The sequence below is a fragment of the Amycolatopsis sp. NPDC104863 genome, assembly GCF_055582965.1.
The window spans coordinates 971065-1028140 of the sequence record NZ_JBVJOW010000004.1 but is presented as its reverse complement, the minus strand read 5'-3'; the positions used below and the strand labels follow the sequence as shown (position 1 = coordinate 1028140).

At 71.4% G+C, this 57076-nt stretch carries 50 protein-coding genes and 1 riboswitch (1 of these 51 cut by a window edge); of the genes, 30 read left to right on the top strand and 20 right to left on the bottom strand.

All coding sequences use genetic code 11. The features are described from left to right. Both ACZ63J_RS26535 and ACZ63J_RS26530 read right to left on the bottom strand, forming a co-directional pair. On the bottom strand, window positions 1-412 hold the 5' end (the start) of the coding sequence (locus tag ACZ63J_RS26535; protein WP_465302385.1) for a 4-(cytidine 5'-diphospho)-2-C-methyl-D-erythritol kinase. 551 nt of this gene lie to the left of the window's left edge; 412 of the gene's 963 nt are visible here — the first part of the coding sequence; it begins with the start codon at window positions 410-412; its stop codon lies off the left edge, out of view. A gap of 9 nt (window positions 413-421) precedes the next feature. Next, window positions 422-964, bottom strand: a complete 543-nt coding sequence (locus tag ACZ63J_RS26530; RefSeq protein ID WP_465406681.1) for a TetR/AcrR family transcriptional regulator — start codon at window positions 962-964, stop codon at window positions 422-424. 104 nt (window positions 965-1068) lie between these two features. On the opposite strand from ACZ63J_RS26530, the gene ACZ63J_RS26525 reads away from it, so the two are divergent. Continuing rightward, complete coding sequence (locus ACZ63J_RS26525) at window positions 1069-2466, top strand: MFS transporter (RefSeq protein WP_465406683.1); 1398 nt, start codon at window positions 1069-1071, stop codon at window positions 2464-2466. Between the two features lie 40 nt (window positions 2467-2506). On the opposite strand, the gene ACZ63J_RS26520 is transcribed toward ACZ63J_RS26525, so the two are convergent. The 5 genes from ACZ63J_RS26520 to metG all read right to left on the bottom strand — a co-directional run bounded on the left by ACZ63J_RS26520 (window position 2507) and on the right by metG (window position 9367). Beyond that, window positions 2507-3520 carry a methionine ABC transporter ATP-binding protein gene (locus ACZ63J_RS26520; RefSeq protein WP_465302379.1) on the bottom strand — a complete coding sequence of 338 codons (1014 nt, stop codon included), beginning with the start codon at window positions 3518-3520 and terminating at the stop codon, window positions 2507-2509. 193 nt (window positions 3521-3713) lie between these two features. Continuing rightward, a riboswitch (SAM riboswitch) is annotated at window positions 3714-3820 on the bottom strand. A gap of 146 nt (window positions 3821-3966) precedes the next feature. Next, a complete protein-coding gene (gene rsmA, locus ACZ63J_RS26515) occupies window positions 3967-4803 on the bottom strand; it encodes a 16S rRNA (adenine(1518)-N(6)/adenine(1519)-N(6))-dimethyltransferase RsmA (protein ID WP_465341451.1) in 837 nt (278 codons plus the stop codon). A 286-nt stretch (window positions 4804-5089) separates the two neighbouring features. Continuing rightward, entirely contained in the window at window positions 5090-6514 is a 1425-nt protein-coding gene (locus ACZ63J_RS26510; RefSeq protein ID WP_465341450.1) for a transglycosylase family protein, read from the bottom strand. A 209-nt stretch (window positions 6515-6723) separates the two neighbouring features. Continuing rightward, a complete protein-coding gene (locus ACZ63J_RS26505; RefSeq protein ID WP_465406685.1) occupies window positions 6724-7560 on the bottom strand; it encodes a TatD family hydrolase in 837 nt (278 codons plus the stop codon). 10 nt (window positions 7561-7570) lie between these two features. Then, complete coding sequence (gene metG, locus ACZ63J_RS26500; RefSeq protein WP_465406687.1) at window positions 7571-9367, bottom strand: methionine--tRNA ligase; 1797 nt, start codon at window positions 9365-9367, stop codon at window positions 7571-7573. A gap of 52 nt (window positions 9368-9419) precedes the next feature. Here metG and ACZ63J_RS26495 point away from each other — a divergent pair, with 52 nt between their 5' ends. The 5 genes from ACZ63J_RS26495 (at window position 9420) to ACZ63J_RS26475 (ending at window position 13740) form a co-directional block, all read left to right on the top strand. Next, window positions 9420-9986, top strand: a complete 567-nt coding sequence (locus tag ACZ63J_RS26495) for a PadR family transcriptional regulator (protein WP_465341448.1) — start codon at window positions 9420-9422, stop codon at window positions 9984-9986. 68 nt (window positions 9987-10054) lie between these two features. Next, window positions 10055-11029 (top strand): ATP-binding cassette domain-containing protein, encoded by a 975-nt coding sequence (locus tag ACZ63J_RS26490; protein ID WP_465406775.1) that lies wholly within the window; start codon window positions 10055-10057, stop codon window positions 11027-11029. Further along, entirely contained in the window at window positions 11019-11774 is a 756-nt protein-coding gene (locus ACZ63J_RS26485; protein ID WP_465406689.1) for an ABC transporter permease, read from the top strand. Before ACZ63J_RS26490 ends, ACZ63J_RS26485 begins: the two co-directional genes overlap by 11 nt. Window positions 11775-11852: 78 nt before the next feature. Further along, window positions 11853-12467, top strand: a complete 615-nt coding sequence (locus tag ACZ63J_RS26480) for a glycoside hydrolase family 25 protein (RefSeq protein ID WP_465302364.1) — start codon at window positions 11853-11855, stop codon at window positions 12465-12467. Window positions 12468-12486: 19 nt separating this feature from the next. Next, window positions 12487-13740, top strand: coding sequence for an aminodeoxychorismate synthase component I (locus tag ACZ63J_RS26475; protein WP_465406690.1), 1254 nt, complete (start codon window positions 12487-12489; stop codon window positions 13738-13740). Here ACZ63J_RS26475 and ACZ63J_RS26470 read toward each other — a convergent pair. Beyond that, on the bottom strand, window positions 13717-14676 hold the full coding sequence (locus tag ACZ63J_RS26470) for a quinone oxidoreductase family protein (RefSeq protein ID WP_465406692.1): 960 nt from the start codon (window positions 14674-14676) through the stop codon (window positions 13717-13719). The genes ACZ63J_RS26475 and ACZ63J_RS26470 overlap by 24 nt on opposite strands. A gap of 40 nt (window positions 14677-14716) precedes the next feature. Between ACZ63J_RS26470 and ACZ63J_RS26465 the strand changes: the two genes are divergently transcribed. Continuing rightward, window positions 14717-15250: a QsdR family transcriptional regulator gene (locus tag ACZ63J_RS26465; RefSeq protein WP_465406693.1), complete on the top strand. Its 534-nt coding sequence runs from the start codon at window positions 14717-14719 to the stop codon at window positions 15248-15250. Window positions 15251-15786: 536 nt separating this feature from the next. On the opposite strand, the gene rsmI is transcribed toward ACZ63J_RS26465, so the two are convergent. Then, entirely contained in the window at window positions 15787-16638 is an 852-nt protein-coding gene (rsmI, locus tag ACZ63J_RS26460; protein WP_465406694.1) for a 16S rRNA (cytidine(1402)-2'-O)-methyltransferase, read from the bottom strand. A gap of 68 nt (window positions 16639-16706) precedes the next feature. Here rsmI and ACZ63J_RS26455 point away from each other — a divergent pair, with 68 nt between their 5' ends. After that, on the top strand, window positions 16707-18275 hold the full coding sequence (locus ACZ63J_RS26455; RefSeq protein WP_465341441.1) for a dolichyl-phosphate-mannose--protein mannosyltransferase: 1569 nt from the start codon (window positions 16707-16709) through the stop codon (window positions 18273-18275). A 1-nt stretch (window position 18276) separates the two neighbouring features. Here the strand turns inward: ACZ63J_RS26455 and ACZ63J_RS26450 are convergent, their stop codons facing one another. Then, complete coding sequence (locus ACZ63J_RS26450; protein ID WP_465406777.1) at window positions 18277-18990, bottom strand: AraC family transcriptional regulator; 714 nt, start codon at window positions 18988-18990, stop codon at window positions 18277-18279. Between the two features lie 82 nt (window positions 18991-19072). On the opposite strand from ACZ63J_RS26450, the gene ACZ63J_RS26445 reads away from it, so the two are divergent. Further along, entirely contained in the window at window positions 19073-19642 is a 570-nt protein-coding gene (locus ACZ63J_RS26445; RefSeq protein ID WP_465406695.1) for a class I SAM-dependent methyltransferase, read from the top strand. On the opposite strand, the gene ACZ63J_RS26440 is transcribed toward ACZ63J_RS26445, so the two are convergent. Then, window positions 19639-21402 carry a serine/threonine-protein kinase gene (locus tag ACZ63J_RS26440; RefSeq protein WP_465406696.1) on the bottom strand — a complete coding sequence of 588 codons (1764 nt, stop codon included), beginning with the start codon at window positions 21400-21402 and terminating at the stop codon, window positions 19639-19641. The genes ACZ63J_RS26445 and ACZ63J_RS26440 overlap by 4 nt on opposite strands. A gap of 244 nt (window positions 21403-21646) precedes the next feature. On the opposite strand from ACZ63J_RS26440, the gene ACZ63J_RS26435 reads away from it, so the two are divergent. Continuing rightward, window positions 21647-23524, top strand: a complete 1878-nt coding sequence (locus ACZ63J_RS26435; protein WP_465302342.1) for a propionyl-CoA synthetase — start codon at window positions 21647-21649, stop codon at window positions 23522-23524. A gap of 66 nt (window positions 23525-23590) precedes the next feature. Beyond that, window positions 23591-25156 carry a beta-N-acetylhexosaminidase gene (locus ACZ63J_RS26430; protein ID WP_465406697.1) on the top strand — a complete coding sequence of 522 codons (1566 nt, stop codon included), beginning with the start codon at window positions 23591-23593 and terminating at the stop codon, window positions 25154-25156. Between the two features lies 1 nt (window position 25157). Here ACZ63J_RS26430 and ACZ63J_RS26425 read toward each other — a convergent pair whose 3' ends face one another. Both ACZ63J_RS26425 and ACZ63J_RS26420 read right to left on the bottom strand, forming a co-directional pair. Continuing rightward, entirely contained in the window at window positions 25158-25754 is a 597-nt protein-coding gene (locus ACZ63J_RS26425; RefSeq protein ID WP_465406699.1) for a TetR/AcrR family transcriptional regulator, read from the bottom strand. Beyond that, window positions 25744-26427, bottom strand: a complete 684-nt coding sequence (locus ACZ63J_RS26420; RefSeq protein WP_465406700.1) for an MOSC domain-containing protein — start codon at window positions 26425-26427, stop codon at window positions 25744-25746. The genes ACZ63J_RS26425 and ACZ63J_RS26420 overlap by 11 nt, the downstream gene beginning before the upstream one ends. Before the next feature lie 55 nt (window positions 26428-26482). Between ACZ63J_RS26420 and ACZ63J_RS26415 the strand changes: the two genes are divergently transcribed. Beyond that, window positions 26483-27838 carry a M20 family metallopeptidase gene (locus ACZ63J_RS26415; RefSeq protein ID WP_465406701.1) on the top strand — a complete coding sequence of 452 codons (1356 nt, stop codon included), beginning with the start codon at window positions 26483-26485 and terminating at the stop codon, window positions 27836-27838. On the opposite strand, the gene ACZ63J_RS26410 is transcribed toward ACZ63J_RS26415, so the two are convergent. After that, window positions 27807-28175, bottom strand: a complete 369-nt coding sequence (locus ACZ63J_RS26410) for a DUF779 domain-containing protein (RefSeq protein ID WP_465302333.1) — start codon at window positions 28173-28175, stop codon at window positions 27807-27809. The two genes, ACZ63J_RS26415 and ACZ63J_RS26410, sit on opposite strands and share 32 nt — an antisense overlap. Then, window positions 28175-29698 (bottom strand): acetaldehyde dehydrogenase ExaC, encoded by a 1524-nt coding sequence (gene exaC / locus ACZ63J_RS26405; protein ID WP_465406703.1) that lies wholly within the window; start codon window positions 29696-29698, stop codon window positions 28175-28177. Before exaC ends, ACZ63J_RS26410 begins: the two co-directional genes overlap by 1 nt. Before the next feature lie 102 nt (window positions 29699-29800). Here exaC and ACZ63J_RS26400 point away from each other — a divergent pair, with 102 nt between their 5' ends. From ACZ63J_RS26400 to ACZ63J_RS26360, 9 genes are all read left to right on the top strand, one after another. After that, window positions 29801-31273, top strand: a complete 1473-nt coding sequence (locus ACZ63J_RS26400) for a helix-turn-helix domain-containing protein (protein ID WP_465439632.1) — start codon at window positions 29801-29803, stop codon at window positions 31271-31273. Between the two features lie 247 nt (window positions 31274-31520). Continuing rightward, the gene (locus tag ACZ63J_RS26395) at window positions 31521-32318 is read left to right on the top strand and encodes an SGNH/GDSL hydrolase family protein (RefSeq protein ID WP_465302329.1); all 798 of its coding nucleotides are present in this window, start codon (window positions 31521-31523) and stop codon (window positions 32316-32318) included. Further along, complete coding sequence (locus ACZ63J_RS26390; RefSeq protein ID WP_465341428.1) at window positions 32297-32854, top strand: TetR/AcrR family transcriptional regulator; 558 nt, start codon at window positions 32297-32299, stop codon at window positions 32852-32854. Before ACZ63J_RS26395 ends, ACZ63J_RS26390 begins: the two co-directional genes overlap by 22 nt. A 67-nt stretch (window positions 32855-32921) precedes the next feature. Continuing rightward, window positions 32922-33644, top strand: coding sequence for a DUF2786 domain-containing protein (locus ACZ63J_RS26385; protein ID WP_465302325.1), 723 nt, complete (start codon window positions 32922-32924; stop codon window positions 33642-33644). Window positions 33645-33697: 53 nt separating this feature from the next. After that, window positions 33698-34435, top strand: coding sequence for a Long-chain-fatty-acid--CoA ligase (locus ACZ63J_RS26380; protein ID WP_465406705.1), 738 nt, complete (start codon window positions 33698-33700; stop codon window positions 34433-34435). Between the two features lie 69 nt (window positions 34436-34504). Then, a complete protein-coding gene (locus ACZ63J_RS26375; RefSeq protein ID WP_465406707.1) occupies window positions 34505-34840 on the top strand; it encodes an ArsR/SmtB family transcription factor in 336 nt (111 codons plus the stop codon). Beyond that, complete coding sequence (locus tag ACZ63J_RS26370) at window positions 34837-35085, top strand: hypothetical protein (protein ID WP_364369735.1); 249 nt, start codon at window positions 34837-34839, stop codon at window positions 35083-35085. Before ACZ63J_RS26375 ends, ACZ63J_RS26370 begins: the two co-directional genes overlap by 4 nt. A 112-nt stretch (window positions 35086-35197) precedes the next feature. Further along, window positions 35198-37324 carry an MMPL family transporter gene (locus tag ACZ63J_RS26365; RefSeq protein WP_465406709.1) on the top strand — a complete coding sequence of 709 codons (2127 nt, stop codon included), beginning with the start codon at window positions 35198-35200 and terminating at the stop codon, window positions 37322-37324. 27 nt (window positions 37325-37351) lie between these two features. Next, window positions 37352-38257, top strand: a complete 906-nt coding sequence (locus ACZ63J_RS26360) for a DMT family transporter (RefSeq protein ID WP_465406711.1) — start codon at window positions 37352-37354, stop codon at window positions 38255-38257. On the opposite strand, the gene ACZ63J_RS26355 is transcribed toward ACZ63J_RS26360, so the two are convergent. Next, the gene (locus ACZ63J_RS26355) at window positions 38206-40305 is read right to left on the bottom strand and encodes a putative bifunctional diguanylate cyclase/phosphodiesterase (protein WP_465406713.1); all 2100 of its coding nucleotides are present in this window, start codon (window positions 40303-40305) and stop codon (window positions 38206-38208) included. The two genes, ACZ63J_RS26360 and ACZ63J_RS26355, sit on opposite strands and share 52 nt — an antisense overlap. 13 nt (window positions 40306-40318) lie before the next feature. Continuing rightward, window positions 40319-41137, bottom strand: a complete 819-nt coding sequence (locus ACZ63J_RS26350) for an SAM-dependent methyltransferase (RefSeq protein WP_465406715.1) — start codon at window positions 41135-41137, stop codon at window positions 40319-40321. Window positions 41138-41318: 181 nt separating this feature from the next. On the opposite strand from ACZ63J_RS26350, the gene ACZ63J_RS26345 reads away from it, so the two are divergent. The 4 genes from ACZ63J_RS26345 to ACZ63J_RS26330 are packed head-to-tail and all read left to right on the top strand — an operon-like array spanning window position 41319 to window position 47470. Further along, window positions 41319-42617, top strand: a complete 1299-nt coding sequence (locus ACZ63J_RS26345) for a cytochrome P450 (RefSeq protein ID WP_465406717.1) — start codon at window positions 41319-41321, stop codon at window positions 42615-42617. 37 nt (window positions 42618-42654) lie between these two features. After that, the gene (locus ACZ63J_RS26340; protein WP_465406719.1) at window positions 42655-43614 is read left to right on the top strand and encodes an alpha/beta hydrolase; all 960 of its coding nucleotides are present in this window, start codon (window positions 42655-42657) and stop codon (window positions 43612-43614) included. Window positions 43615-43674: 60 nt separating this feature from the next. Next, a complete protein-coding gene (locus ACZ63J_RS26335) occupies window positions 43675-44322 on the top strand; it encodes a DUF6308 family protein (protein WP_465406721.1) in 648 nt (215 codons plus the stop codon). 28 nt (window positions 44323-44350) lie between these two features. After that, window positions 44351-47470, top strand: coding sequence for an AfsR/SARP family transcriptional regulator (locus tag ACZ63J_RS26330; protein ID WP_465406723.1), 3120 nt, complete (start codon window positions 44351-44353; stop codon window positions 47468-47470). Here ACZ63J_RS26330 and ACZ63J_RS26325 read toward each other — a convergent pair. Together ACZ63J_RS26325 and ACZ63J_RS26320 are read right to left on the bottom strand one after the other, a co-directional pair. Beyond that, window positions 47454-48203 carry an ABC transporter permease gene (locus ACZ63J_RS26325; RefSeq protein WP_465406724.1) on the bottom strand — a complete coding sequence of 250 codons (750 nt, stop codon included), beginning with the start codon at window positions 48201-48203 and terminating at the stop codon, window positions 47454-47456. The two genes, ACZ63J_RS26330 and ACZ63J_RS26325, sit on opposite strands and share 17 nt — an antisense overlap. Then, entirely contained in the window at window positions 48200-49129 is a 930-nt protein-coding gene (locus ACZ63J_RS26320; RefSeq protein ID WP_465406726.1) for an ATP-binding cassette domain-containing protein, read from the bottom strand. The genes ACZ63J_RS26325 and ACZ63J_RS26320 overlap by 4 nt, the downstream gene beginning before the upstream one ends. 122 nt (window positions 49130-49251) lie before the next feature. On the opposite strand from ACZ63J_RS26320, the gene ACZ63J_RS26315 reads away from it, so the two are divergent. After that, on the top strand, window positions 49252-50466 hold the full coding sequence (locus ACZ63J_RS26315; RefSeq protein WP_465406727.1) for a cytochrome P450: 1215 nt from the start codon (window positions 49252-49254) through the stop codon (window positions 50464-50466). A 6-nt stretch (window positions 50467-50472) separates the two neighbouring features. Here ACZ63J_RS26315 and ACZ63J_RS26310 read toward each other — a convergent pair whose 3' ends face one another. Continuing rightward, window positions 50473-51237 carry a thioesterase II family protein gene (locus ACZ63J_RS26310; RefSeq protein WP_465406729.1) on the bottom strand — a complete coding sequence of 255 codons (765 nt, stop codon included), beginning with the start codon at window positions 51235-51237 and terminating at the stop codon, window positions 50473-50475. A gap of 177 nt (window positions 51238-51414) precedes the next feature. On the opposite strand from ACZ63J_RS26310, the gene ACZ63J_RS26305 reads away from it, so the two are divergent. The 4 genes from ACZ63J_RS26305 (at window position 51415) to ACZ63J_RS26290 (ending at window position 56964) form a co-directional block, all read left to right on the top strand. Beyond that, window positions 51415-52554 (top strand): serine hydrolase domain-containing protein, encoded by a 1140-nt coding sequence (locus tag ACZ63J_RS26305; protein WP_465406730.1) that lies wholly within the window; start codon window positions 51415-51417, stop codon window positions 52552-52554. 126 nt (window positions 52555-52680) lie between these two features. Then, a complete protein-coding gene (locus ACZ63J_RS26300; RefSeq protein WP_465406732.1) occupies window positions 52681-53898 on the top strand; it encodes an acyltransferase family protein in 1218 nt (405 codons plus the stop codon). A gap of 109 nt (window positions 53899-54007) precedes the next feature. Beyond that, entirely contained in the window at window positions 54008-55369 is a 1362-nt protein-coding gene (locus ACZ63J_RS26295; protein WP_465406734.1) for an aminotransferase family protein, read from the top strand. 35 nt (window positions 55370-55404) lie between these two features. Next, window positions 55405-56964 (top strand): GMC family oxidoreductase, encoded by a 1560-nt coding sequence (locus tag ACZ63J_RS26290; RefSeq protein ID WP_465406735.1) that lies wholly within the window; start codon window positions 55405-55407, stop codon window positions 56962-56964. The last annotated feature ends 112 nt before the right edge of the window (window positions 56965-57076 follow it).

The following is a 57076-nucleotide window of genomic DNA, read 5'->3' as shown; positions in this document are numbered from 1 at the left end:
TCTCGGCCAGCTCGTCACGCGTCACTTCGAGGTTCCAGAGCGAGGCCAGCCCGACCAGCGTCGCCGCCGCGTCGGCGCTGCCGCCCGCCATGCCGCCCGCGACCGGGATGCCCTTGCGCAGCACCACGCGGACCTTCGGCTCCTCGGTGCGGCCGGCGTGCGCCGCCAGCGCCTCGACCGCCCGCCAGGCCAGGTTGGTGCCGTCGGTGGGCACCGTGCCCTCACCCTCGCCGTAGATCTCCAGGCCGGGGTCGTCGGCGACCGCGACGGTCACCTCGTCGGTCAGCGAAAGCGCCTGGAACACGGTGACCAGCTCGTGGTAACCGTCGTCGCGCAGGTCGTCGACCGAAAGGTGCAGGTTGACCTTGGCCGGGACCCGGACGGTGACTGGGGGCGGAACTACGGCGAGCACGCGACCAGCCTACGTCCCCGCACCGGTCGCGCTCCGGCCAGGAGAAAGGACGTCCAGCGCGACGGCGAGCGCGACGTCCGGCGGGGTGCTCGGCTCGGCCTCGACGCTGTTGAGCTGGACGGCGACCAGGGCGAGCCGGGCCCGCAGGCCGGCCTCGGGGTCACCGGACCCGCCGCTCAGCCGCCTGTGCAGCTCGAGCATGCGCTCGGCCAGCCCGGCGCCCGCCGCGATGGCCTTCAACGCCGTCGTGTTGCGCTGCACCAGGCCCATCACCGGGCCGAAGCGGTCTTCGACCAGGGCGGCGTACGCGGTGAGCAGCTCGGCCGGCCGGGTTTCGCGCGCCAGGAGCTCGTCGAGCGCGGTGCCCCAGTCCTCGAGGAGGCTCGAGACGATGTCCTCCTTCGTGCGGAAGTGGTAGTACAGCGCGGCTTTCGTGACTTCGAGCCGCTCGGCGATCTCCCGCAGCGAGCTGCCTTCGTACCCCTGCTCGGCGAACAGCTCGAGCGCGACGCGCTGGATGCGCTCGCGGGTGTCGGTGCGCCGCCCGGCCATGCCTCACCCCTCAACTTACTTGACGGCCGACTAGCAATGACTTAGCTTGGCATTGCTTGTCGGCCGACAAGCAATGCATCCACAGCTTACCTCGGGGGTCCGTCATGACCACAGCCGCACCACCACGCACGGCGAGCCGCTGGCTCGCCCTCGGCGCGCTGGGCCTGGCCCAGCTCATGGTCGTGCTCGACACGACCGTCGTGAACATCGCCCTGCCGTCGGCCCAGCACGCGCTGGGCATGTCCGACACCGGCCGCCAGTGGACGATTTCCGCGTACACGCTGGCCTTCGGCGGCCTGCTGCTGCTCGGCGGCCGGCTCGCCGACCGGATCGGCCGCCGCACCACGCTGATGGTCGGGGTCGCCGGGTTCGCCGTCGCGTCCGCGATCGGCGGCGCCGCGCCGTCGCCGGCGTGGCTTATCGGCGCGCGGGCCGCGCAGGGCGTGTTCGCGGCGCTGCTCGCGCCGTCGACGATGTCCCTGCTGACGCTGACCTTCACCGAACCGCGTGAACGCGCGAAGGCGTTCGGGATCTTCAGCGCCATCATGATGTCCGGCTCCGCGCTCGGGCTCACCGTCGGCGGCGCGCTGACGGAGTTCCTCGACTGGCGCTGGAGCCTCTACGTCAACGTGCCGATCGCCGTGCTGGCCGGGCTGGGCGCCTGGTTCGCCGTGCCCGCGGCCGCCGCGCACCGGGAGACCAAGCTGGACTGGACCAGTGCGCTGCTCAGCTGCGGCGGGATCGTGCTGCTCGTGCACGCACTGTCCGAAGTGGCCACTGAGGGCTGGAACTCCTTGGTGGTACTGGGTTCCCTGGCGGCGTCCATTGTGCTGCTCGGACTGTTCGTGCGCCGGCAGGCCCGGCACCCGCACCCGCTGCTGCCGCTCACGGTGGTGCGCGACCGCGCCCGCGCCGTCGTGTACCTGACGATCGGGGCGGCGTCGTTCGGCGCGTTCGGGATGTTCCTGTTCCTGACCTACCAGCTGCAGGTCGTGATGGGGTACGGCGCGCTGGCCGCGGCGCTGGCGTTCCTGCCGACGCTCGGCGCGAACATGCTGACGTCCACGCAGGTGTCGAGCCGGCTGCTGGCCCGCGTCGGCCCGCGGCCGCTGCTGGCGGGCGGGCTGTTCGTGCTCGGCTGCGGGCTCCTGCTCGCCACACGGCTGACGCCGGACGCGTCGTACGTCGCGGTGATCCTGCCGATGCAGCTGCTGCTGGGGGTCGGCGCCGGGCTGAGCATGCCGGTGGTGCTGAACGTCGCGACCCGCGGGGTCGGCGCGCGTGACGCGGGCGCGGCGTCGGCGTTCGTGACGACGTCACAGCAGGTGGGGGCCTCGCTCGGGACGGCGGCGCTGAACACGATCGCCACCGCGGCGGCGGCCGGGCTGACCACGCCGGCGGCGATCGTCCACGGTTACACGACGGCCGCGGCCTGGGCGGCGGGCCTCATCGGCGCCGCGGCACTCACCGCGTTGCTGGTCCTGCCTCGCGGCACCCGCTGACCAGAGCCGCCCCCCTGCGGCGCAGGGGGGCCGCTGCAGGTCAGGCGGCCGCGACACCCTGGGGGCCGCGAGCCGTGTGCGTGACGTGGCCACCGCGCTCGGTGACCCACGCGAGGGCCGCGTCGGCGCGCTCGCCGCGGACGCCGAGGCGGAAGCGGCCGACCGGGGTGTCGCCGATCCGGGTCAGGCCGCCGCCGATGGTGGCGAACTCGACGTCGAACCGGCCCGCCGCCTCGGGCAGCAACGCGCCGACCGACGCGAAGCCGACCAGCACGACGTCGACCGAGCGGTCGTAACGCGCGCCCTGCGAGCGGGGGGTCTCGATGGCCGGCAGCAGCGCCTGCGCGGTGCGGCTGGCGGGGTTGGAGATCAGGTCGAGCACCGTGCCGCGCTCGACGACCGTGCCGTCCTCCAGCACCGCGACGTCGTCGCAGACCCGGCGGACCACCCCGGCGTCCGGCGTGGTGACCACCACGGTGACCCCCAGCTCGGACCGGGCCCGGTCGAGCACGGTGAGCACCGCGCCGGCCTCCTCCGGGTCGACACCGGCGGTCGGGTCGTCCGCGAGCAGCACGGCGGGGGCCGCCGCGAGCGCCTTCGCGACCGCGACCCGGCGTAGCTGACCGACGGACAGTTCCGAGGGGCGCTGCGCGGCGCGCGGCGTCAGGCCGACGAGGTCGAGCAGGGAGCCGACCCGGCTGCGGCGCTGCGGGCCGTCGACCCCGAGCTGCTCCAGCGGGGAGGCGATGTTGCCGGCGATGGTGCGCTCGGCGATCAGCTCCGGCTTCGAGCCGACGATCCCCAGCTGGCGGCGGATCTCCCGCAGCCGGCGGCCGTCGAGGGTGCCGGTGTTGAGGCCGTCGAGCCGGACGACACCACGGTCGGGACGCTCCTGCAGCGCGATGCAGCGGGCGAGGACGGACTTGCCCGAACCGGCGGGACCGACCACGCCGAACAGCGAGCCGGCCTGGACGTCGACGCTCACGTCGCGCAGGGCGACGACCGAGTTTCCGTTGGTGGCGAAGGATTTGGACAGGTTTTCGACGGTGATCACGAAGGCTCCAGAAAACGGGGCGCGCTCACTCGGAGGCGCCCGGCCGCATGCGAAATCCGTCCTCTATGGACGGTGCGAGAAGAAGAGGTGGACCGGCTCGGGAAAGCTCAGTTGGAGCGTCGACATGCGGTCACGGAGCGGCGGCCTTCGTCGACTACGCGACGCCTGGTCAGCAGCAGGGGGCGAGCTACCCTCTTCATCGGAAACGGCCTCCATCGGTCCTGGCGGTAGCACCTGCCCTGTGGAGGGTGGTTGCTGCGACTTCGGCGAGCCAGGTCTCTCAGTCGCTCGGGATGGACATACTGAGTAAACCGATCCCGCAGAGCGAACGCAAGCCCGTTGGCCCAGATCACACGACTGGCGGCGTCCGGATGGCGAGACGCGCACGCCGGGAGACGTCGGCGAGCACCCTGCCGGTTGACATCCACAGTGGACGTCGCCCGGGGCTAGCGGGCGGCGGCGAGCCGGGCGAAGTCGTGGACGTCGAGCTGCTCGCCGCGCGTCTTCGGGTCGATCCCGGCGGCCGCCAGCAGCTCGCCGGCGCGCTCGGCCGAGCCCGCCCAGCCCGCCAGCGCGGCCCGGAGCGTCTTCCTGCGCTGTGAGAAAGCGGCGTCGACGAGCCCGAAGAGCCGCTCCCGGTCGTCGGACGCCGGCGCGTCGCCGCGCTCGAAGGCGACGAGCGCGGAGTCGACGTTCGGTACCGGCCAGAACACCGAGCGTGGCACCGCGGCGACCTTGCGCGCCGGGCCGTACCAGGCGAGCTTGACGCTCGGCACGCCGTAGATCCGGCTGCCCGGGCCGGCCGCCATCCGGTCGGCGACCTCGGTCTGGACCATCACGAGGCCGGAGGTGAGCGACGGCACTTCGGCGAGCAGGTGCAACACGACCGGCACAGCGACGTTGTAGGGGAGGTTGGCGACGAGGGCGGTCGGCGCCGGCAGCTCGGCGTCGGTGACGCGCATGGCGTCGGCCTCGAGGACGGTGAGCCGCTCGGCGGCGTCCGGCCCCCGCTCGGCGACGGTCTTCGGCAGCCGTTCGGCGAGCTTGGGATCGATCTCGACGGCGACGACCCGCGCGCCGGTGGCGAGCAGCCCCAGCGTCAGCGACCCGAGGCCGGGCCCGACCTCGAGCACGACGTCGTCCGGACCGACCGAGGCGAGCTCGACGATCCGGCGGACGGTGTTGGGATCGTGCACGAAGTTCTGCCCGAGCTTCTTCGTCGGCCGCACGTCGAGTTCGGCCGCCAGCCCGCGGATCTCGGCAGGTCCCAGCAGTTCAACCACCGGCCGAGCTTACCGATGGGCCATCTCGCGCCCCCGGACGGTCGGTTCGCGGTGATCGAGGACGGAACTCACGTGATCAGGAGCGGAACTCGCGTGATTGAGCGCGGAACTCGCGTGATTGGAGGGGCATCTCGCGTGATTGAGCAGGCATCACGCGTGACTGGGCGGGCATCGGGTGTGATGCCCCGCCAATCACAGGTGATGCCCCTCCGGACACGCGTGATGCCCCTCGGCGCACGCGAAAAGGCCCCCGTCCGGGGAGGACGGGGGCCGGTTCGGGAGTTCGTCAGGCCTTCTTGCCGCAGACCGGCCAGGCGCCGTAACCGCCGCGGGCGTCGCGGACCTTCTCGGCCACCGAGATCTGCTGCTCGCGCGTCGCCTGGCTCGGCAGCGCCGCGTACTGGGAGCCGCCGTAGGCGTTCCAGGTCTGCTTGTCGAACTGGAGGCCGCCGTAGTAGCCGTTGCCGGTGTTGGTGGCCCAGTTGCCGCCCGACTCGCACTGCGCGATGCGGTCCCACGAGGACGCGTCGCCGATGACCGGGTTCGCCGGCTTCTTCGTGCCGACGTGGATGATCTTCGGCTTGGCCTCCGTGATGACCTGCTCGGAGACGCTCTCGCGCGAGACCTCTTTGCCGTTCTTCTGCGTGACCTTGTAGGTCACCATCTTCTCGCCGGGCGTGCCGGGGTCCTCGACCTCGGTCTTGCCCTTCTCGAGGTTCGGGTCGTCGACCTTCTGCTCGGGCGGGTCGATGGTCTCCTTCTGGACGACCGTCGAGACGCCGGTGCGGCTGATGTGCACCTCGGCGCCGTCGGTCAGCTTGACGTCCAGACCACCTTCGGCGGCGTCCTCCGGGCCCAGGGTGAGCTTGTACTCGCCCAGGAACTCCTTCGTGGTGACCGCGGTCGTCTTGACCGGCTTCGGCGCGTTCGCGCCGTCGTACAGCGTGATGTTCTTGAGGGTCTTGATCTCGACGGTGGCGCCCTGGAGGGGCAGCTCGCCGTCCTTCGCCATCGACATCCACGTGCCGGGCTTGTCCATGCCGGTCATGCCGAGCTGGCTGAGCGCCTCACCGAGGTGGGTCGCGCGGACCCAGGAGGTGTGCTCCGCGCCGTCGACGATCATCTTCAGCTGGCGGCCGCGCTCGAGCTTGATGACCCCGCCGTCGCCGACCTCGGCCTGCGGGGACGGGGAGAGCGAGTCGTGCGCGCCGACGGACAGGCCCGCGTCCTCGAGCACCTCGCCGACGGTGTCGCCGAACGAGTGCACGGTCTGCTGCTGGCCGTCGACGTCGACGGTGACGCTCTTGTTCATCGCCAGCGCGGCGGCGCCACCACCGGCGATGCTGATCATGACGCTGAGGACGGCGCCCTTGAGGAACCGGCGCTTCCAGACCTTGGTGGTCTCGCGCAGCCCCTCGTCCAGCATGGCCCGCTTGGCCTGCGGGGACGCGGTGCGGTCCGCCTCGATCTCGTCCGGGATGACGATCGGCGGCAGGTAGGTCGTCTCGGCGTTGATGAGCCGGATCAGCTCGTCGACGTCGACGTCGATCTCGGCCATCATCGCGTCGGCGTCGGGGCCGAGCGCGGCGAGGATGTCCTGCTGCGTGATGTTCGGGTCGTCGGAGAAGTCGAGCTGGCCGTACGCGGTGTCCTCGAAATAGCTCCGTTCGAGGACGGCGGAGCGTGCTCCAGCCTGTCTGCTACCTGTCACCGGGGATCGTTCCCTTTCACGAGACGGCGGTCGGGGGCGCCGTCTCTACGACTGGGCGTGACGATCGGAAGCTGCTGAGCGCAGGCCCGACCGGCACGATCACGGGACAGTAACGGGTCTCGGCGGGTTGCGCAAACACCCCCCGGAGTGTCGTGATCTGGGTCACTAGATCGAGTGGGCGATCAAGGAACACCGATGTCGCAGTGCGTTTATCCCGTTGTGACACTGGGGAGTCGGTAGACCCGCTCGGCAGTGGTCCGGACCGATTCGGCGACTTCGTGGACAGCTTCGCCCCTGAGCGCCGCGAGGTGACGGACGGTGTAAGCCGCGCCGAACGGCTCGTTCGGCCGCCCTCGGAACGGGTGGGGGGTCAGAAACGGCGCGTCGGTTTCGACCAGGTACTGGTCCGCCGGGCAGAGCCGGGCCGCCTCGTGGAGCCCCTTCGCGTTCTTGAACGTCACCGTGCCCGCGAAGGAAAGGACGTACCCCGCGTCGACGCACTTGCGGGCCATTTCCGCGTCCCCGGAAAAACAATGGAAGATTACGGCATTCGGCGCATTCTCTTCGGCCAGGATGCGCAGCACGTCGTCGTGGGCCTCGCGGTCGTGGATCATCAGCGGCTTGTCCAGCCGCTTCGCGAGGTCGATGTGCCAGCGGAACGCCTCCTGCTGGGCGTCGTGCGGCGAGTAGTCCCAGTAGTAGTCGAGGCCGGTCTCGCCGACGGCGACCACGCGGTCCTGGCCGGCCAGGCGCTCCACTTCGGACTTCTCGGCCTCGCCGAAGGCCTTGGTCCGCGTCGGGTGGATCGCGACCGCGGCCCACACGCGCGGGTCCCAGGTCGCGGCCTCGGTGGCCCAGCGGGCGGAGGCGAGGTCGTCGGCGACCGTGACGACGCGGGCGACACCGGCGCGCTCGGCGCGGTCGACCATGGCCGTGACTTCGGCCGCGGTGACCGCGCCGCACGCGTCGAGATGGGTGTGCGCGTCCACCACCGACACCGGGAGCCTGTCCGGGACAGGCGGCAGCTCGCGCTTCTCGTCACCCATGCACTACCTCTTACTCCTTGACGATCGGTGCCCACTCCGGGCCGGTCTCACCCAGCGCCGGGTCGAGCTTCGTGAACAGCGGCGACGGCTTGGCCAGCGGCTTGCCGACCTCGATCGGCTTCGACTCCCACTTCGCCTGCTCGGCCGCGTAGTCGCCGGTGAGGATCGGGTTGACCCGGCCGTCGATGTCGAGGTCGTCGACCTCCTTGAGCTCCGGCTGGGCGGCCCAGACGCCGGTGCCGCCGAGGGCCTCGTGGACCTTCTGGGCCGAGTGCGGCAGGAACGGCGTCAGCAGCGTGTTCGCGTCGGAGACCACCTGCAGCGCGGTGTGCAGCACCGTGTCGCGCCGCGCCGGGTCGTCCTTGAGCTTCCACGGCTCCTGGTCGGAGATGTACTTGTTCGCCGCGGTGACGACCTTCATCGCCTCGCCCGCCGCCAGCTTGAACCGGGACCGGGCCAGGTGCGCGCCCGCGGTGTCGAAGGCCTTGCGGGACAGGGCCTTCAGCTCCTCGTCGGCCGCCGTCGGGGCCTCCGGGCGCGGGATGGCGCCGACGTTCTTGTGCGCCATCGAGATGGACCGGTTGACCAGGTTGCCCCACTCGTTGGCCAGCTCGAAGTTGGTCCGGCGGACGAACTCGTCCCAGGTGAAGTCGGTGTCCTGGGTCTCCGGGCCGGCGACCGAGATGAAGTACCGCAGCGTGTCCGGGCCGAAGTCGCGCAGGAAGTCCTCGACGTAGATGACGCGCCCGCGCGAGGTCGAGAACTTCGAGCCGCTCATGGTGAGGAACTCGCTGGAGACGATCTCGTCCGGCAGGTGCAGCTTGCCGTACTTGCCGGGCTCGCCGCCCTTGTCACCCTCGCCGTTGTGGCCGAACAGCAGCGCCGGCCAGATCTGGGCGTGGAAGGTGATGTTGTCCTTGCCCATGAAGTAGTACGACCGGGCGTCGGCGTTGTTCCACCACTCCTGCCACGCGTCCGGGTTACCGGAGCGCCGCGCCCACTCGACGCTGGCCGAGAAGTACCCGATCACCGCGTCGAACCAGACGTAGAACCGCTTCAGCGGCTGGTCGCGCCAGCCGTCGAGCGGGATCTTCACGCCCCAGTCGAGGTCGCGGGTGATCGGCCGGGGCCGCATGTCGTCGATCAGGTTCTTGGTGAAGTTGAGGACGTTGGGGCGCCAGTCGGTCTTGGTGCCCAGCCAGTCGCCGAGGGTCTTGATGAACGCCGGCAGGTCGAGGAAGTAGTGCTCGGTCTCGACGAACTTCGGCGTCTCGCCGTTGATCCGCGACTTCGGGTTGATCAGCTCCGCGGCGTCGAGCTGGTTGCCGCAGTTGTCGCACTGGTCGCCGCGCGCGCCGTCGTACCCGCAGATCGGGCAGGTGCCCTCGACGTAGCGGTCGGGCAGCGTGCGGCCGGTGGACGGGCTGATCGCGCCGCGCGTGGTCTTCGGCACGACGTAGCCGTTGCGGTGCAGCGCCAGGAAGATCTGCTGCGTCACCTCGGCGTGGTTGCCGGTCGTGGTCCGGGTGAACAGGTCGTAGGAAAGGCCGAGGCCCTGCAGGTCGGTGCCGATCTGGCGGGTGTACTTGTCCGCCGTCAGCTGCGGGGTCGAGTTCTCCTTGTCGGCCTGGACCGTGATCGGGGTGCCGTGTTCGTCGGTCCCGGACACCATGAGCACCCGGTTGCCGGCCATTCGCTGGTAGCGCGAGAAGACGTCGGACGGAACGCCGAATCCGGACACGTGGCCGATGTGGCGGGGGCCGTTGGCGTAGGGCCAGGCCACCGCGGTCAACACGGGGGTGCTCATACCTTATTAGCCTACGGAGGGCGTCACGCGCTTTGTCGGGAGGGAGGCCCAGTTGTCCGCGACACGGTTGCTGGTGCTCGGTGTGGTCCGCATGTACGGCCGCGCGCACGGGTACCAGGTGCGGCGTGAACTGCTGAGCTGGTCGGCGGACAAGTGGGCCAACGTCCAGCCGGGGTCGATCTACCACGCGCTGAAGAAGATGACCACCGAGGAGCTGCTGGAGCAGGTCGACGTCGAGCCGGGCGACGGCGGCCCGGACCGCGTCGCCTACCGGCTCACCGACGTCGGTGAGCAGGAGTACCAGGTCCTGCTCTCCAAGGCCCTCTCCGATCCGGAGCTCAACCACCCGGACCTGTCGGCCGGGATCTCGCTGATGACGACGTTGCCACGGGCCCGGGTGGTCAACCTGCTCCGGCACCGGCTGGTGCACCTGGAGGCCGAGCAGCGGCAGGCCGTGCTGATGCTCGACGAGGTGAAGGCCAGCATGGAGCTGGGCACGCCCGAGCACGTCGGCGAGCTGTACCGGCTGTGGGGCGGGATCACGGACGCGAGCCTGACCTGGCTCGAAGGCCTGATCGCCCGGCTGGAAGCGGGCGAGTACGTGATGGCCGGCGAGTAATCAAGTTTGACTAGCGAGCTCTTCTTGGGGGACAGTGTGCGCTTCCAGTAGTCAAGTTTGATTAGGAGATCACGGCACGCGGCCTCGAGCGGCGGTTCCGCCGCAAGGGCCGCACTGGGGGCGAAGTCCACGCGGTGAAGGGCGTCGACCTCGACGTCGAAGCGGGCGAGCTGGTCGGCTTCCTCGGCCCGAACGGCGCCGGGAAGACCACAACCCTGCGCATGCTCACCACGCTGCTCAAGCCGACCGCGGGCACCGCGACCGTCGGCGGCCGCGACCTGCTGACCGACCCGCTCGGCGTGCGCAAGCGGATCGGCTACGTCGCCCAGGGCGGCGGCAGCGCACCCGAAAGCAAGGTCGCCGACGAGCTCGAGCTGCAGGGGCGGCTCTACCGGATGAGCAAGGCCGACGCGATCGCGCGCGGCGCCGAGCTCGCCGAGCAGCTCGATCTCACCGGGCTGGACCAGCGGCCGGCCAAGACGCTGTCCGGCGGGCAGCGGCGGCGGCTCGACATCGCGCTCGGGCTGATCCACTCGCCCGGCCTGGTGTTCCTCGACGAGCCGTCGACCGGGCTCGACCCGCAGAGCCGCGCCAATCTGTGGGAGCACATCCGCCGCCTGCGCGCCGAGCAGGGCGTCACGGTCTTCCTCACGACCCACTACCTCGACGAGGCCGACGCGCTGTCCGACCGGCTGATCGTCATCGACGACGGCCGGATCGTCGCCGAGGGCACGCCGGACGCGCTGAAGGCGCGGGTCAGCGGCGACCGCGTCGAGGCCGGCGTCGACCCCGGGCAGGGCACGGACGCCGCCGAGATCGCCGGGCGGCTGGCCGGCGCGCACGAGCTGTCGGTCACCGACGGGCTGGTGCGCTTCCGCGTGCCGCGCGGCGACGTCGCGCTGCCGGAGCTGCTGCGGGCGCTGGACGCCAAGGGCATCCCGATGCTGTCGATGCAGGTCCACCGGCCGACGCTGGACGACGTCTTCCTGACCCTGACCGGGCGCTCGCTGCGCGAAGCCGAGGAGGGCACCCGTGCTGCGTGACACCTGGCTGATCTTCCGCCGCGACATGACCGCGGCGCTGCGCAACCCGACGTGGATCCTGATCGGGATCATGCAGCCGCTGCTGTACCTGTTCCTGTTCGGGCCGCTGATGGTCAAGGCCGTCGGCCTGCCCGAAGCGGACGGCTGGATGCTGCTCACCCCGGCGCTGGTCGCGCAGCTGGCGCTGTTCGGCAGCTCGTTCGTCGGGTTCGGGCTGCTGGCCGAGTACCGCTCCGGCGTGGTCGAGCGGTTCCGGGTGACGCCGGTCAGCCGCGGCGCGCTGCTGCTGGGCAAGGTGCTGGCCAGCGCCCTGCAGGCGGTCGTGCAGGCGGTGCTGATCATCGTGCTGGCGTACCTGGCGTTCGACCTCGACGCGCCGGTCGGCGGGGTGCTGCTGAGCCTGGTGATCGTCTTCCTGCTGGCGGTTTCGCTCGCATCGTGCTCCTACGCGCTGGCGTTGACGCTCAAGAGCGAGGAGACGTTCCCGGCACTGCTCAACGCCGTGCTCATCCCGCTGCTGCTGCTTTCCGGGATCCTGCTGCCGATCACGGCGGGCAAGGCGCCGCAGTGGCTGTACACGGTTTCGCAGATCAACCCGTTCCGGCACGTGGTGGACGTCGAGCGCAACGCCTTCCGCGGCGACTTCACGATGGATGCCTTGTTCACCGGCAGCGTCGTGGTGCTGGTGATGGCGGTGGTGTCCGTGTGGTGGGGCACCCGAACGTTCCAGAAAGAAAACGCCTGATCAAACCAGGCGTGGGTCACTGCGGGTCCGCTCCCGGCGACGTATGGTGTGCTCTCATCTACGCGCCGGGGGCGGACTGTGACGGAGCCGGAAGCCGAACTCGGCATCTCGCTGTCCCACCGCGAGCGCGTCGCCGACTGGCAGGCCGTGCGCGCCGCGCAGAACCGGTTTGTGTCGGTGACGATCAGCGAGAACGTCAACTGGAGCAGCTCAGCCGCGGAACGGAACATGGCGGGTGCGCAGGAGGCCGGGCTGCACGTCGGCGGCCGGCACTACGCGCGGCCCGGCGCGGTGCACGACCAGGCCGACCACTTCGTCCGGACGGCCAGCAAGCTCGGCGCGTTCGCGCCCGGCTCGCTGGCGCCGGCGCTGGAGGTGGCGGCCCCGAGCGTCGACGACCGGTTCATCAAGGCGTGGATCAAGCACGTCCGGCACGCGGCGCGCCTCGAGCGTGTGCTCGTCTACGCCGACTACGACTGCTGGCAGCACCGGCTGCACCCGGACCGCTGGGCCGACTCCGAAGTGGTGCTCTGGCTGATCCGCCACAACGGCATCCCGGGGCGGGCGGGGTGGTTCCACTCGCGGCTCGGCATCCACCAGCACGCGTGCGCGCCGGACGTGCCGGGCATCACCGGGCCGGTCGAGCAGAACGCCGTCGTGTACCCGTTCACATTGGGTGACCTTCTGCTTTGACGTGTGGTGGTATGGCGCCATGCGCGTGACGAGCAGGGCACTTCGGACGAAGGTGACACCCGCGCGCGCTTTCTCGGCACTCGCCCACCACAACGCCTCGCACGGGCTCCCGCCGCCGGCGATGCTGTCGGGCGACTGGTTCGGCTCACCGGCGGTGATCGCGCCGTCGCTTTCCGTTTCCCCGTCGGGCTTTCCGGCTTCTCCCGGCGAGATCGACGCCCCGCCCGGCGTGGTCGGCGGCGGCTGGTTCGGGTACCTGTCGTACGACTCGGCGGACCCTTCGGGCCGCGTCGGCGCGCTGCCCGCGTCGGCATGGGGCTGGGCGGACCACGTGCTGCGCTGGTCCGCTTCGGGCACCTGCCACCTGGAGTCCCTGGACAGCGGCGGGCCCTCGGTGTCCACAATGGAATCCCTGCTGGCTTCCCCGCCGCCGCCGCCGGCGTCGTGGCAGGCGTCGCCGTTGCGACGGCCGCTGCCTTCGGAGCACCGCGACGCGGTCAAGGCGTGCGTGCACGAGATCGAGGCCGGGGAACTGTTCCAGGCCAACGTCTGCTGCCGGTTCACGGGCACGTTTTCGGGATCTCCCGCCGCCTTGTTCGCTGCCGGAGTGTCGTCGTTGTCCCCGCGCCGCGCGGCGTTCCTCTCGGGCTCGTGGGGTTCGGTCGTCTCGTTCTCGCCGGAGCTGTTCCTCGCGCGGCACGGCCGGGCGGTGCGCTCGACGCCGATCAAGGGGACGCTCCCCCGCCGCGGGCCCCAGGACGACGGGAACGCCCGGCTGCTGCGGCGGTCCGCCAAGGACGTCGCGGAGAACGTGATGATCACCGACCTGGTGCGCAACGACCTGGGCCGGGTGTGCGAGGTCGGGACGGTGACGGTGCCGTCGCTGCTGGAGGTCCGGCCGGCGCCGGGGGTCTGGCACCTGGACTCGACGGTGACGGGTGTCCTGCGACCTTCGGTGTCCGACGCCGACCTGCTGGCGGCGACGTTCCCGCCCGGCTCGGTGACGGGCGCGCCGAAGATCCGCGCGCTGGACCTCATCGCGGCGCTGGAGCCCGTCGGACGCGGGGTGTACACGGGCGCGATCGGGCTGGTGTCGCCGGCGGCCGGGCTGGAGCTGAACGTCGCGATCCGGACGTTCGAGATCGCCGACGGCCGGATCGCCCTGGGCGTCGGCGGCGGCATCACCGCCGACTCGGACCCGGAGGCGGAGTGGCAGGAGTGCCTGCACAAGGCGGCACCCCTGGAACGCCTACTTGCCGGGGTCGAGCAGTAGCTTGCCGACGGTGGCGCGCGAGCGCAGGGCCTCGTGCGCGCCGCGGGCGTCCGACAATGCGTACTCGCCGCCCGCGATCGCCTTGAGCCGGCCGGTCAGCACCAGGCCGAACAGCTCCCGCAGCGCCGAGCCGAAGACGTTGCCCGGCAGGCGGAAGACGTGCGGCAGCCACATCCCGCTGATCGTCGTGCTGTGCCCGAGGACGTTGCGGAGGTCGACCGGCTTCGGGCTTTCGCGCCCGGCCATGCCGTAGAAGGCCAGCCGGCCGAACGGCGCGAGCGCGGCGATGCTCTGGTCGGTCGTCGTCCCGCCGACCATGTCGAGCACGATGTCGACGCGGCGGCCGTCGTTCGCCTCGATCAGGGCCTGCGTCATGTCTTCCGCGCGCGAGTCGATCGCGACGTCGGCCCCGAGCTCGAGGGCGAGCGCGCGCTTCTCCTCGCTGCTGGCGGTGGCGATCACCCGGCCGGCGCCCCACGCCTTGGCGAGCTGCACGGCGATCGACCCGACACCCCCGGCCGCGGCGTGCACGACCACCGACTCGCCCTCGGCCAGGTAGGCGTTCCGGCGGAGCAGCACCCAGGCGGTCGCGCCCTGGACCAGCATGGACAACGCCGTGAGGTCGCTGATGCCGTCGGGCACCGGGAAGGTCATGGCCTCGGCCGCGACGGCCCGCTCGGCGTACCCGCCCCCGCCGTTGAGCAGGGCGACGACCCGTTCGCCGGCCTCGGTGCGCCCGACGACTTCACCGCCGGGCACGAGGGGCAGCTTGCTGGGCGCGAGGTAGGAGTTCTCGGCCTGGTGGGTGTCGGCGTAGTTGACGCCGATGCGCTCGACGTTGACGAGCACCTCGCCGGGGCCGGCCACCGGATCCGGCAGCTCGACCGGCGTGAGCACCTCGGGCCCGCCGAACTCGGTCACCTGCACTGCGCGCATCTGCTGTCCTCCCGGTGGCTGGTGTGAGACATTCTGGCATATGTCTCACGAGTTCGAACTGGCACGCGAGTGGTTCCTGTCCGGCAAGCGGGTGGACATGGGCGAGCTGGCCGAGACGCTCTCGATCAGCCGCGCGACGCTCCACCGCCGGGTGGGGTCGCGCGACCGGCTGCTGGGCGAGATCCTCTGGTCCCTGTCGGCGGCTTCGATCGCCCGGCTGCTGCCGTCGTGCGCCGGGCGCGGCGCCGCGGGGATCGCGGACTTCGTGAGCGGGTACGTCCGGTACGCGAACGACTCACCGCCGTTCCGCGACTTCCTGCGCCGCGAGCCGGAGCGGGCTCTGCGGCTGCTGACGACCCGGGTGAGCGTCTGCCAACGGCGGATCATCGCGGAGCTGGAGTCGCTACTGGCGTCGGAGGTGGAGGCCGGGCGGCTGGTGACGCCGCTTCCGGTGCCGGACCTGGCCTATCTGCTGGTGCGGATCGGCGAGTCCTTTGTGTACACGGACGTGATCACCGGGGACGCGCCCGACGCCGGGAAGGCCCACGCCGCGGTGACGGCGCTGCTGACGTAGGTCAGTCCCCAGGCTTCGCGCCCGGGAGTGAGGACTCGCGGACGTTCCGCTTCCCGGGCGACCGCTTGCCGAAAGACGAGGCGCAGCCTCACCTCAGCCATCTCCTTCTGCCGAGCCGGAAAGCCCGCACGGTCGACGATCTCGACGAAGTACGCGTCCTCGAACCCGACAACCCCGTCGTACTCCCACGCCGCGGGAAGCAGCCGCAGCTCGACGCGGTTGGCGAGCCAGGTCGTCCACCGACGGTTCGGCCGAGCTCGGGAGCAGCCGCCACCAGCTGTGGTTGCGGTCGCACCGCATCTCCCACCAGGTGAATTCGCCGTCAGCAGAAGAGGTGGATTCCATCGGCGGTTCCTCGTCCTCAGGTGTTGACGCGCGGTCCGCCGGTTCAGGCTCTGGCGGCCGGAGCCACAGGGTAATCGTGGACCGAATCCACCGCGAGGTCGTAGACCGGAGCCGCCTGCGCGAAGTGACGAACCACCTTGAACTCGACCGATCGAACCGATCGTGGCCCGGTCAGCGGCCTTCGTCGAGCACTACTTCGCCGCCCGAGCTGCCAGCACCGCGTCGTAAAGCTCCTTTTTGGACACCCCGGTCGCCTCGGCGACCTCCGCCGCCGCGGACTTCAGGCGCTCGCCCGCCGCCACCCGGGACGCGACCTCGTCCACCAGGTCCGCCACCGAAACCGACCGCGGCTCCGCGCCCGAAAGCACCACCGTGATCTCGCCGCGAACCCCGTCCGCGGCCCACGCGGCCAGCGAGGCGAGCGAACCCCGCTTCACCTCTTCGTACGTCTTCGTCAGCTCACGGCACACCGCGGCCCGCCGGTCCGCGCCCAGCACCGACACCGCGTCCGACAACGTCGACGCCAGCCGGTGCGGGGACTCGAAGAACACCGCCGTGCGGGGCTCGTCGCGCAACGACGACAGCCAGCGGGAGCGCTCGCCCGGCTTGCGCGGCGCGAACCCCTCGAAACAGAAGCGGTCGCACGGCAAACCGGACAAAGCGAGCGCCGTGGTCACCGCCGACGGGCCCGGCAGGCACGTCACCGGAAGGTCCTCGGCGACGCACGCCGAAACCAGGCGGAAGCCCGGATCGGACACACTGGGCATTCCGGCGTCCGTCACCAGCACCACGGTCTCGCCCGCGCGTAACGATTCGAGCAGCTTGGGCAGGCGCGCCGTCTCGACGTCTTCGTAGAAGCTCACCACCCGGCCGCGCGGGGTCACGCCGAGCGCCGCGGTCAGCGACCGCAGCCGCCGGGTGTCCTCGGCCGCGATGACGTCGGCTTCCGCCAGTGCTTCCGCCAGGCGGGGCGAGGCGTCGCGGACGTCGCCGAGCGGGGTCGCCGCCAGGACCAGGCGGCCGGAAGAAACCGGTGAGCTCACCCGGCCAGCCTAGGCTGATCAGCGGATCCGGACGACGCACGCCCCGGCCCGCCCGTAGGATCGCCCCCGTGACCGCCGTGCTGACCCGTCCCGACGACGAAAGCGTCCGGCCGGACCCGGTGGAGGAGCTCCGGCCGCCCACCGACCGCGAAGTGACCCTGCTCGGCCGCGGCATGCCGGCCGACCGGCTGCGCGGCTGGGTCGTCACCCTCGTGCTGACCGTGATCGGCGGCATCGTCCGGCTGCAGAACCTGGGCACGCCGACGGACAAGGGCAGCCCGGTCTTCGACGAGAAGCACTACGTGCCCCAGGCCTGGCAGGTGCTGCGCAACGGCGGTTACGAGGACAACTACGGCTACGAGCTGGTCGTCCACCCGCCGCTGGCGAAGCAGCTGATCGCGGTCGGCGAATGGCTGTTCGGCTACAACGGCTGGGGCTGGCGGATCATGCCCGCGCTGGCCGGCACGCTCATCATCTTCCTGACCATCCGGATCGCCCGCCGGCTCACCCGCTCGACGCTGCTCGGCGGCATCGCGGGGGTCCTGGTGATCAGCGACGGCGTGCTGCACCTGCAGTCGCGGATGGGCATGCTCGACATCTTCATCGCGCTGTTCGTACTCGCCGCGTTCTCCTGCCTGCTGGTCGACCGCGACCAGGTGCGCACCCGGCTCGCGACGGCCGTGCGCGAGGGCTGGGTCAACGAGTCCGTGTGGGGTCCGAAGCTGGGCTTCCGCTGGTGGCGGTTCGCGACCGGCCTGATGATCGGGCTCACCTTCGGCGTCAAGTGGTCGGCGCTGTACTACATCGTCGCGTTCGGGCTGCTGTGCGTCTTCTTCGATGTCGCGGCGCGGCGCGCGGCAGGCGTCGAGCGGCCCTGGCTGGGCACGATCCGCCGGGACGTGCTGCCCGCGCTGTGGGCGATCCTGCTGGTCCCGCTGCTGATGTACCTCGCCGCGTACTGGGCGTGGTTCGCCAGCGAGACGGCGACCGACCGGCACTACACCGAGATCAAGGACATCGCGCCCGGCGTCTGGGGCTGGATCCCGGCGTCGCTGCGCTCGCTCGGCGACTACTCGGCGAACGTCCTGCACTTCCACGAGACGCTGGTGACGCCGAAGGACAACCCGCACCCGTGGGAGTCGAAGCCGTGGACGTGGCCGATGGGGCTGCGCCCGATGCTCTACAGCTACGACGGCGACGTCACCGGCTGCGGCGAGTCCCGCTGCGTCAGCGCGACGATGCTGGTCGGCACGCCGGCGATGTGGTGGCTGGCGATCCCGATGCTGGGCTGGTCGGTCTGGCGCTCGATCTTCCGCGCGGACTGGCGCTACGCCGCCGTGCTGGTCGGCTACCTCGGCGGGTACGTCTTCTGGTTCACCAACATCGACCGCCAGATGTACTTCTTCTACGCGACACCGCTGGCGGCGTTCCTGGTGCTGGGGCTGACGTTGTGCCTGGGCCAGGTCCTGGGCAGCGCGCGCCGCGGATTCGAGAGACGCGGGACCGGTCTGCTCGTCGTGTCGCTGTACGTCGGGCTGGTGGTGGCGAACTTCGCCTGGCTGTGGCCGATCCTGAACGGCATCGCGATCACGAACGGCCATTGGGAGGCCGAGCGCTGGCTGCCGTCCTGGCGGTAGCTCAGCCCGCGAAGTAGGCGCCCGGCGTGACGCCGACCGCGCGGCGAAAGGCTGCGACGAACGCGCTCGCCGAGCTGTAGCCGATGCGCTGGGCCACCGTCTCCAGCGGCAGCCGCTGGGCCAGCAACGGCAGCGCCGCACGCAACCGCACCTGCGTGCGCCAGGTCCCGAACGTCATCCGGCACTCGCGCACGAAGATCCGGGCCAGCGTTCGCTCCGCCGCGCCGACGTCCCGGCCGAACTCCGCGAGGCTGCGCGGGTCGGCCGGGTTGCCCAGCACCGCCGCCTCGACGTCGCGGGCGCGCGGGTCGGCCGGTGAGGGCACCGCGATCGGCACCACGTCGAGCGGCTCCAGCAGGTCGAACGCCACGGCTTCGGCGCGCAGCCGGGCGGCGGCCCCGACACCGTCACCGGTCAGGTACTCCAGCAGCTCGCGCAGCAGCGGCCGGACGGCCACCATCCGCGGCTCCGGCCAGCTCACCGGCGACAGCGCCGGGTCGGCGTAGATGCCGCGCAGCGCCACCCGGCCGAGGGCGCCGGTGCGGTGCGGGACGCCGGCGGGCATCCAGAGCGCACGGGTCGGCGGCAGCACCCAGCCCGCGTCGCCCGCCTTCACCGCGACGACCCCGCGCGCGGACCAGACGAGCTGGTGCACGGGGTGCTCGTGCAGCGGGAACCAGGTGCCGGCGGGCAGGTCGACCTCGCCCAGCAGCATGGCTCCGGAATGACCGATCAGCGACATCACTTGGCAGCCTATCGGCTACCGGTCACCCGACGAGCTGCCTAGCGTCGAAGTCATGCCGATGAACCTGATCCACCGCAAGATCTGCAGCTCGGAGAAGTGGGCGAACACCGTCGAGGAGCGCCTGACGCCGTGGCTTCGGGACCGCGACCTGGGTGACGACGTCCTCGAGATCGGGCCCGGGTTCGGCGCCACCACGAAGGTGCTGCTCGACGTCGTGCCGAAGCTGACGGTCCTGGAAATCGACCACGCGTCCACCGAGCTGCTGCGCGCGAAGTTCGGCGACCGCGCCGACGTCGTCGAGGGCAGCGGCGCGGAGATGCCGTTCGAGTCCGGGCGCTTCTCCGCGGTCGTCTGCTTCACGATGCTGCACCACGTCCCGACCGCGGCGCTGCAGGACGCGATCTTCGCCGAGGCGGCGCGGGTCCTGCGCCCGGGCGGCACGTACTGCGGCAGCGACGGCCAGCTCAACCTGCGCTTCCGCCTGCTGCACGTCGGCGACACGATGAACGTCGTCGACGCGGCGACGTTCCCCGGCCGCCTCGAGAAGGCCGGGTTCGAGCAGGTCGACGTCCAGCTGGAGCCGAAGCAGCTCGTGATCTTCGAAGCCGTGAAGCCCGCTTAGCGGCGGGGCATCTGGCTGCCCGGCTGGCGCGGCACCACCCGCGTCACCGGGCCGTCGGCCGACTTGCCGGCCCGCGAAAGCCACCCCTCGACCTCGCGCCGCACGGCGTTGAGCGTCGGGCGGCGGCGTGGCTCGGGGTCCAGGGAGGCCGCCAGCAGCCGCGCGTGGGCGCTGCGCTGCGGGAGGCGGGACACGGGTTCGGCGCGGGCAGCGGCCATCAGCGCCGCCATCGGGGTCTCGCGGGTGCCGCGCGGGGGCTGGCCGGACAGCGCGTAGCTGATCGTCGCCGCCAGCTGCCAGGCGTCCGACGCCGGGGAGGCCGTCGCGCCCATCGCCTGCTCCGGGGCGACGAAGTCGGGCGTGCCGATCATCATGCCGGTCGCCGTCATCTTCGAGTCGCCCTGGCTGCGGGCGATGCCGAAGTCGATGAGGTGGGCCAGGCCGCTGGGGTCGAGCACGATGTTCGACGGCTTGATGTCGCGGTGCAGGACGCCCTTCTCGTGGGCCGCGGCGAGCGCGCCCGCCATCGTCGCCCAGAGGCGGCCGGCGGCGACGTCGTCGAGCGGGCCCTGGCCGTCGACCAGCTCGGCCAGCGGGCGGCCTTCGAGGTACTCCATGACCAGCGCGAGGCCGTCCGGCTCCTCGGCCAGGTCGTACACCTTGACGCAGTTCGGGTGGCTGACCACGGCCAGCGCGCGGGCCTCGCGCTGCATGCGCTCGGCGGTGTCGCGGTCCGGCGCGTGCGCGATCTTCAGCGCGACCGTGCGGTTGAGCTGGGTGTCGACGGCCTGCCAGACCGTGCCGAAACCACCCGCGCCGAGCTGCTTGACACGCCGGTAGCGGCTGCCGCCGGCGTTGCGCGAGCCGGGCGGCGGCGGGACCGGGCCGGGGGCCGCGGCCAGCGCGCCCGCCATCGGCGGCGGCGGGGGTTCGGGCGCCGAGGCCAGCGCCGTCTTCGGGTACGGCCGGTTGACCGGGGGTGGCGGGGGCGGCGGCGGGGTGGGCCGCGGCTGGACCTGCGACGGCGGTGGGCCCTGCGGCTCCTGGTCGCGCCGCGGCGGCACATCCGGCCGGTTGATGACCGACCACGGCGGCGGCCCGACCATCGCGACCGGGATCAGGCCCAGCACGCTGAACGGCAGGAACCCGAGCCAGAAGTGCAGCGCGGTGTTCGCCTCCATGCCGACGCTGAACAGCAGCATCGCGGCGAACGGGATCCAGAAGAACCGGGACGGCCACTTCGGGCCGCGGCGGAAGGCCGTGCGGCCCTGCAGCATGACGAACAGCAGCGAGCCGGCGCCCAGCACCACGAACGCGAGCAGGTAGACGAAGAACGGGATGTCACTGCCGTTGCGGGAGAACAGCACGTCGTAGACGGACTGGCCGCCGCCGAGGTAGTTGCGCTGGTTGTCCACCCAGCAGCCGCCGGGGCTGTTGAGGCTCGACCACTCCTTGCTGGTCAGGCCGCTTTCCTCGCCCGCCCACGCGGCGCGGTAGACCCCCGACACGCCGTTGGACAGCAGCCACGGCAGCACCAGCGTGGTGACCAGGCCGATCCCGCCGAACACCGAGAGTGTCGTCACGTCGTACCGGTTGCCGGTGCCCTTGCGGATGATCGACACCGCCAGCGCGCCGATCGGCGGCAACAGTGCGACGAGCGCGCCGGCCGCACTCGTGGCCCAGACCCATTCGCCGGGGCAGAAGCCCGGGCCGAACAAGGAATGGGCTAGCGAGAGCAACGCGCTCGCGAGTCCGTTCACCGCCGGGCTCCCCTCACTGTCCGTGTTCACTTCGTATCGCCATGCGGCGTTTCCTCGCAGTCCAGCTTAGGACGCTCCCGGCCGCCGTGAGGTTGCCGGGTCTTTCCGTGACGCTTCCGGTGGCCACACGGTTCCGCCGGCGGCCCGCGCAGTCGAGAAGACGCCGGGGCACCCCCGTTCGCGGAAACCTGACAGGGACAGCGGGCCGCCATTTCGGCACCCCGGCGTCACGAAGGAGCGGAGAATGGGCGCGTACTCCGAGGCTTACCGGCGCAGCCTGGCCGAGCCGGAGGCGTTCTGGCTGGCAGCGGCGGAAAAGATCAGCTGGACGAAGGCGCCGAAAACGGCCCTCGACGACTCGCAGCCACCCTTCTACCGCTGGTTCCCGGACGGGGAGCTGAACACCTCGTACAACACTTTGGACCGGCACGTCGAGGCCGGCCGCGGCGAGCAGGCCGCGCTGATCTGGGACTCGCCCGTGACCGGACAGCAACGCACCTACACCTTCGAGGAGCTGCGGGACACGGTCGCGCGGTTCGCCGGCGCGCTCAGTTCCCTGGGGGTCACGAAGGGTGACCGCGTCCTGCTCTACCTGCCGAACGTCCCGGAAGCCGTGATCGGGATGCTGGCCTGCGCCCGGATCGGCGCGGTGCACTCGGTGGTCTTCGGCGGGTTCGCGCCGAAGGAGCTGGCCGCGCGGGTCGAGGACGCGAAGCCCAAGGTGATCCTGGCGGCGTCCTGCGGCATCGAGCCGACGCGGGTGATCGAGTACAAGCCGATCATCGAGACCGCGCTCAAGATGACCGAGCACCAGCCCGAGCACGTCGTCGTGCTGCAGCGCGAGCAGGCGCTCGCCGAGCTGACCGGCCGCGACCTAGACTGGCGCCGGCTGGCCGCGGACGCCACGCCGGTGGCGCCGGTGCCGCTCGCGGCCACCGACCCGCTGTACATCCTCTACACGTCCGGGACGACCGGGCGGCCGAAGGGCGTCGTGCGGGACAACGGCGGCCACGCGGTCGGGCTGGCGTACTCGATGGACGCCGTCTACGACATCCACGCGGGGGACGTCTGGTGGGGCGCGTCGGACGTCGGCTGGGTCGTCGGCCACTCCTACATCGCGTACGCGCCGCTGCTGGTCGGCGCGACGACCGTGCTCTACGAGGGCAAGCCGGTCGGCACGCCGGACGCGGGCGCGTTCTGGCGGGTCATCGCCGAGCACCGGGTCCGGGGGCTCTACTGCGCGCCGACCGCGCTGCGGGCGATCAAGAAGGTCGACCCGGACGCCGTGGAGCTGGCGAAGTACGACATCTCGGCGTTCAAGACCCTGTTCCTGGCCGGGGAGCGGCTCGACCCGGAGACCTATCACTGGGCGCACGGGAAGCTGGGCAAGGCGATCATCGACCACTGGTGGCAGACCGAGACCGGCTGGCCGACCGCGTCCAACCTCTGCGGCCTGGAGCCGATGCCGGTCAAGGCCGGGTCCGTGACGAAGGCCGTCCCGGGTTCGGACATCCGGATCCTCGACCGCGCCGGCAACGAGCTGCCGGCCGGGCGCGAAGGGGCCATCACGCTGAAGCTGCCGCTGCCGCCGGGGTCGCTGCCGACGCTGTGGGGTGACGACGAGCGCTACCGCCAGGCCTACCTCTCCCGCTACGAGGGTTACTACCTGACCGGCGACTCGGGGTACTTCGACGAGGACGGCTACCTGTTCGTCATGGGCCGCACCGACGACGTCATCAACGTCGCCGGCCACCGGCTCTCCACGGGGTCGATGGAGGCCGTGCTGGCGTCGCACCCGGCGGTGGCCGAGTGCGCCGTGATCGGCGTCGCCGACCAGCTCAAGGGCCAGCTGCCCCGCGGGTTCGTGACGCTCAAGGCGGGCGCGGACATCCCCGAGGACCAGCTGCGCGCGGAGCTGGTGGCCATGGTCCGGGAGGACATCGGCCCGGTCGCCGCCTTCCGCGACGTGTCCATTGTGGACGGACTGCCGAAGACGCGGTCCGGGAAGATCCTGCGCCGGGCGATGCGCGCGATCGCCGACGGCCGCGACGAACCCATGCCCTCGACGATCGAGGATCCGGCGGTGCTGGACGCCATCCGGCCCGCTCTCCGCGGTTCGTAAAGTAGCATTCCAAATGCTCCGGCTGGTCTGTACCTTTGGGAGGAGTCCCCGACCGGAGGTGCCCTGATGCGCTTGTCCAGAGCCGTCCTGACCACGGCGATCGTGAGTCTCACGGCGGTCGGTGCGCCCGCCGCCGCGGCGGCCTCCCCGGCCGCGCCCGAACGCAGCGTGACCGACGTGGTCCCGGCGCCCGTCTCGGCGAAGGCGGACCCGAAGGCGGACTTCCGGCTCACGCCGTTCACCGTCATCAGCGCCGACCGGGGCGCCGGCCAGGTCGCGGACTACCTGCGCGGCCTGCTGCGCCCGGCCACCGGCTACCCGCTGCCGGTCGTGCCGCACGCGTGGGGCCTGCCCGCGATCTCGCTGGAGCTGGGCCACGACGCCCGCACGGGCACCGAGGGTTACGAGCTGAAGGTCAAGCGCGACGGCGTCTCGCTCAAGGCCAACACCGCCGACGGCCTCTTCGAAGGCGTCCAGTCGCTGCGGCAGCTGCTGCCGTCGGCGATCGACGCGAAGCGCGTCCAGCACCGGACGTGGACGGTCGCGGGCGGCACGATCCTCGACTACCCGCGCTTCGGCGAGCGCGGCGCGATGCTCGACGTCGCCCGGCACTTCTTCCAGCCGGACCAGGTCAAGCGCTACATCGACCAGATCGCCCAGTACAAGATCAACACGCTGCACCTGCACCTGGCCGACGACCAGGGCTGGCGCATCGAGATCAAGAGCTGGCCGAAGCTGGCGACGGTCGGCGGCAAGACGGCGGTCGACGGCGACCCGGGCGGCTACTACACGCAGAAGCAGTACAAGGACATCGTCGCGTACGCGGCTTCGCGGCACATCACGGTGATCCCGGAGATCGACATGCCGGGCCACACGAACGCGGCGCAGTCGACCTACGCCGAGCTGAACTGCGACGGCAAGGCCGTCCCGGTGCGCACGGACACCGAGGTCGGCTACAGCTCGCTGTGCATCTCCTCGCCGATCACGTACAAGTTCGTCGACGACGTCGTGCGCGAGCTCGCGGCCATCACGCCGGGCCAGTACCTGCACATCGGCGGCGACGAGGCCCACGCGACGCCGCCCGCGGACTACCTGACCTTCCAGCAGAAGGTGCAGCCGATCGTCGCCAAGTACGGCAAGAAGGTCACCGGCTGGCACGAGATCGCGAAGTCCACGCTCCCGACGTCGGCGGTCCCGCAGTACTGGGACTTCGGCGGGGACAACGAGTCGGTCGCGGCCGCGGCGGCCCGGGGCAACAAGATCCTCATGTCGCCAGCGAACTACGCGTACCTGGACATGAAGTACGACGAGTCGACGCCGCTGGGCCAGGACTGGGCCGCGCTGGTCGAGGTCAAGGACGGCTACAGCTGGGACCCGGCTTCGCTGGTGACCGGCGTCGGCGAGAAGTCGGTCGCGGGTGTCGAGGCGCCGCTGTGGACCGAGACGCTCCGGACCAGCGCCGACCTCGAGTACATGGCGTTCCCGCGGCTGCCGGGGATCGCGGAGATCGGCTGGTCCCCGAAGTCGACGCACAACTGGGACGCCTACCGCGCGCGGCTGGCGAAGCAGTCTCCGCGCTGGGTGACCCAGGGGATCAACTTCTACCGCTCCCCGCAGGTCGACTGGAAGTAGCTCACGCGCCGGCCAGGCGGGCCCTGATCGCCCGCCTGGCCAGTGCGTAAGCGCCGGTCCCGCCGTTCAGGACGGCGTCGGCGTTGGCCGCGCGGCCCAGCGCGTGGAGTTCGAACGCCAGGACTTCGGCGTCGGCGTCCAGGTGGCCGAGGGCGACCGCTTCCCGGGCCGTCTCGCGGATGAACTCCGCGAACGCGCCGCTCGCCGCCGCCACGGCGTCGTGCACCCGGCCCGGGCGGGCGTCGAACTCCGCGCCGACGTTGAAGAAGAAGCAGCCGCCCGGGAACACGCGCTGTTCCGAGTACTCCAGCCAGTTCTCGCAGATCGCCCGCAGCCGCGGCAAGCCGGGCGGGACCGCCCGGGACGGCGCCACGACGTGCGTCTCGAAGATGCCGAGCGCCGCCTCGATCGTCGCGAGCTGCAGTTCCTCCTTGGAGCCGAACAGCGCGAACACGCCGCTCTTGCTCAGCTCCAGCTCGGTGGCCAGCCGGCCGAGGGACAGCCCGTCGAGGCCGTCCACCGACGCGACGTCCACCGCCCGGCGCAGCACCACGCGCCGGGTCGCGTCGCCGCGGGCGAGCCGGCCGTCAACCGGCACGCCGCGCCCGCCAGCGGTCCACAGTGGACTGGATCCCGGCGCTCCACGACACGGCGAGCGCGGGGGTCGCCAGCACGCGGTCGGCGAAGTCCAGCGCCGGCTCGACCTTCTCCGGCGGCAGCTGCCCGTAGTTGGCGAACGAGATCAGGTACACCTCGGCCACCGTGGGCGCGTCCGCGCGCTCGACCAGCTCGACCGCGCCCGACGTCGGGACGGTGCCCGGTCGCAGCACCCGCAGGTACCAGCCGCTGCGCCCGGAGTCGATCATCGCCGGGACGACGTCCTTGCGGCCGGTCTTCATCGCGAGCTTGAAACACGGCGACCGCGGCTGCGAGACCTGCACGAGCGCGTCACCCCAGGCCCAGACGTCGCCGATCCGGACGTCGTCCTCGGTGAGGCCGGACAGCGAGATGTTCTCCCCGAAGTCGGCCGTCGAGGCCTCGAAGCCGTCCTCGGCCCAGGCCGCGTAGTGCTCGGCCGGGTAGACGTAGACGGCCTTGTCGGGGCCGCCGTGCACGGTGAGGTCGGCCTGCCGGTCCCCGTCGAGGTTCAGCTCGGTCAGCTTCAGCTCGGGCGCCGCGACCCGCGCTTTGGTGATGCCACTCCAGACCGGCTGCTCCCGCCGGTACCCCAGCACGCTCGGTTCCCCCACGTAAACGCTGTCGACGTTCATGCTCTCGAAGATAGCACGACCGTTCGTATTGTTTCACGCCTTTAAGGTGGCGGGCATGGAACTGCTCGACCAGGCCCGCGCTCACGTCGACTCCGGCGCCTTCTTCACCGAACTGGCCCGGCTCGTCGCCTATCCCACGGTCAGTGACGCGCCCGAAGGCCGAGCCGCGATCCAGGCCTACCTCGACGAGGTCCTGACGCCCGCGTTGACCGCGCTCGGCTGCGACGTCACCCAGCACCCCAACCCCGACCCGGCGGGCGGGCCGTTCCTGGTCGGCGTCCGCACGGAAGGAGAAGACCTTCCGACGCTGCTCTGCTACGGCCACGCCGACGTCGTCGGGGAGGCCGGCGAGTGGGGCGACGGCCGGGACCCGTGGACGCTGACCGCCGACGGAGACCGCTGGTACGGCCGCGGCACCGCCGACAACAAGGGCCAGCACCTGATCAACCTGACGGCGTTGCGGCTGCTCCTCGCAGCGCGCGGCGCCCTGGACTTCAACCTGAAGTTCCTCTTCGAAACCGGCGAGGAGATCGGCTCACCGGGTCTCGACGAATTCGCCGCACAGCGGAAAGACCTGCTGAAAGCCGACGTCCTGATCGCCTCCGACGGCCCGCGCCTCGACGCGGCGACGCCGACGCTGTTCCTCGGCGCGCGCGGCGGAGTCCGGATCGACCTGGACGTCGACCTGCGCCCGGGCGGCTCCCACTCCGGCAACTGGGGCGGCATCCTGCGCAACCCGGCCACGACGCTGGCCGCGGCGATCGCGAGCCTCGTCGACGGCCACGGCCGCGTCCAGGTGCCCGCGCTGCTGCCGCCGGAGCTGCCGGAGTCCGTCCGCGAAGCGCTGGCCGGCGTCGTCGTCGACGCACCGGACGAGGGCTGGGGCGATCAGCGGCTCACGCCCGCCGAGCGGCTCTACGGCTGGAACACCCTGGAGGTGCTGGCCCTCGACGCCGGGAACGCCGACCGCCCGGTCAACGCCATCCCCGGCCGCGCCCGCGCGGTGCTGCAGCTGCGGTACGTCGCGGGCACCGACGTCGGCGACCTCACGACGGTGCTCCGGGAACACCTTGCCGCACAGGGGTTTCCGATGATCGAGGTGACCACCGAGGCGAGTTTCCGCGCCAGCCGAACGCCGGTCGAGGACCCGTGGGTGGCCTGGGCCCGCGAAGCACTGGCGGAAGCCGGAAAGCCGGTCGCGCTGCTGCCCAGCTTCGGCGGCGGCCTGCCCAACCACGTCTTCACCGACGTCCTCGGCCTGGCGACGCTGTGGCTGCCGCACTCCTACCCGGGGTGCCTGCAGCACGCGCCGGACGAGCACCTGCTCGCCCCGGTCGCCCGGGAGGGGCTGGTGCTCGCCACGGCGTTGTTCGGTGCCTTCAGTTCAGCGCCGCCGACTCTTCGTCGGTGAACAGCCGCGAGCGGATCAGGAAGCGCACGCCTTCGGGCGCCTCCAGGGAGAACCCGCTCCCGCGGCCGGGCACGACGTCGACCGTCAGGTGCGTGTGCTTCCAGTACTCGAACTGCGGCCCGGACATCCAGAACGGGATGTCCGCCATGCCCTCGACGACGAGGTCGCCGAGGTGCACGTCGGTCTGCCCGGTCTTGAACTCGCCCGCCGGGTAGCACATCGGGGCGCTGCCGTCGCAGCACCCGCCGGACTGGTGGAACATCACCGGCCCGTGGGTGGCCGCGAGCTTCCGGAGGAGGTCGGCCGCCTCCTCCGTCAGCCCCACCCGCTCGGCCATCAGAAGAACCCGAGCGCCTGGTCGGAGTAGGACACCAGCATGTTCTTCGTCTGCTGGTAGTGGTCGAGCATCATCTTGTGGTTCTCGCGGCCGATGCCGGAGGCCTTGTAACCGCCGAAGGCCGCGTGTGCCGGGTAGGCGTGGTAGTTGTTCACCCACACCCGGCCCGCCTGGATGTCGCGGCCGGCGCGGTAGGCGGTGTTGCCGTCGCGGGACCAGACACCGGCGCCGAGGCCGTAGAGCGTGTCGTTGGCGATCTTCATGGCGTCGTCGTAGTCGTCGAACTTGGTCACCGACACGACCGGGCCGAAGATCTCCTCCTGGAAGATCCGCATCTTGTTGTCCCCGGCGAACACCGTCGGCTCGACGTAGTACCCGCCGGACAGCTCGCCGCCGAGGTCGCTACGGCCGCCGCCGACCAGGATCTCCGCGCCCTCCTGCTTGCCGATGTCGATGTAGGACAGGATCTTCTCGAGCTGGTCGTTGGACGCCTGCGCGCCGATCATCGTGTCCGTGTCGAGCGGGTGGCCCTGCTTGATCCGGCGGACGCGCTCGACGGCGTCACCCATGAACTTGTCGTAGATGCCGCTCTGCACCAGCGCCCGCGACGGGCAGGTGCAGACCTCGCCCTGGTTCAGCGCGAAGAGCGTGAAGCCCTCCTGCGCCTTGTCGTAGAAGGCGTCGTTCTGCGCGGCGACGTCGTCGAAGAAGATGTTCGGGCTCTTGCCGCCCAGCTCGACGGTCACCGGGATGATGTTCTCGCTGGCGTACTGCAGGATCAGCCGGCCGGTCGTGGTCTCACCGGTGAAGGCGACCTTGCGGACGCGGTTGCTCGACGCGAGCGGCTTGCCCGCCTCGACGCCGAAGCCGTTGACGATGTTCACCACACCCGGCGGGATCAGGTCGCCGATGATCGAGAACAGCAGGTGGATCGACGCCGGCGTCTGCTCGGCCGGCTTGAGCACGATCGCGTTGCCCGCGGCCAGCGCCGGGGCGAGCTTCCAGACCGCCATCAGGATCGGGAAGTTCCACGGGATGATCTGCGCGACCACGCCGAGGGGCTCGTGGAAGTGGTAGGCGACGGTGTTCTCGTCGATCTGCGAGATGCCGCCCTCCTGGGCGCGCAGCGCGCCGGCGAAGTAGCGGAAGTGGTCGATCGCGAGCGGGATGTCGGCGGCGAGCGTTTCGCGGACGGCCTTGCCGTTCTCCCACGCCTCGGCGACCGCGATCTTCTCGAGGTTCTGCTCCATCCGGTCGGCGATCTTGAGCAGGATGTTCGCCCGCGCGTCGACCGAGGTCTTGCCCCACGCCGGCGCCGCGCCCCAGGCCGCGTCGAGCGCCTTCTCGACGTCGGGAGCGGTGCCGCGGGCGATCTCGCAGAAGGTCTTCCCGGTGACGGGGGTCGGGTTCTCGAAGTACTGGCCGCCGGCCGGCGGCACGTACTCGCCGCCGATGTAGTGGTCGTAGCGCGACTCGTAGCTGACGACGCTGCCTTCGGTGTTCGGTGCGGCGTACTGGACCATCTTCCCTGCCTCGTTGCTCGGAGTGACGGAGACCGCGAACGTAGGTCCGGCCACGTTGCACGAGCGTTGCAGCGCTGTGAGCTGGGTCTCTACGCTGGAGACGTGGCAGAGGCGCCCGAGCCGGAGATGCTGCGCGATCCCGAGTCGTACGCGCGGCTGCTGGAACACGTCCGCGAGGCCGTGCTCCAAGGTGTTCCCGGGCCCCGGCCGCCACGCTCGGTCGTCTCCGACTCGTGGAACCGGTCGCTCGCCGCGCGGGTCGACCCGGACGACGGTGAGGCTCCGTTCATCCTCGACCCCGCCGACCTCGCCTCGCTGCGGGAGGCCCACCCGCTGGCGCCGGTGCTGCCGGTGCTGCGGCAGATGCTGGTGAGCATCGCCGACGACGCCGAGCACGTGATGATCGTGACCGACGCGGACGGCCTGATCCTCTGGCGCGAGGGCGCGACGAACCAGCTGCTGCGCGGCGACCGCGTCGGCCTGGTCGAGGGCACGCAGTGGAGCGAGGCGGCGATCGGCACGAACGCCATGGGCACGGCCTTGGCGACCGGCGACCCGGTGCAGATCTACTCGGCCGAGCACCTGGTCCGGCGTTACCACACGTGGACCTGCGCGGCGGCGCCCGTCCGCGACCCCGAGACGGGCGTGCTGCTCGGCTCGATCGACGTCAGCGGGCCGCTGCGCACGGTGCACCCGGCGATGTTGTCGCTGGTCACGGCCACGGCGCAGCTCGCGGAGGGTCAGCTGCGCGCCCAGCTCGCGGTGCGCGACGAGCGGCTGCGGCGGGTGAACATGCCACACCTGGAGGCGTTGCGCGGCCGGCCGGGCGCCCTGCTTTCGGCGGGCGGCCGGGTGCTGGCGGCCCAGGCGTGCCTCCTGCCGTCCACAGTGGACATCCGCCGCGGCGGCGGCACGGTCGCCCTCCCCGACGGCCGGTTGGCGACGGTCGAGCCGTTGCCCGAGGGGTACCTGCTGAGGCTGTCCTCGGGCGGCGGGGGCCAGCGCGCCCGGCTGCACCTGGAGTTCCTCGCCGACGGCGCGCATTCGACCACTGTGGACGGTCGCGACGTCCCGTTGACGTTGCGGCACGCGGAGATTCTCACGTTGCTGGCCCTGCACCCGAGCGGCCTTTCGGCGGAGCGGCTGGCGTTGCAGCTGTACGGCGAGTCGGGCAACCCGGTGACGGTCCGCGCGGAGATCCACCGCCTGCGGTCCCAGCTGGGGGCCTCGGTGGTCCAGACGCGGCCATACCGGCTGGCGGCCGACGTCGACGCGGATTTCCTGCGGGTGCGGGCATCGCTGCGGACGGGTTCGCCGTCGGAGGTGTTGCGGGTGTTCCGCGGGCCGCTGCTGCCGGAGTCCGAGGCCCCGGCGATCCTCGAGGAGCGCGAGTCGTTGACGGCCCAGGTCCGCCAGGTGGCCCTGAACAGCGGCGACCCGGGCGTGCTGTGGTCGTTCTGGGAGACGGCCTGCGGAGTGGACGATTTCGCGGTGCTGGACGGGTTGCTGGGGACGCTCCCGGCGACGGATCCCCGCCGGGCGGCCGTTGCGGCCCACCGGACGCGGCTGGGCTGAGCGCGCCCCGAGCGCCTCTCGGTGGCCTTCGGCGCGAGCGGCTGTCTCAGCCCACCGGCGCGGCCGGGCCGAGCCTGCGCTGAGCGCTCTGCCGCAGCCTCCGCGCGAACGGCCGTCGCAGCCCCACCCCGAGCACCCCAAAGCAGCCTTGACCCGCTCTCACCCCGGGTGAACACGAAGTAGACACCGTCTACAGAAGTTTGATAAACAGTGTCTGCAAGGTGAACCACGGGTTACGGAGATCGGGATGAGCTACCACCGTTTTGTCGTCCTCGGCGACAGCTGCGCCGAAGGTCTCGACGACCCGTACCCCGGCGAAGACCACTACCGCGGCTGGGCCGACTTCGTCGCCGCCGATCTCGCGCGGGACGAGCCGCACTTCCGGTACGCCAACCTCGCCGTGCGGGGACGGAGGCTCGACCAGATCGTCCCGGAGCAGGTTCCCCAGGCCACGAGGCTCGAGCCCGACCTCGTCGCCCTCTTCGGCGGGGGCAACGACATCATGAGCCGGGGCTGGGACGCGCGCACCGTCGCGCGGCGGGTCGACGCCGCCGTCCGTGCCTGCGCCGACATCTCTCCCGTTGTCGTCACCTTCACCCTCAGCGACGTCTCCCACCGGATGCCGCTCGGCCGCCGGATGCGGCCGCGGATCGTCGCGCTCAACGAGGCCATCCGGGAAGCCTCCGTCAGCTACGGCGCCCGGCTCATCGACCTGTGGCCCGACCAGGCCGTCACCGACTCGCGGTACTTCGGCGCCGACCGGCTCCACCTCTCCACGCACGGCCACCGCCGGCTCGCCGCCTACGTCCTCGACCTGCTCGGCCGGGCGGCCGACCCCTCCTGGCTCGCCCCGCTGCCCGGCGCCGCCGAGACCAGCGGCTGGCGCGCCGACCTGCACTGGCTGCTCCACGAGGTCGCCCCGGTCGCCGTCACGCGCACGCGCAACCGGCTGATCGGCCGCCAGCCCGGGGACGGCTTCTTCCCGAAGCGCCCGGACCTGCTCCCCATCACGAGGGAGGAAGCATGGGCACCCGGCAACGCCTGATCACGACGGCTTCCCAGCTGCTGGTCGAAGGCGGGGTCGACGCGGTGACGCTGCGCGGGATCGCCAAGGCCGCCGGCGTCTCGCACGGCGCGCCGCTGCGGCACTTCTCCGGCCGCGCCGAGCTGCTCTCCGCCGTCGCGACCCGCGGGTTCGCCGACCTGCTCGCCCGCCGCGAGACGCTGCCGGACACCTCACCACGCGTCCGGCTGACCGCCGCGTGCCACAGCTACCTCGACTTCGCGCTGCAGAACCCGGCGATGTTCGAGCTGATGTTCCGCCGCGACCTGATCGACGCCGACGACCCGGCGCTCTCGGCGGCGGCGAGCGCGGTGTTCGACACCTTCGCCGTGCTGGTGGCGGCGGTGCCGACCCCGGTCGCCCGGTCGGGCGCCGACCTGCGGCTGGTCGCGGCGTCGCTGTGGGCGGCGCTGCACGGCCTCGCCCAGCTTTGGCTGTGGGGCGGGCTGGCCGGGGCGAGCTTCGCGCCGTCACCGGAGTCCGCGCTGGCCATCACCCTCGACGCCTACCTCGGCTGACCCCGGTCCGCGACACGCGAACCCCCGCTGCACCCGCCCGAACACCTGATCGAATACCCTCACCGCCATGACCGAGTCAGACCCGCAGCTCGAGCGCATCCGCAAGCTGCTGGCGAAGGCCGAGGACCCGGCGGTCACCGAGGCGGAGGCCGAGGCCTACAACAAGAAGGCCGCCGAGCTGGTCGCCCGCTACGGAATCGACCAGGCGATGCTCGCCGCGGCCGGGGCCAGCGACGAGATCGGCACGCTCAAGATCCCGATGAACGACCCGTACAGCCGCGACAAGGCGAGCCTGCTCACCTCGGTCGCGTACCCGCTGCGCTGCCGGACGCTGCTGCACCGCTACGGCCAGAAGGTCGACAGCGTCACGGTGTTCGGCTACCGGTCCGACCTCGGCCGCGTCGAGCTGCTGTTCACCAGCCTGCTGCTGCAGGCGAGCACGCAGCTGACCCGCGTCCGGCCCGACGGCTTCTTCCCCGGCGAGTCGCTGGCCGCGTACCGGCGCACCTGGCTGCACGGCTTCGCGCGCGCTGTGCACGAGCGGCTTTCCCTCGCGGAAGAGGAAGCGGTCCGGACGGCGGCGCCCGGCGCGCGGTCGGCGGAGCTGGTCGTGCGCGACCGCGCGCAGCTGGTGCAGCACGCGTTCGACGAGCAGTTCGGCGACCTGCGCTCGGCCGCGCCGAGGCGGCTGTCCGGCAGCGGGTACCTCGACGGCCACGACGCCGGCACGCGGGCGAACCTCGACCCGTCCGCGCTCACCCGCCGCCGGAACGCGCTGCCCGCCCGCTGACTGTCGCCCGGATGCCGCTATCCGGCCGATCGTCTTTTCGCTTCACTGGGCGCATGCGCGTTGTCGATCTTGCGTCCCGGCCCGACCTGCTCGACGCCGCCCTGAACCTCGGTGACGTGGGCGGCCAGTTCATCTACCAGGGCGCCAGCGGCCGGATGATCACCGGCGAGCGGTTCCTGCGGCACTGGGCGCGCTACTTCCTCATCGCGCTGGACGACGACGGCGTCCCGATGGCCCGCGCGCTGTCGGTCCCGCTCACCTATCCGGCGCCGGACCGCACGGAGCTGCCCGACCACGGCTGGGACCAGGCGATCGAGTGGGCGGCGCAGGACGTGATGGACGGCCGCGCGCCGACCGCGTTGTGCGCGCTGGAAGTCGTGATCGCGCCGCACCGCCGGGGCAGCGGGCTGTCCACGCCGATGCTGAAGGCGTTGAAGGCGCGGGCCGCGGAAACGGGGCTGCGCAAGCTGATCGTCTCGGTGCGCCCGATCGGCAAGGAGGCCGAGCCGGCGGTCCCGATGCCGGAGTACGCGGCCCGCCGGCGCGAAGACGGCCTCCTGGCCGACCGCTGGCTGCGCACCCACGAGCGCCTCGGCGCCCGGGTGGTCAAGGTCTGCCCGTTCGCGGTCACGCTGGCGGGCTCCCTGGCCGACTGGCGGGCATGGACGGGCGTCAAGCTCCAGGACGGCGAGAACTTCATCCCCGGCGGCATCGCCCCGGTGTACGCGTCGACGGCCTACGACACGGCGACCTACGTCGAGCCGAACGTCTGGATGGACCACCCGATGTGACCTCAGGGATCACCCTGATAGCCCTGCGGCGAGCCACCTGCTAACTTTCTTTTGCATGTGGTGGAAGCCGTGACCGGGGACGAGCTCTTGCGGCAGCTGGGCGCCCTCGGCAACCCACACCGGCTGCGGATCATCGCGGCACTGGGGGCCGGACGCGCCTACGTCAGCGAGCTCGCGCGCGAGCTGCGGATCAGCCGCGCGCTGCTGCAGGTGCACCTGCGCAAGCTCGAAGCCGCCGGTCTGGTCACCGCCAGCTTCGAGGTCGGCGAAGACGGCAAGACCCTGCGGTTCTACGAGCTCACCCCGTTTTCCGTCGTGCTGACCCCGCAGTCGATCGCGGCGGCCGTGCCGACGCTGACCACACCGGACTCCGTCCAGCGGGACGGCGAGGAGGGACGGACATGAACTGGCACCAGTGGCAGGAGATCATCGGCGTGACCGGGGTCTTCGTCCTGATCACCGTCGTGCTGTCGATCGCGATCGTGCAGCTGGCCTCGACCTGGCGGGCGAAGGCCGCGCTGGCCCGGGAGCACGAATACCGTTCGCTGGCCGAGAAAGCCGTCCGGACACAGGAAGAAACCGAACGGCGGCTGCAGGACGTCCAGGACCGCCTGCGGTCCATCGAGCACGTGCTGAAGGAGGTCGACTGACCTGAGGCCCTGGACCGCCGAGCGGCAACTCGGCGGCCCAGGAGGAAGAAGCACCCACTCGCCCGAGGGCGAGCTCTCATCGGATCACTCCTTCACGGAAGGACCTTAGTTCATGCTGCCCGCAAGCACCCCGCCTCCGCTGGTCGAACGCGTGACGAACTGGTCGCTGCGCCACCGCGCCGCGGCGATCTTCGGCTGGCTGGCGCTGGTCGCGTTCGCCTGGGCCGCCGGGACTTTCCTCCCCGGCGCCGACGCCCGCTCGAGCCCCGCCGGTGACGCCGGGACCGGCCAGGCCGTCCTCGACCGCCAGGACACCCGCGAACCGTTCTGGGAGAACGTCCTCGTCCCGCGCGACGCCACCGCCGTCGTCACCGACCTGGTGACGACCTTGACCACGTCCGGCGCGGTCGCGGACGTCCGCTCCCCGCTCGAGGACCCGGCCCAGGTCTCCGCCGACGGCCGGTCCGGCCTCGTCACGTTCCGGATCCTCGGCGCCGGCACGGAAATCCGCGCGAACCTCACGAAGGCGACCGCGGCCGTCGCGACCGTCGCCGCCCGGCACCCGGACGCCCGGCTCGCGCAGGCCGGCGACCTCAGCGTGGCCGGCGCGGTCGACCAGAGCATCAAGGAGGACATCAAGCGGTCGGAGACGCGGTCGCTGCCGATCACCCTGCTGATCCTGGTGGTCGTGTTCGGCTCGCTGGTCGCGGCGGCGGTTCCGGTGCTGCTCGCGGGCACGACGGTGTTCGCCACCTTCGGCTTCCTGTCCGCTGTGGACAACTGGATTCCGGTCAACAGCGCCACTTCCGCGATGACGCTGCTGATCGGCATGGCGGTCGGCGTCGACTATTCGCTGTTCTTCCTGCGCCGCGTCCGCGAGGAACGCGCGCACGGCGTCGACGAGTCGATCCGGATCGCCGCGCGGACGTCCGGGCACGTGGTCGTCGTGTCCGGGCTGACGGTCGTGCTCTGCGTGACCGGCTTGCTGTTCACCGGGCTGGACAACCTCCGTGGCCTGACCGTGAGCACGATCCTCGTGGTCGCTCCGGCTGTCCTGGCCGCGGTGACGGTTCTGCCCGCGACGCTTTCCGTGCTGGGCCGCCGGATCGACCGCGGCCGGATCCCGTGGCTCGGCGACCGCGGCCCGCGCTCGCGGTTCTGGGCGGCGGTGGCCGGGGTCGTCACCCGGCGGCCCGCGCTCTGGAGCGGGCTCGCCACCGCCGTGCTGGTGCTGCTCACCCTGCCCGCGCTGGGGATCCGGCTGCAGGACCCCGCGCCGACCGAAAGCCTGCCGCGCGGCATTCCGGTGATCGACGCGGCCGCGCGGATCCAGGAAGCGTTTCCCGGCGTGACGATGCCCGCACACGTCGTCCTCTGGCGCGAAGACGACGGCCCGGTCGACACCCCCGCGGTCCGCCGGGCGATCGGGGAGCTCACCGCCGGGACCCCGAACCCGGTTGTGGTCGTCCCGGTCGGCCAGGCGCTGGTCGTCCGGGTCCCGCTCGGCGGCGCCGGGAACGACGGCGCCGCCGGCCGGACGCTCACGGCGTTGCGGGAAACCCAGCTGCCCCAAACGATCGGGCGGATCGATGGCGTCCATTTCGCGGTGGCGGGCCGGACCGCCGAGGCGGAAGACTTCACCACGCAGGTGCTCGACCGGGCGCCGTCCGTCTTCGGATTCATCCTGGTGCTCGCGTTCGTGCTGCTGCTCGTGGTGTTCCGGTCGGTCGTGGTGCCGGTGGTGTCGATCCTGCTCAACCTGCTCTCGGTCGGCGCGGCCTACGGCGTGCTCACGCTCGTGTTCCAGGACGGCTTTCTCGCGCCACTACTGGGTTTCACGCCCTACGGCGGGGTGCTCGGCTGGCTGCCGATGTTCCTGTTCGTGCTGTTGTTCGGGCTGAGCACGGACTACCACGTGTTCATCCTCAGCCGGATCCGCGAACGGCGGCGGGCGGGCGGCTCGGCGCGCGAGGCGATCGTCGAAGGCACGGCGCGCAGCTCCGGCGTCGTGACGAGCGCCGCGCTGATCATGACCGGGGTGTTCAGCATCTTCCTGAGCCTCGCCGCGATCGAGTACAAGATGCTCGGCCTCGGCATGGCGTTCGCGATCCTGCTCGACGCCACCCTCGTCCGCGGCGTGCTGCTCCCGGCGGCGCTGGCCCTGGCCGGGGAGCGGCTCTGGCGGCGTGACGTTGTAGCAGACCTTAAAGATCAGTCCAGGACTTTTCACTTGTCCTGACGGATCACCCCGGGCACCGTGGAATCCGTGAGCAAAGCGTCCGTGCGCATCGCCGTCCTGGCCCTGTTGTGGGGTTCCGGCTTCCTGTGGATCAAGCTGGCCCTGACCGGGCTGAGTCCCGTCCACCTGACGCTGGTGCGCTGCGCGCTCGGCGCGCTCACCTTGCTGGCCATGGCCTTCGCCACCGGCCAGCGGCTGCCGCGCGACCGCCAGACCTGGGGCCGGCTGGTCGTCGCGGCCTTCTTCTGCAACGCGCTGCCCTTCGCGCTGTTCGGCATCGGGGAACGGACGGTCGACTCCGGAGTCGCGGGGGTCATGAACGCGACGACCCCGTTGTGGTCACTGCTGATCGGCGTCCTGCTCGGCACGGAACGCCGTCTCACGCCCACCCGGCTGCTGGGCCTCGCGCTCGGCTTCGCGGGCGTGCTGGTGATCTTCGCGCCGTGGCAGCAGTCCGGCCTGCTCAGCGGCGGCGCGCTCGCGTTGCTGGGCGCCGGGCTCAGCTATGCGATCGCGTTCGCTTACATGGCAAGGAAACTGCCGCCCGGCGGGGCTCCGCTCGCGCTCTCGGCCGCGCAGCTGACGACGGCCACCGCGCTGACGGCCGTCGCCCTGCCCGTCGCCTCCACCGCGCCGCACCTGACGCTGACGGCGGTGGTCGCGGTGACCATCCTCGGGGTCTTCGGCACCGGGATCACCTTCTATCTCAACTACCGGATCCTCACCGACGAAGGCCCGACCGCCGCCGCGACGGTCGGCTACCTGCTCCCCGTCGTGTCCGTCGGGCTCGGCGCGCTCGTCCTGGGCGAACCGCTGACCCCGCGGGTCGTCGGTGGCATGGTGATCGTGCTGGCCGCCGTCGGCCTGACGCGGTGGCGGGCTCAGGCGAAGGCGCCGACGAGCTCGCCGGGCGCGGTGGCGGCGCCGAAGTAGTCACCCGTCGCCAGGTCCGCGCCGGCCTCGCGCCACCGGTCCGCCTGTTCCCCGGTGTGGACGCCGTCGACGACCAGGGTCGCGCCGGCCTTGCGAGCCAGCGGGACGAGCGCGCCGAGGAACGTCTTCGCCGGCCACTCGGCGAGCCGCCGGTCGACGCGCACGATGTCGACCGGCAGGTCCTCGACCGCCCGCAGGTCGCCGGGCCCGAGCCCGAAGTCGTCGAGCATCACGCGGACCCCGAGGCCGGCCAGCGCGGTGACGTTCTCGACGACCCCGGGCACCGGCAGCGCGCCGACCGGGACGCCGAGCAGCAGCTGCCCCGGCGGCAGGCCGCTGTCCTTCAGCAGCCGCGTCACGCGGGTGCCGAGCGCGTCGTCGGACACCTGGTGCCCGGTGAGGCCCGCGACCACCGGGAAGCCCACGTGCCGGCGCCACCACTCGCCGTGCCGGGCCGCGGTGCGCAACAGCCATTCCCCCAGCGGCAGCACGAACCCGGTCGCCTCGGCGAGCTCGGCACAACGTTCGTGCGCCAGCGCCGGCTCGCCCGGCCGCTCCCAGTGCAGGCGGGCTTCGACCCCGGCGAACCCGCCGTCCGCCAGCCGCGCCACCGGCCGGTAGCGGACGCCGATCTCGCCGTTCTCCCACGCCCCGGCCATCCCGACGGCGAGGGCCTGCGCCCGGCGGTCCGCGGCGTCGGCGGCCGGGTCGAACATCTTCCACTGCCCGCGCCGTTTCGCCTTGGCCCGGCGCAGGGTCTGGTCGGCCGCGCGCAGCAGCTCCGTCGGGTCGATGCCCTTCGCCGGCCGGTGCACGACCCCCGCGCTGGCCGACAGCGCGAGCCCGTGCCCGCCGACGAAGAACGGCTCGGCCAGCTCGTTGTTGATCGCGCGCACGATGGCGTCGATGTCCGGCGTGGTCGCGGTGTTCTCGACGAGGATGCCGAACTCGTCACTGTGGAACCGCGCGATCATCGCCTTTTCGCGCGCCATGACGACCTTCAGGCGCTGGGCGAAGTGCACCAGCAGCTGCTCGCCGACGCGGCGGCCGAGGCTGTTGCTGATCATGCCGAACGCGTCGAGGTCGACGTGGAACAGCGTGACGCCGTACACCGGGTCGGCCCGCCGCAGCGCCGCCTCCAGGTGGGTGCCGAAGTACTGGCGGTTCGGCAGCCCGGTCAGCACGTCGTGCAGCGCCTGGCGGCTCAGCTCGCCCTGCAGCAGCATCAGCTCGGTGCCGTCCTCGACCACCACGACGAAGTGCCCCGGCCGGTCGTCGGCGTCGCGCAGCAGGGACGCCGTGAGCGAGATGCGCGCGACGTCGCCGTCCCGGCGCAACAGCCGTTGTGACTGCCGGACGCGGTCCCGGCCGCCGTCGAGCAGCGCCGCCATCGCCTCGCGCAGGACCTCGACGGAGTCCGGGTGGACGACGTCGTAGAGCACCGACCCGGTCAGCTCGCCGGCCGGGTGCCCGAGCATCTCGGCCAGCGCCGCGTTGGCCCGCGCGATCCGGCCGTCGAGGGAGACCAGCGCGATGCCGCTCGCCGACGACGTCACGACTTCGTCGAAGCGCGCTTCGCTCTCCTTGAGGTTCCACTGGGCGTCCCGCACCGCTTTGAGCAGCGCGAGGTGCATGATCTCCTGCTGCTCGAGGACACCGCGCTCGTGCGCGAGCAGGAACCCGCACGAGAGCGCGCCCAGGGCGAGCACGATCCGCTCGGTGGCGCGGTCGGCCCCCTGGAGCTCGGGCAGCGCGGGCAACCCCTTGCCGAGCACGTCGAGCGTGCACCGAAGCCCGGGCTCGCCGACGTAACCGAGCGCCACGAGCCGTTCGCCGACACGGACGGCGGCTGTGGTGTCCGCGCCCGCGCGCAGGCTTTCGCACAGCGTGTCGAGCAGGCCGCGAAGCTCCCGGTCGAGCTCCTCGCGGCTCAGGGAGACGACGGTGACGCCGCTCAACAGGTAGGCCCACTTCCGGGCGAGCACGGTCCGCCCGCGTCCCGGGTCGGGACCCGCGGGCCGCTGCGGCAGGTGCTCGGTGTTCGGCATTCCGGCTGCCCGTTCAGTTCTTGCGGCCGATTCCGGCGTAAACCAGCATGTTCATCGCGGCCGCGTCGGAGATGTCCGCCGGCCCGGCCGGCCGCCATTCACCACAGCCGACCAATCCGGGTTCGACGATTTCGAAACCGGTGAACAGCTCGGAAACCTGGGCGTGCGTCCGCAGGGTCACTTGATCGGGACTCCGGCTCTCTTTGATCACTTCGGTCGCTTCTCCGAGATTGTCGCCCTGGTGGTCGCCGGTGACGTGAGTGATCGCGAGAAAACTCCCCGGCGCCAGCACCGAACTGTAGCGCGCGACGAGGTCGAGCGGATCGGATTCGTCCGGGACCCAGTGCAGCATCAACAGCATAAGCAGACCGACGGGTTTTTCGAAGTCGAGCAGAGTGCGCACCGAATGCGCATCGAAAATCTTTTCCGGGTCGCGCATATCGGCCTGCACAACCGCTGCACGATCGTTGCCGGCCAGCATGAGCTCACTGTGCGCGACCGCCACCGGGTCGCGGTCGACGTACACCACCCGGCAGTCCGGGCGCCGCGCCTGCGCGACCTCGTGCACGTTCGCCACGGTGGGGATGCCGCTGCCGAGGTCGAGGAACTGCCGGATGCCCTGGTCGGTCAGGAACCGCACGGCCCGGCCGAGAAACGCGCGGTTCACGCGCGCCGCGTCGCGCAGGCCGGGCATCGCGTGCTCGATCTGCTCGCCCACCGCGCGGTCGACGGCGAAGTTGTGCCCGCCGCCGAGCATGTAGTCGTAAGTGCGGGCGATGCTCGGCACCGAGATGTCGACACCCGGGGGAACCCATTCCGGAGATCGGGTCACGAAGAACACCTTCTCAGTCGGTCGGACCGGAAAGAGCTTAGCGATTCCGGACGGTTCGTCCACTGCGCCATATGCGTGAGCGCACACCACCCGATCGGGCACTGTCTCCTACGACCGGACAGGCCTACCGTAAGCCGTCTCCTTCGGAATATCCACACAATGGCGTAAACGAGGAGTCCGTATGACCGTCCCGGTCGCTCCGGGCCGGTGGCCTTTTCTCGGGCACACTCCGGCACTGCTACGGCGACGCTCCGCCTTCACCGATTCCCTGCACGAACACGGCGAACTCGTGAAGATCTACCTCGGCCCGTCGCCGACCTACTTCGTGACGAGCCCGAGGCTGGCCACCGAAGTGCTGGTCACGGCGGGGCCGAAGTTCCGCAAGGGCGCCATGTTCGACAAGTTCCGGCCGTTCGTCGGCAACGGCCTGGTGCTTTCGAACGGCGACTTCCACCGGCAGCAGCGCCGGCTGATGCAACCGGCGTTCCACCGCGACCGCCTGGCCGGCTACGCCGAAACCATGCGGCGCGCGGCGGCCGAGCTGAGCGACTCGTGGCGCCCCGGCGAAGTACGGCAGATCGACGAGGACCTGCAAGGACTCGCGGTGACGATCGTCGGCGAAGCGCTCTTCTCGACGGAGCTCGGGAAAGAGGCCATCGCCGAGGCCCGGCGGTCCATTTATCTGATCATCCAGCAGGGAATGATTCGCGCGTTGTCGCCGAAGTTCGTCGAAAAGCTGCCGATTCCCGGGAACCGGCGGTTCGACGTGGCGATCTCGCGGATGCAGGCGATCGTGCTCGAGGTGATCCGCGACTGGCGCACCGAAGGCGCCGACCACGGCGACCTGCTCTCGACGCTCCTGCTGGCCGGCATGACCGACGAGCAGGCGCGGGACGAGGTCCTCACCCTGCTCACCGCCGGGATCGAGACGACCGCGCTCGCGCTCTCCTGGATGTTCCACGAGCTCGGGCAGCACCCCGAGGTGGAAACCCGCGTGCACGCGGAAGTCGACGAGGTGCTCGGCGGCCGCCCGCTCGTGGTCGAGGACCTCCACCGGCTGACCTACGTCCGGCAGGTCGTCGACGAGGTGCTGCGCCGGTACCCGCTCTGGATGCTGATGCGCCGCACGCTCACCGACGTCGAACTCGGCGGGGTGCGGCTGCCGGAGGGCAGCGAGGTGATCGTCAGCCCGCACGCGCTGCACCACGACCCCGCGTCGTTCCCCGCCCCGGACCGGTTCGACCCCGGCCGCTGGGCGGCGGAGGACGAGGCGCGGCTGCCCAAGGGCGCGTTCATCCCGTTCGGCGCCGGCAACCGCCAGTGCATCGGGAACCGCTTCGCCCAGAACGAAATCGTGATCACGGTGGCCACCGTGGCCGCGCGCTGGCGGCTCGTCCCGGTGCCGGGGCGGCCGGTGCGCGTGAAGTTCACCTCGGCCGCCTACCCCGACCGGCTGCCGATGACGGTGGTCCCCCGCTAGCTGGAGGTCGTTCTCCTTGCGTTTTTGTGCTGCCGTGATGCTCGCGCTGACGGCGTTGCTCGTCCCCGTTCCGGCCCAGGCCGCCGCGACGACGTGTGAAGACCTGAACGTCCCGGTCACCGTCGCGTTGCTCCCACAGACGATGCACGGCCGCCTGTGCACCCCGCCCGGCGCGTCGACCGTGGTGGTCCTGATTCCCGGCGGCACGTACAACGCGTCCTATTGGGACATCGCGTACACCCCGCAGACCCGGTCGTTCCGCCTCGCGGCGAACCAGGCCGGCATCGCGACGCTCGCGCTCGACCGCCTGGGCACCGGCCAGAGCTCGAAGCCGTTGAGCGCGCTGCTGAGCGCGTCGGTCCAGGCGACCGCGGCGCACCAGGTGATCCAGGCCGTGCGGCCGCGGTTCGCGAAGGTGGTCGTCGGCGGCCATTCGATCGGGTCGGCCATGGCGATGATCGAGGCCGGCACCTACCGCGACGTCGACGGGGTGCTCGTCACCGGGATGACCCACCGGATGAACCTGATCACGGTGATTCCCGTGCTGGCCAACATGATTCCGGCGCCGCTCGACCCGGTGCTCGGCAGCCGAGGCCTCGACGCGGGCTACCTGACGACCGGCCCGGGCACGCGCTACCAAGCTTTCCACACGCCGGGCCCGGACGACGCGGGCGCGATCGCCTACGACGAGTCCACAAAGGACGTCTTCGCGGCGACCGAGGCGGTGGACAGCCTGACGCTCACGACGGTGGTCACCCCGGCGTCCCGGCGGATCACCGCGCCCACCCTGCTGGTGGTGGGCAACGACCCGCACTTCTGCGGCGAGCTCGGCAGCGACTGCTCGTCCCCGGAAGCCCTGCGCGCGTCGGAAGCCCCGTTCTTCGGCGGATCCTTGCAGACCTACATCCTCGACGGGTACGGCCACGCGATCAACTACGCCCCGAACGCGCCGGCGTACTTCACGGTGGTGATCAACTGGCTGAAAACGCTGTCGTAACAACCAGGCCGACCCCCGCGACCCTCAGCTGACACCGTCGGCGACGAGGGGACGCTCGACATGACCGACTACGCCCACCAACACCACTTCCTGGACGAATGCGTCCGCGGCGCACACCGCGACGAGTCGTTGACGGCGCTCCGGCGGTACTTCGACCAGCATTCCCCGGCGCGGTACACGGGCCGCTGGTTCGAGCGGTTCGCCGGCGGCGGCGACCGGCCCGACGTCGCCAACACGGTGACCGAGGCCGACGTCCTGGCCCTGAACTTCCTCAGCATCACCAGCCTCGCCGACGTCGCGATCGACGCGACGATCACCTACGCCCACCAGATCCGGGACCTGCTGGAGGAGATCCCGGTGGACCTCCCGATGCACTCGGTCGCCTGGTCGACGTACGAACCGGGCTCACCGGCGCACCGCCTGTGGGAGCTGTTCCGCCGCTGCGGCGGCAACCACCGCCCGGTGACGGCGGCCAAGCTGATGGCCCGCAAGCGCCCCCGCCTGATCCCGGTCTACGACAGCCGGGTCAAGGCGGTCCTGAAGGCACCGTCGAGCCCGTGGAACTGCCTGTGGAGCTGGTTCCACACGGACCCGACCCGCGCCTCGGCGGTGGCGGACCTGCGGTCGGAGGCGGGCGGGATAGCGGACATCAGCCTGCTGCGCTGCCTGGACGTGATCCTCTGGATGCGCTCCGGCACCCACCGCTGACCCGCAGCGACGTGGCAAAATCGGCCGGGTGAAGATCGGGATGCTGGGGCCCTTCGAAGTGCGCGCGGACGACGGCGAGGTCGCCGACGTGCCCGGGGCGCGGTTGCGGGGGCTGGTGGTCGCTCTTGCGCTCGATCCCGGGCACGTCGTCCCGAAGGCGCGGCTCGTCGACTGGATCTGGGGTGAGAACCCGCCCGCCGAGACGGCGAACGCCCTGCAGCGCCTGGTTTCCCGGCTCCGGAAGGTCCTGCCGGAAGGCGCGGTCGAAGGCCACCCGAACGGCTACCGGCTCACCGTGGACCCCGACGCCGTCGACGCCGTGCGGTTCGAACGGCTCGTCGCGCAGGCCCGCACCGACGAGAACCCGCGGCTGCTGCGTGAGGCCCTCGCGCTGTGGCGGGGTGCCGCCATGCAGGACGTCGGCCTGCAGGACAGCGACGCCTTCGACGCCGCCGTCACGCGGCTCGACGGGCTGCGCCTGGCCGCGCTTGAAGACCGCTTCGACGCCGAACCCGGTGGGGCGGAGCTGGTCACCGAGCTGACCGACCTCGTCGCCGAGCACCCGATGCGGGAACGGCTCGTCGGGGCGCTCATGCGGGCGCTCGCCGCCGCCGGGCGGGAGAACGAGGCGCTGCTCCTCTACCAGCGCACGCGGGAAGCCCTGGCCGACGCGCTGGGCGTCGACCCCTCACCCGAGCTGTCCGCGCTGCACGTCGAGCTGCTCCAGGGCGGGCCGAAACGGCGGCCGGAGACCCGGAAGACCAACCTGCGCGCCGAGCTGAGCAGCTACATCGGCAAGGACGACGACGTCGCGGCGGTCGGCGGGCTCGTCGGCGCGCACCGGCTCACCACCCTCATCGGGCCGGGCGGCTCGGGGAAGACCCGGCTGGCCACCGAAACCGCGCGCACGCTGCTCGGCGACGCGCCGGACGGCGTCTGGCTGGTCGAGCTCGCGGGCATCGGCGCGGACGGCGACGTCGCCCAGGCGACCCTCGACGGGCTCGGCCTCCGGGACGCGCTGCTCGGCGACGCGCCGTCCGCGGACCCGGCCGACCGGCTCGTCGCCGCGCTCCGCGAGCGGGACACCGTGCTGGTCCTGGACAACTGCGAGCACGTCATCGAGGCCGCCGCGGCGCTCGCGCACCGGCTGCTCGGGGAGTGCCGCCGCCTGCGGATCCTGGCGACGAGCCGCGAGCCGCTCGGCATCACCGGGGAGGCGCTGTGGCCGGTCGTGCCGCTGGCCCTGCCCGGCCGGCTCGCCGGTCCCGGCGAGATCGACGCCTCGCCGGCCGTGCGCCTGCTGCGGGAACGGGCGGGCGCGGTGCGCAAGGACCTCGCCGGGGACGCCGAGACGCTGTCGACCATGGCGCGCGTCTGCCGGGCGCTCGACGGGATGCCGCTGGCGATCGAGCTGGCCGCGGCCCGGCTGCGCACGATGTCCCTCGACCAGCTCGCCCACCGGCTCGACGACCGGTTCCGCCTGCTCACCGGCGGCAGCCGCACCGCGCTGCCGCACCACAAGACGCTGCGCGCCGTCATCGACTGGAGCTGGGAGCTGCTCTCCGACACCGAGCGCACGGTCCTGCGCCGGCTTTCGGTGTTCTCGAGCGGCGCGAGCCTCGACGCGGCCGAGCGGGTCTGCGCGGGTGCTCCCGTCGAGCCGGAGGACGTGCTCGACCTGCTCACCGCGCTGACCGAGAAGTCGCTGGTGGTCGCCGAGGGCGACAGCGTGCTGCGCTACCGGATGCTCGGCACGATCAAGGAGTACGCCGCCGACCGCCTCGCGGAAGCGGGGGAAACGGACTCGGCCCGGCACGCGCACCTCGCGTTCTTCACCGAGCTCGCCGACACAGCCGACCCGCAGCTGCGCCGCGCCGACCAGCTCAAGTGGCTGGGCACGCTCAAAGCCGAGCACGACAACATCAGCGCCGCGATGCGCGGCGCCCTCGCCGACGGCGACGCGCAGGCGTCGATGCGGCTCGCGGCCGGCGCCGGCTGGTACTGGTGGCTCGTCGGCCACAAGGCCGAAGGCATGGAGCTGGTCACCGCAGCCGTCGCCACCCCCGGCGAGGTCGACGACGACATCCGGGCCTGGGTCTACGCGCTGCTCGTGACGTTCGCCAGCTCCGGCATGGGCGACGAGCACCAGGCGGCCGAGTGGATCCACAAGACCTACGAGCTCAGCCGGCGGAGTGCGTCCCCCAACCCGATGCTGGGCCTGGTCGTCCCGCTCGAACGGATGCTGCGGGAGCCGGGCTCGGCCGTCGCCGCGTGGGAAACCTCGCTGGACAGCGAAGATCCCTGGGTGCGCGCGATGGTCCGGCTCCAGCTCGGCAAGCTGCGGATCGCGCTGGGTGAAGACGGGGACGCCGCAGACGCGTGCCTCGAGCAAGCGCTCACCGAGTTCCGCGCCCTCGGTGAACGGTTCGGGATCTCGTTCGCCCTGACCGAGCTGGCCGACCGCATCGCCACCCGCGGCGAGTTCGCCCGGGCCTGCGCGTACTACGACGAGGCGATCGCGGTGGTCGCCGAGGTCGGCGCGGTCGACGACGTCATCCGGATGCGGTCGCGCCAAGCCCAGCTGTACTGGCTGCTGGACGACGAACCGGCGAGCGCGGCCGCCATCGCCGAGGCCGGCCGCTGCGCCGAAGAGGTCACCTGGCCGGACTCGCTGGCCATGCTGGCCCTCGCAAAGGCCGAGCTCGCGCGCTGGCACGGCGACGTCAAGGAAGCGTACGAACAGCTCGACGTCGCGACCACCGTCTGGGGCGCGGAAGCCGAGCAGCCGACGATCCGGGCCAAGACGCACGAACTGCTGGGGTACCTCGCCGACGACCTCGAGCGGGCGCGGGAGTTCCACGCGACGGCGTGGCGGGCCGCGGCCGCGGTGGGGCACGCGCCCACGATCGCCGAGGTGCTCGTCGGGGTCGCGGACCTGGCCCTGCGCCGGGACGAGCACGCCCAGGCCGCCCGGCTGCTCGCGGCGAGCACCGCCGTGCGCGGGCTGCCGGACCGGGCGAACCCGGACCGCGCCCGCGTCGAAGAAGCCGTGCGGAGCCGCCTCGGCGACGAGGGGTACGCCGAGGCGGCTCGGGAGGGGACAGCGGCGGACGGGAGCGAGCTGGCCGCCGTCACGCTCGCTTCTTGAACGTCGAGCGCGCCCACAGGTACCCGGCGACGGCGATCCCCGCGCACCAGGCGAGGGCGATGGCCGCGGTGCCGGCCGACGGCGTGCCGTTCAGCAGGCCGCGCAGCGTCTCGATGATCGGCGTGAACGGCTGGTACTCGGCGAACTGCCGGATCCCGGGGCCCATCTTGTCCGCCGGCGCGATGGCGCTGCTGAAGAACGGCAGCATGACCAGCGGCACCGACGCCAGGCCGGCCGTCTCCGGCGACTTCGCGGCCAGGCCGAGCGCGACCGTCAGCCAGCCGACGGCGAGCCCGAGCGCCACGACGACCCCGAGCACCCCGAGCCAGTCGAGGAAACCCGCCGCCGGGCTGAACCCCAGCGCGAAGGCCACCCCGATGATCGCCGCGATGGCGACCAGGTTGGTCAGCAGACCGGCGATGACGTGCCCGGTCAGTACCGCGCCGCGGGAGACGTCCATGACCTTGAACCGGTTGATGATGCCCTTGGTCATGTCGGAGTTCACGGCCGTCGCGGTGGCGCCGAGGCCGTAGCAGACGGCCAGCAGCATCAGGCCCGGTGTCGCGTAGTCGACGTAATCGACTCCGACGTCGAAGGCGTCACCGAGCATGTAGACGAACATCAGCATGACGACGACCGGCATCAGCACCGCGTTGAACACCGACGTCGGGTTCCGGGCGATGTGCTTGAAGTTGCGGCGCAGCATGACGATCGAGTGCGACTGGGTGCTCATTTCGCGGTCACTTCCGTGTCGTGGCCCGTGAGGGCGAGGAAAACGTCGTCGAGGTCGGGGGTGTGGACGGAGAACTCTTCGGCGCCGAGGCCGTACTCGTCGAGCCGGTCGAGGAGGGACCGCAGCGACTTCGTCCCGCTGTCGCTGGGCACCCGCAGGGCGAGCGCCTCGTCGTCGCGCGTGGAGTCGGGGAAGATCCGCGCGGCGGCGTCGAGCTCGGTGCCGGTGGTGAAGCGGAGCCGGACGTGCGTGCCGGGGATCAGCCGCTTCAGGTCGTCGGGCGTGCCCTGGGCGACCAGGCGGCCGCGGTCGAGCACCGCGATCCGGTCGGCGAGCTGGTCGGCCTCCTCGAGGTACTGGGTGGTGAGGAAGATCGTCACGCCGTCGGCCACGAGCTCGCGGACGATCGACCACATCGTGCGGCGGCTGCGCGGGTCCAGCCCGGTCGTCGGCTCGTCCAGGAAGACGATCCGCGGGTCGCCGACCAGCGTCATCGCCAGGTCCAGCTTCCGGCGCATGCCGCCGGAGTAGGTCGAGACCGGCTTCTTCGCCGCCTCCACCAGGTCGAACCGCTCCAGCAGCTCGCCGACGACCCGCTTGCCGCCACGCTGCAGGTCGACCATCAGCTGGAGGTTCTCCCGCCCGGTCAGCAGCTCGTCGACGGCCGCGAACTGACCGGTGACCCCGATCGCCGCGCGCACCGCCTTGGCCTCCGCCGTGATGTCGTGGCCGGCGACCCGCGCTGTCCCGCCGTCGGCCTTCGCCAGCGTGGTCAGCACGTTCACCGTGGTCGTCTTGCCCGCGCCGTTGGGGCCGAGCAGGGAAAAGATGGAGCCGGTACGCACGTCCAGGTCGATGCCGTCGAGCACGACCTTGTCGCCGTAGGCCTTGCGCAGTCCCGAGACCGCGATCGCTGAATCACTCATGCCGCCACTTTCGGCACCCGGCCTGACGCCGTCCTGACACGGCGCCGCCCCTCGCCGTGTCAGGGCCGTGTCAGGACCGTCCGCGAAGGTCGGTCGCAGCACCCACCACGAGAGGAAATCCGATGACCCAGACGGTTCCCGTCCCGAACGGCCTCCCGATGGAGCGCGACGTGAGCCCCTTCGACCCGGGCAGCCGGATCGCGCGGCTGCGGGACGCCCGCCCGGTCAGCCCGATGCTCTTCCCGGACGGGCACGAAGGCTGGCTCGTCACCGGCTACGACGCCGTCCGCCGGCTGCTGGCCGACTCGCGGTTCAGCTCGCGCCAGGACATCGGCGTCCTCCACATGCCGTACGAGACGCCCGGCATGCCCGTCGCCACCGAGCCGTCCCCGCAGATCCCGGGCATGTTCATCACCATGGACCCGCCGGAGCACTCCCGGCTGCGCAAGCGCCTCACCGGTGCGTTCACCGTCAAGCGCATGAAGCAGCTCGAAGACCACATCACCGAGGTCGTCGAGGGGCAGCTGGACGCGCTCGCGAAGCTGACCCCGCCGATCGACCTGGTCAAGGAGTTCGCGCTGCCGGTGCCTTCGCTGGTGATCTGCGAACTGCTCGGCGTCCCCTACGCGGACCGGGAGACGTTCCAGGTCAACTCGGCGAAGTTCCTCGAAAAGGACGTGACGCTCGAAGAGAAGATGGGCGCATACGGCGCGCTGACGACGTTCCTGGCCGAGCTGGTCACGGGCAAGCGCGCCGAGCCGGGTGAGGACATCCTCTCCGACCTGGCCCGCCACGACGACCTCACGATCGAGGAGCTGACCGGCGCGGCGTTCCTGCTGCTGCTCGCCGGCCACGAAACCACCGCGAACATGCTGGCACTGGGCACTTTTGCGCTCCTGGAGCACCCGGCCCAGCTGGCCGAGCTGCGCGAGAACACCGAGCTCATGCCCGACGCCGTCGAGGAGCTGCTGCGGTACCTGTCCATCGGCGACATCTTCTTCCGTTACGCCACCGAGGACATCGAGCTCGGCGGTGAGACGATCCCCGCGGGCTCGACGGTGATCGTCTCGCTGCTGGCCGCCAACCACGACCCGAAGCGGTTCGAAAACCCGGACACGCTGGACATCCACCGCAAGGCCCGCGGCCACCTGTCCTTCGGCCACGGTGTCCACCAGTGCCTCGGTCAGCAGCTGGCCCGCATCGAGATGCGCGCCGGTTTTGAGGCCCTGCTGCGCCGTTTCCCGACGCTGGCGCTGGCCGTCCCGGCGGAGGAGGTGCAGCTCAAGACGGACATGAACATCTACGGGGTGCACGCCCTGCCGGTCACCTGGAGCTGACCGGGCTCAAGCCGCGCGGTCCGCGGCCGACGTCGTCCGGACGACGTCGGCCAGCGCGCTCAGCACCGCGGCCTTCTGCTGCCGGAAGTAGAAGTGGTCACCGGGGAAGCAGCGCACGCCGATCTCGCCGGTCACGTGGTGCTGCCACGCGCGCAGCACATCCACGCCGAGGGTGTCGTCACTGCCGCCGAACACGGTCAGCGGCACGGACAACGGGGCTTCGGGACGCCATTCGTAGGTTTCCAGGATCGCGTAGTCCGCCCGGACGTACTGCGCGACCCGGGACCTGCGCGCCGGGTCCGTCAGCACCTCGCCGGGCAGGCCGCCGTGGCGCCGCGCGACTTCGTCGAGCAGCTCGTCGTCGGGCAGGTCGCGGATCGGCGGCTCGGCACGCGGCAGCGAGGGCGCCGGGAAGCTGGACACCACCAGGTGATCCGGCAACCGGTGCCCGAGGCGGCGCAGCTCCCGCGCGACCTCGTACGCCACCAGCGCGCCCAGGCTGTGGCCGAACATCGAATACGGCGCGCCGACCGGGAGGACCTCGACGAGCTCGGCGACGAGGTCGGCCATCCGCGTCAGCACGGGTTCGTCGAGCCGGGAACCACGGCCGGGCAGCTGGACGGCACTGAGCTCGGCGTCGGGCAGCTGCCGCGACCACCGGGCGTACTCCGCGCCCGCCCCGCCGCCGTGCGGGAAGCAGAACAGCCGGGGCCGGCCGGGCCGCGCCGGGCCTTGGATGAGCCAGCCGCCGGTCGCGCGCGCGTCCACCATCGTCGGCCCTTCCGTGTAAGGCTTCTCCCCTGACGCCAGCATGATCGCCGCGCCACCGCCCGGACACTCCCGGCTTGCGCTCCCGGGCCGAAACCGCTCGTGACAAGACGTGGTCACCCGCGCACGCACGGCACAGTCGGAACCCAAGACTCGCATCGTGGGGTGTCCGGAGGTCCGGTGTTTCGACGAACCGCAGTTCTCGCCGTCGGCGCGGTGGTGCTGATGGCCCTGTCCGGCACGCCGGCGGCGGCCACGCCGTCGCGCTCCAGCGACGCAGAGGCGTTGCAAGCAGCGCTGGACGCGGTGCGGGACGCCGGAGTTCCCGGTCTCCTCGCGGAAGTGCGTGACGGCAAGAAGGTCTGGCGCGGGGCCAGCGGGGTCGCCGACGTAGCCACCGGCGCGCCGATGCGTCCCGGGCTGGCGTTCCGCGCCGGCAGCATCGGCAAGACGTTCGTGGCGACCACGCTCCTGCAGCTCGTCGGCGAGCACCGGGTGCGCCTCGACGACCCCGTAGGCCGGTACCTGGGCGACCTGCTGCCGCCGGACCTTTCCACGCGGGTGACCGTCCGGATGGTGCTGCAGCAGACCACCGGCATCAACGACTACCAGACCACGCTCATCCGGTCGGACGACGACATCGCGCGCTACCAGACCGAGACCGTCTCCCCGGAACACCTGGTCGCGCTCGGCCTGGCCCTCCCCCGGACCGGCGCGCCCGGCGCCGCGTACTTCTACTCCAACACCAACTACATCCTCGCCGGGCTGATCATCGAGAAGATCACCCACCGGCCGGTCGAGCAGGAGGTGGCCCGGCGCATCACGACGCCGTTGCGGCTGTCGCACACTTCTTTCCCCGGTACCAACCCGTACCTCGTCGGCCCGCACACCAAGGGTTATGTGCCCTGGAGTGACGGCACCCTGCGGGACTTCAGCGTCTACAACATGTCGTGGGCCTGGACCGCCGGGAGCCTGACGTCGACGACCGCGGACCTCGACCGCTTCTACACCGCGCTGCTCACCGGCCGCGTGCTGCGCCCCGACCTGCTCACCGAGATGCTGACCGTGGTGCCGAACGACCCGAAGGACCCCGGCGGCGCCGGGTACGGCCTGGGCATCGGCCGCACGCTCATGCCGTGCGGCCCGACCTGGGGCCACGGCAGCGCCGTCTTCGGCTACGGCGCGGGCTCGATCCGCCGGGTGGACGGCAGCCGGCAGGTCAGCTTCGCCTACAACCTCACGCGGTACCCGGCCGGCGGCCCGATCGACGTCGCGCTCACCCGGTTCCTGCTGCTCGCCCTCTGCGGCACCCCGAACTGACGCCGAGACCGCACGCGACGAGACGTGCGCACGCCTGCGGCTGGCGGATTGTTGGGCCGCATCCAGGTGAGTCGGAGCCGGGGATCCCCCGGGGCGACGCGCCCACGAACATCGGGAGTGATCTGCGTGACCCAGTACTCGATCGACGCGCGCGGGGACGCGCGCCCGGCGCTGACGAGCCTGCGTCTCTTCGGCGCCCTGCTCGTCTTCATCACCCACGCCGCTTACCTGGCGCCGTTCGCGAACGCCCAGCTCGCGCACGACTTCACGTTCATCGGCATCAACGGCGGCCACTTCGGTGTGTCGCTCTTCTTCGTGCTCAGCGGTTTTGTCCTCACCTGGTCGACCGGGGCCGGCTACCGGCTGCGGGACTTCTGGCGCCGCCGGTTCCTGCGGATCATCCCGAACCACCTGGTGACGTTCCTGCCGGCGCTCGGCGTGACACTCCTGCTCGGCGCGACGATCGGCCTCGGCCCGCTCCTGGTGAACTACCTGTTCCTGCAGCAGGCCTGGGTCACCGACGTCACGTTCGGCGCGCCGTCGCCCAACCCGGTGACGTGGACGCTGGGTGTCGAGATGCTCTTCTACCTGCTGTTCCCGCTGGCCTTCAAGCTGGTGCGGCGGATCCGCACCGACCGCGTGTGGCAGTGGTGGTTCGCCACCGGGCTGCTCGTCCTGCTGACCACGGTCGTCGTCGGCGCGATTCTGCCCAGCGGCCCGCCCAGCCCGCTCTTCCCGTCGGGCACCTGGGCGCAGCACAAGGCGCTCCTGTTCTTCCCGATCACGCGGCTGCCCGACTTCTTCATCGGCATGCTCACCGCGCGGCTGGTGCAGGAGAAGCGGTTCCCGAAGATCAAGGTCGGCTGGGCGGCGGCCATCGCCATCGGCGTCTACGCCTTCACGACGGCGTTCCTGCCCGCCTACTACGGCTTCTCGGGCATGTTCGCCTTCCCGGCGGCCCTTCTGGTCGGCTCGGCCGCGACCCGCGACCGCAGCCGCCCGGGCTTCCTGGAGAGCAAGCCCGCGCTCTGGCTCGGTGAGACCACGTACTCCTTCTACCTGGTCCACCTGCCGCTGCTCTCGCTCGGGCTGTTCATCGCCGCGAAGGTGCTGCCGGGCGGCGGGAAGATGGGCGTGCTCCCCGGGATCCTCTTCATGCTGGTCATGATGGGTGTCGCGCTGGTCGTGGCCCGGCTGCTGTACATCTCGGTCGAGCGGCCGGCGATGCGGCGCTGGGGCCGTTCGCGCCGCGCGGCCCGCCCGCAGCCGATCACCGGTGGCGGCGAGGACACCAAGCCGGACACCGGCACCGGCACCGCCGAGCCGGGCCGCGCCGCGGCCTGACCGGGGCTGCCCGCAACCGAAGAGACGCCTGCCGGGGTGCCCGGGCGGCACCCTGGCAGGCGAGCACCGAGCCACCACGACCCACTCTCCACCCGGAGGTTCCGTCATCATGGGCAACAACGACTCCCTCAGCGCCGCTGAGCTCGACGAGCTGGACCGTCGCCACCTCGTGCGGTCCATGCAGCGGGGGTACATCAAGGATCGCGTGATCATCACCCGTGGCCGGGGCTCCACGGTGTGGGACGCCGAGGGCAACGAATACCTCGACGCCGCCGGCGGTGGCGTCTGGCACTCGCCGATCGGTCACGGCCGCCCGGAGCTCGCCGAAATCGCCGCCGAGCAGATCAAGCGGATCGAGTTCTTCACCAGCCTGCTCGAGTTCTCCAACGACAAGGCGATCCAGCTCGCCACCCGCATCGCCGGTCTCGCCCCCGAGGGCCTGGACCGCGTCTTCTTCACCAACGGCGGCTCGGAAGCGGTCGAGACGGCGATCAAGGCCGCCCGGCTGTTCCACTTCCGCCGTGGCGAGCCCGACCGCACCTGGATCCTCTCCCGCCACTACTCCTTCCACGGCGCCACCTACGGCAGTGGCACGGCCACCGGCCTCCCGCAGATGCAGCACGGTGTCGGGCCGAACCTGCCCAACTTCGAGAAGCTGACCCCGCCGTACCCGTACCGGGCCGAGATGTACGGCGGCGCCGAGACGACCGACTTCTGCGTCGCGGAGCTGGAAGAGACCATCGAGCGGATCGGCGCGGGCAACATCGCCGCCATGATCGGCGAGCCGGTGATGGCGGGCGGCGGTGTCGTCGCGCCGCCGGAGGACTACTGGCCGCGGATCCAGGAAGTCCTGGACCGGCACGGGATCCTGCTCGTCGCCGACGAGGTCGTCACCGCGTTCGGCCGGCTCGGCTCCTGGTTCGACGCCCCGAACCGCGGCATGCGCCCGCACATGATCACCCTGGCGAAGGGCATCGCGGGCGGGTACGCCGCGCTCGGCGCGACCGTGATGACCGACGCGATCGCCGACACGATCATCGGTGAGGAAGGCTTCTTCCACGGCTACACCTTCCAGGGCCACCCGGTCGCCTGCGCCCTCGGGCTCGAGACGATCGAGATCATCGAGCGTGAGGGCCTGCTGGGCCGCGCCCGCGAGATCGAGACCGAGCTGCGCGAGGGCCTGGCCGGGCTCAAGGACCTGCCCACGGTCGGCGACGTCCGCGTCGAGGGCACCCTCGCCGCGATCGAGCTCGTGTCGGACCGCGACCACAAGATCCCGGTCGAGTGGCACGTCGGCGACGCCGTCGCGTTCGAGATCCGCGCGCGCCACAACGTGATCGCCCGTCCGTACGCCCACAACCTGGTCCTCGCCCCGCCGCTGGTGACCACCACCGAAGAGATCGCGCGGGCCTGCCAGGCGGTGGCCGAAGTGGTCGGGCGGCTCAGCCCGGCCGGCGACATCGCCCCGTGACCGGCGTGTCCCCCGAAACTCGGAAGGAAGTTCAGATGTACGACTACATCGTGGTCGGAGCCGGCTCGGCGGGGACCGTCGTCGCCACCCGCCTCAGCGAAGACCCCGACAAGCGGGTGCTGCTGCTGGAAGCCGGCGGCCAGGACACGCTGGACACGATCCACATCCCGGCCCTGTTCGGCGACCTGTTCCGCACCAGCGTGGACTGGGACTACGACTCGCACTTCGAGCCGGGCCTCGACCGGCGCCGGATCTTCATCCCCCGGGGCAAGGTCCTGGGCGGCACGAGCTCGATCAACGCCATGCTCTACATCCGGGCCAACCCGCTGGACTACAACAGCTGGAACCAGCCCGGGTGGAGCTACGACGAGCTGCTGCCGCTGTTCCGCCGCGCGGAGGACAACGAGCGTGGCGAGTCCCGCTACCACGGTGTCGGCGGGCCGCTGCGGGTCTCGGAAGGCCGTTCGAACAACATCACCATGACGGCGCTCATCGAGGCTGCCCTCGAGGCGGGCCACCCGGCGAACGACGACTTCAACGGCGAGACGCAGGACGGCTTCGGCCGGTTCCAGCTCACCCAGCGCGACGGCCGCCGGTGGAGCGTCGCGGACGCCTACCTGAAGCCCGCGCTCGACCGGCCCAACCTGACGGTGGTCACGAACTTCCACGCGCTGCGCCTGGTCCTCGACGGCACGCGCGTCACGGGCGTGACCGGCACGCGGTTCGGCGAGGAGCTGACCTTCTCCGCCGAGGCCGAGGTCATCGTCTCCGGTGGCGCCTACAACACCCCGACCCTGCTGATGTACTCGGGGATCGGGCCCGCCGGGGTGCTGGAGGGCGCGGGCGTCGACGTCGCCGTCGACCACCCGGAGGTCGGCCGCAACCTGCAGGACCACCTGTTCGTCCCGCTGATCTACGCCCACGACGAGCCGGTGAGCACGATCGCGGCCGGCGAAGCCGAGATGGCCGAGTTCTTCGAGCACGGCACCGGGCCGTTCACCTCGAACGGGCCGGAGGGCGGCGGCTTCATCCGCACCAAGCCGGGCCTGCCCGCGCCGGACGTCTCGTTCTACTGCGGGCCGATGATGTTCCCGGACAGCGGGCTTTCGGTGCCGACCGAGCACGCGGTCACCTTCGGCCCGGTCATGCTGACCCCGGAAAGCCGCGGGCAGGTGTCGATCATCGGGGCGGACCCGACGACGAAGCCGAAGATCGAGCACAACTACCTGACCACGGAGGACGACCGCGTAGTGGCCGTCGAGGGTGTCCGGGCGGCGATGGAGATCGCGAGCCAGCCGGCCCTGAGCCGCTACACCACCCGCCCGTACCAGGTTCCGGCTTCGGACAAGGCGGACGACGTCCTCGCCTTCATCCGCAGCATCGCCCACCCGATCTGGCACGCGGGCGGCAGCGCGGCGATGGGCAAGGTCGTCGACGCCGAGCTGAAGGTGCAGGGCCTGGAAGGCCTGCGGATCGCCGACACGTCGGTGATGCCCACGATCGGCCGCGGCGCGACGAACGCGTCCGCGATCGTCATCGGCGAACGTGCCGCCGACCTGGTCGCCGGCACCCGGACCGCCCGCAAGGCGGCCTGACGACGCGGGGGGGGGGGGGGGGGGGGGGGGGGGGGGGGGGGGGGGGGGGGGGAGGGGGGGGCGGGGTGGTTTTGGTGTGTCTTTCTTCCTTCTGTCTCCTGCTCCTTCGGTT

What these genes read in the sequence shown, in the direction of transcription:
- ACZ63J_RS26530 (WP_465406681.1), bottom strand. Translation starts at nt 964, where the DNA reads ATGGCCGGGCGGCGCACCGACACCCGCGAGCGCATCCAGCGCGTCGCG.
- ACZ63J_RS26525 (WP_465406683.1), top strand. Translation starts at nt 1,069, where the DNA reads ATGACCACAGCCGCACCACCACGCACGGCGAGCCGCTGGCTCGCCCTC.
- ACZ63J_RS26505 (WP_465406685.1), bottom strand. Translation starts at nt 7,560, where the DNA reads ATGGGTGACGAGAAGCGCGAGCTGCCGCCTGTCCCGGACAGGCTCCCG.
- metG (WP_465406687.1), bottom strand. Translation starts at nt 9,367, where the DNA reads ATGAGCACCCCCGTGTTGACCGCGGTGGCCTGGCCCTACGCCAACGGC.
- ACZ63J_RS26475 (WP_465406690.1), top strand. Translation starts at nt 12,487, where the DNA reads ATGCGCGTGACGAGCAGGGCACTTCGGACGAAGGTGACACCCGCGCGC.
- ACZ63J_RS26470 (WP_465406692.1), bottom strand. Translation starts at nt 14,676, where the DNA reads ATGCGCGCAGTGCAGGTGACCGAGTTCGGCGGGCCCGAGGTGCTCACG.
- ACZ63J_RS26465 (WP_465406693.1), top strand. Translation starts at nt 14,717, where the DNA reads ATGTCTCACGAGTTCGAACTGGCACGCGAGTGGTTCCTGTCCGGCAAG.
- ACZ63J_RS26450 (WP_465406777.1), bottom strand. Translation starts at nt 18,990, where the DNA reads ATGCTGCTGGGCGAGGTCGACCTGCCCGCCGGCACCTGGTTCCCGCTG.
- ACZ63J_RS26445 (WP_465406695.1), top strand. Translation starts at nt 19,073, where the DNA reads ATGCCGATGAACCTGATCCACCGCAAGATCTGCAGCTCGGAGAAGTGG.
- ACZ63J_RS26435 (WP_465302342.1), top strand. Translation starts at nt 21,647, where the DNA reads ATGGGCGCGTACTCCGAGGCTTACCGGCGCAGCCTGGCCGAGCCGGAG.
- ACZ63J_RS26430 (WP_465406697.1), top strand. Translation starts at nt 23,591, where the DNA reads ATGCGCTTGTCCAGAGCCGTCCTGACCACGGCGATCGTGAGTCTCACG.
- ACZ63J_RS26420 (WP_465406700.1), bottom strand. Translation starts at nt 26,427, where the DNA reads ATGAACGTCGACAGCGTTTACGTGGGGGAACCGAGCGTGCTGGGGTAC.
- ACZ63J_RS26415 (WP_465406701.1), top strand. Translation starts at nt 26,483, where the DNA reads ATGGAACTGCTCGACCAGGCCCGCGCTCACGTCGACTCCGGCGCCTTC.
- ACZ63J_RS26410 (WP_465302333.1), bottom strand. Translation starts at nt 28,175, where the DNA reads ATGGCCGAGCGGGTGGGGCTGACGGAGGAGGCGGCCGACCTCCTCCGG.
- exaC (WP_465406703.1), bottom strand. Translation starts at nt 29,698, where the DNA reads ATGGTCCAGTACGCCGCACCGAACACCGAAGGCAGCGTCGTCAGCTAC.
- ACZ63J_RS26395 (WP_465302329.1), top strand. Translation starts at nt 31,521, where the DNA reads ATGAGCTACCACCGTTTTGTCGTCCTCGGCGACAGCTGCGCCGAAGGT.
- ACZ63J_RS26390 (WP_465341428.1), top strand. Translation starts at nt 32,297, where the DNA reads ATGGGCACCCGGCAACGCCTGATCACGACGGCTTCCCAGCTGCTGGTC.
- ACZ63J_RS26385 (WP_465302325.1), top strand. Translation starts at nt 32,922, where the DNA reads ATGACCGAGTCAGACCCGCAGCTCGAGCGCATCCGCAAGCTGCTGGCG.
- ACZ63J_RS26380 (WP_465406705.1), top strand. Translation starts at nt 33,698, where the DNA reads ATGCGCGTTGTCGATCTTGCGTCCCGGCCCGACCTGCTCGACGCCGCC.
- ACZ63J_RS26370 (WP_364369735.1), top strand. Translation starts at nt 34,837, where the DNA reads ATGAACTGGCACCAGTGGCAGGAGATCATCGGCGTGACCGGGGTCTTC.
- ACZ63J_RS26365 (WP_465406709.1), top strand. Translation starts at nt 35,198, where the DNA reads ATGCTGCCCGCAAGCACCCCGCCTCCGCTGGTCGAACGCGTGACGAAC.
- ACZ63J_RS26355 (WP_465406713.1), bottom strand. Translation starts at nt 40,305, where the DNA reads ATGCCGAACACCGAGCACCTGCCGCAGCGGCCCGCGGGTCCCGACCCG.
- ACZ63J_RS26345 (WP_465406717.1), top strand. Translation starts at nt 41,319, where the DNA reads ATGACCGTCCCGGTCGCTCCGGGCCGGTGGCCTTTTCTCGGGCACACT.
- ACZ63J_RS26340 (WP_465406719.1), top strand. Translation starts at nt 42,655, where the DNA reads ATGCTCGCGCTGACGGCGTTGCTCGTCCCCGTTCCGGCCCAGGCCGCC.
- ACZ63J_RS26335 (WP_465406721.1), top strand. Translation starts at nt 43,675, where the DNA reads ATGACCGACTACGCCCACCAACACCACTTCCTGGACGAATGCGTCCGC.
- ACZ63J_RS26325 (WP_465406724.1), bottom strand. Translation starts at nt 48,203, where the DNA reads ATGAGCACCCAGTCGCACTCGATCGTCATGCTGCGCCGCAACTTCAAG.
- ACZ63J_RS26320 (WP_465406726.1), bottom strand. Translation starts at nt 49,129, where the DNA reads ATGAGTGATTCAGCGATCGCGGTCTCGGGACTGCGCAAGGCCTACGGC.
- ACZ63J_RS26315 (WP_465406727.1), top strand. Translation starts at nt 49,252, where the DNA reads ATGACCCAGACGGTTCCCGTCCCGAACGGCCTCCCGATGGAGCGCGAC.
- ACZ63J_RS26310 (WP_465406729.1), bottom strand. Translation starts at nt 51,237, where the DNA reads ATGGTGGACGCGCGCGCGACCGGCGGCTGGCTCATCCAAGGCCCGGCG.
- ACZ63J_RS26295 (WP_465406734.1), top strand. Translation starts at nt 54,008, where the DNA reads ATGGGCAACAACGACTCCCTCAGCGCCGCTGAGCTCGACGAGCTGGAC.
- ACZ63J_RS26290 (WP_465406735.1), top strand. Translation starts at nt 55,405, where the DNA reads ATGTACGACTACATCGTGGTCGGAGCCGGCTCGGCGGGGACCGTCGTC.